General features: G+C 71.0%; 48 protein-coding genes and 5 tRNA genes (2 of these 53 cut by a window edge). 19 read left to right on the top strand and 34 right to left on the bottom strand.

Features of this window, described 5'->3' with window-relative positions; all coding sequences use genetic code 11:
* The 4 genes from ACIP2X_RS18050 to leuC form a co-directional block, all read right to left on the bottom strand.
* Positions 1-497 carry the 5' portion of an HU family DNA-binding protein gene (locus tag ACIP2X_RS18050; RefSeq protein ID WP_401673747.1) on the bottom strand. Its footprint begins 148 nt before the window's first position, so the window shows 497 of its 645 coding nt (coding positions 1-497); the start codon lies at positions 495-497; the stop codon falls past the left edge of the window.
* Positions 498-635: 138 nt separating this feature from the next.
* Entirely contained in the window at positions 636-866 is a 231-nt protein-coding gene (locus tag ACIP2X_RS18045; RefSeq protein ID WP_401673745.1) for a hypothetical protein, read from the bottom strand.
* A gap of 263 nt (positions 867-1,129) precedes the next feature.
* The gene (gene leuD, locus ACIP2X_RS18040) at positions 1,130-1,723 is read right to left on the bottom strand and encodes a 3-isopropylmalate dehydratase small subunit (RefSeq protein ID WP_401673743.1); all 594 of its coding nucleotides are present in this window, start codon (positions 1,721-1,723) and stop codon (positions 1,130-1,132) included.
* 5 nt (positions 1,724-1,728) lie between these two features.
* Positions 1,729-3,159: a 3-isopropylmalate dehydratase large subunit gene (gene leuC / locus ACIP2X_RS18035; RefSeq protein WP_401673741.1), complete on the bottom strand. Its 1,431-nt coding sequence runs from the start codon at positions 3,157-3,159 to the stop codon at positions 1,729-1,731.
* A gap of 199 nt (positions 3,160-3,358) precedes the next feature.
* On the opposite strand from leuC, the gene ndgR reads away from it, so the two are divergent.
* Positions 3,359-4,075 carry an IclR family transcriptional regulator NdgR gene (ndgR, locus tag ACIP2X_RS18030; protein ID WP_014048551.1) on the top strand — a complete coding sequence of 239 codons (717 nt, stop codon included), beginning with the start codon at positions 3,359-3,361 and terminating at the stop codon, positions 4,073-4,075.
* A gap of 503 nt (positions 4,076-4,578) precedes the next feature.
* Here the strand turns inward: ndgR and ACIP2X_RS18025 are convergent.
* On the bottom strand, positions 4,579-5,061 hold the full coding sequence (locus tag ACIP2X_RS18025; RefSeq protein WP_401673739.1) for a DUF4188 domain-containing protein: 483 nt from the start codon (positions 5,059-5,061) through the stop codon (positions 4,579-4,581).
* 128 nt (positions 5,062-5,189) lie between these two features.
* Here ACIP2X_RS18025 and ACIP2X_RS18020 point away from each other — a divergent pair, with 128 nt between their 5' ends.
* Positions 5,190-5,837: a MerR family transcriptional regulator gene (locus ACIP2X_RS18020; RefSeq protein ID WP_401673737.1), complete on the top strand. Its 648-nt coding sequence runs from the start codon at positions 5,190-5,192 to the stop codon at positions 5,835-5,837.
* A gap of 46 nt (positions 5,838-5,883) precedes the next feature.
* Here ACIP2X_RS18020 and ACIP2X_RS18015 read toward each other — a convergent pair.
* The 9 genes from ACIP2X_RS18015 to ACIP2X_RS17975 all read right to left on the bottom strand — a co-directional run bounded on the left by ACIP2X_RS18015 (position 5,884) and on the right by ACIP2X_RS17975 (position 9,811).
* Positions 5,884-5,956 (bottom strand) — tRNA-Glu (locus ACIP2X_RS18015).
* A 28-nt stretch (positions 5,957-5,984) separates the two neighbouring features.
* Positions 5,985-6,056: transfer RNA gene (locus tag ACIP2X_RS18010), tRNA-Gln, on the bottom strand.
* Positions 6,057-6,076: 20 nt separating this feature from the next.
* Positions 6,077-6,149 (bottom strand) — tRNA-Glu (locus ACIP2X_RS18005).
* Positions 6,150-6,168: 19 nt separating this feature from the next.
* Positions 6,169-6,241: transfer RNA gene (locus ACIP2X_RS18000), tRNA-Glu, on the bottom strand.
* Positions 6,242-6,262: 21 nt separating this feature from the next.
* A tRNA-Gln gene (locus ACIP2X_RS17995) sits at positions 6,263-6,334 on the bottom strand.
* 93 nt (positions 6,335-6,427) lie between these two features.
* Complete coding sequence (locus ACIP2X_RS17990) at positions 6,428-7,159, bottom strand: HAD family hydrolase (RefSeq protein WP_401673734.1); 732 nt, start codon at positions 7,157-7,159, stop codon at positions 6,428-6,430.
* Positions 7,160-7,252: 93 nt separating this feature from the next.
* Positions 7,253-8,737, bottom strand: a complete 1,485-nt coding sequence (gene gltX, locus ACIP2X_RS17985) for a glutamate--tRNA ligase (RefSeq protein WP_401673732.1) — start codon at positions 8,735-8,737, stop codon at positions 7,253-7,255.
* Positions 8,730-9,506, bottom strand: a complete 777-nt coding sequence (locus tag ACIP2X_RS17980) for a fumarylacetoacetate hydrolase family protein (RefSeq protein WP_401673729.1) — start codon at positions 9,504-9,506, stop codon at positions 8,730-8,732. The genes gltX and ACIP2X_RS17980 overlap by 8 nt, the downstream gene beginning before the upstream one ends.
* 116 nt (positions 9,507-9,622) lie before the next feature.
* Positions 9,623-9,811 carry a hypothetical protein gene (locus ACIP2X_RS17975; protein ID WP_401673727.1) on the bottom strand — a complete coding sequence of 63 codons (189 nt, stop codon included), beginning with the start codon at positions 9,809-9,811 and terminating at the stop codon, positions 9,623-9,625.
* Positions 9,812-10,401: 590 nt separating this feature from the next.
* Between ACIP2X_RS17975 and ACIP2X_RS17970 the strand changes: the two genes are divergently transcribed.
* The 8 genes from ACIP2X_RS17970 (at position 10,402) to ACIP2X_RS17935 (ending at position 20,991) form a co-directional block, all read left to right on the top strand.
* Positions 10,402-14,211, top strand: coding sequence for a nitrate- and nitrite sensing domain-containing protein (locus tag ACIP2X_RS17970; protein ID WP_401673725.1), 3,810 nt, complete (start codon positions 10,402-10,404; stop codon positions 14,209-14,211).
* 9 nt (positions 14,212-14,220) lie between these two features.
* Positions 14,221-14,634, top strand: coding sequence for a roadblock/LC7 domain-containing protein (locus tag ACIP2X_RS17965; RefSeq protein ID WP_003973453.1), 414 nt, complete (start codon positions 14,221-14,223; stop codon positions 14,632-14,634).
* Positions 14,635-14,745: 111 nt separating this feature from the next.
* Positions 14,746-15,144, top strand: coding sequence for a DUF742 domain-containing protein (locus tag ACIP2X_RS17960; protein WP_385378991.1), 399 nt, complete (start codon positions 14,746-14,748; stop codon positions 15,142-15,144).
* Positions 15,125-15,700, top strand: a complete 576-nt coding sequence (locus ACIP2X_RS17955) for an ATP/GTP-binding protein (RefSeq protein WP_218515851.1) — start codon at positions 15,125-15,127, stop codon at positions 15,698-15,700. Before ACIP2X_RS17960 ends, ACIP2X_RS17955 begins: the two co-directional genes overlap by 20 nt.
* A gap of 389 nt (positions 15,701-16,089) precedes the next feature.
* The gene (locus ACIP2X_RS17950) at positions 16,090-19,338 is read left to right on the top strand and encodes a nitrate- and nitrite sensing domain-containing protein (RefSeq protein ID WP_401673722.1); all 3,249 of its coding nucleotides are present in this window, start codon (positions 16,090-16,092) and stop codon (positions 19,336-19,338) included.
* Positions 19,339-19,348: 10 nt separating this feature from the next.
* A complete protein-coding gene (locus ACIP2X_RS17945; RefSeq protein WP_005479603.1) occupies positions 19,349-19,762 on the top strand; it encodes a roadblock/LC7 domain-containing protein in 414 nt (137 codons plus the stop codon).
* A gap of 94 nt (positions 19,763-19,856) precedes the next feature.
* The gene (locus ACIP2X_RS17940; protein WP_401673719.1) at positions 19,857-20,429 is read left to right on the top strand and encodes a DUF742 domain-containing protein; all 573 of its coding nucleotides are present in this window, start codon (positions 19,857-19,859) and stop codon (positions 20,427-20,429) included.
* Positions 20,410-20,991 carry an ATP/GTP-binding protein gene (locus ACIP2X_RS17935; protein WP_030216560.1) on the top strand — a complete coding sequence of 194 codons (582 nt, stop codon included), beginning with the start codon at positions 20,410-20,412 and terminating at the stop codon, positions 20,989-20,991. The genes ACIP2X_RS17940 and ACIP2X_RS17935 overlap by 20 nt, the downstream gene beginning before the upstream one ends.
* A gap of 121 nt (positions 20,992-21,112) precedes the next feature.
* Here the strand turns inward: ACIP2X_RS17935 and ACIP2X_RS17930 are convergent, their stop codons facing one another.
* Positions 21,113-21,310 carry an acyl-CoA carboxylase subunit epsilon gene (locus tag ACIP2X_RS17930; protein ID WP_401673715.1) on the bottom strand — a complete coding sequence of 66 codons (198 nt, stop codon included), beginning with the start codon at positions 21,308-21,310 and terminating at the stop codon, positions 21,113-21,115.
* Between the two features lie 57 nt (positions 21,311-21,367).
* Positions 21,368-22,975, bottom strand: coding sequence for an acyl-CoA carboxylase subunit beta (locus ACIP2X_RS17925; RefSeq protein ID WP_401673713.1), 1,608 nt, complete (start codon positions 22,973-22,975; stop codon positions 21,368-21,370).
* A 324-nt stretch (positions 22,976-23,299) separates the two neighbouring features.
* Between ACIP2X_RS17925 and ACIP2X_RS17920 the strand changes: the two genes are divergently transcribed.
* The 3 genes from ACIP2X_RS17920 (at position 23,300) to ACIP2X_RS17910 (ending at position 25,532) form a co-directional block, all read left to right on the top strand.
* Entirely contained in the window at positions 23,300-23,902 is a 603-nt protein-coding gene (locus ACIP2X_RS17920; RefSeq protein WP_401673710.1) for a YceI family protein, read from the top strand.
* A gap of 137 nt (positions 23,903-24,039) precedes the next feature.
* Positions 24,040-24,537, top strand: a complete 498-nt coding sequence (locus ACIP2X_RS17915) for an N-acetyltransferase (protein WP_401673707.1) — start codon at positions 24,040-24,042, stop codon at positions 24,535-24,537.
* Between the two features lie 212 nt (positions 24,538-24,749).
* Positions 24,750-25,532, top strand: coding sequence for a serine protease (locus ACIP2X_RS17910; protein ID WP_401673705.1), 783 nt, complete (start codon positions 24,750-24,752; stop codon positions 25,530-25,532).
* A gap of 91 nt (positions 25,533-25,623) precedes the next feature.
* Here ACIP2X_RS17910 and ACIP2X_RS17905 read toward each other — a convergent pair whose 3' ends face one another.
* Positions 25,624-26,970, bottom strand: coding sequence for a hypothetical protein (locus ACIP2X_RS17905; protein ID WP_401673702.1), 1,347 nt, complete (start codon positions 26,968-26,970; stop codon positions 25,624-25,626).
* A gap of 188 nt (positions 26,971-27,158) precedes the next feature.
* Between ACIP2X_RS17905 and ACIP2X_RS17900 the strand changes: the two genes are divergently transcribed.
* Positions 27,159-27,836 carry a GPP34 family phosphoprotein gene (locus tag ACIP2X_RS17900; RefSeq protein ID WP_401673700.1) on the top strand — a complete coding sequence of 226 codons (678 nt, stop codon included), beginning with the start codon at positions 27,159-27,161 and terminating at the stop codon, positions 27,834-27,836.
* Between the two features lie 70 nt (positions 27,837-27,906).
* Here the strand turns inward: ACIP2X_RS17900 and cimA are convergent, their stop codons facing one another.
* Complete coding sequence (gene cimA, locus ACIP2X_RS17895; protein ID WP_401673698.1) at positions 27,907-29,511, bottom strand: citramalate synthase; 1,605 nt, start codon at positions 29,509-29,511, stop codon at positions 27,907-27,909.
* Positions 29,512-29,901: 390 nt separating this feature from the next.
* Between cimA and ACIP2X_RS17890 the strand changes: the two genes are divergently transcribed.
* The gene (locus ACIP2X_RS17890) at positions 29,902-31,200 is read left to right on the top strand and encodes a CehA/McbA family metallohydrolase (RefSeq protein ID WP_401673695.1); all 1,299 of its coding nucleotides are present in this window, start codon (positions 29,902-29,904) and stop codon (positions 31,198-31,200) included.
* 46 nt (positions 31,201-31,246) lie between these two features.
* Here ACIP2X_RS17890 and ACIP2X_RS17885 read toward each other — a convergent pair whose 3' ends face one another.
* The 4 genes from ACIP2X_RS17885 to ureA are packed head-to-tail and all read right to left on the bottom strand — an operon-like array spanning position 31,247 to position 35,350.
* Positions 31,247-31,876, bottom strand: a complete 630-nt coding sequence (locus ACIP2X_RS17885) for a TetR/AcrR family transcriptional regulator (RefSeq protein ID WP_401673694.1) — start codon at positions 31,874-31,876, stop codon at positions 31,247-31,249.
* Positions 31,877-31,884: 8 nt separating this feature from the next.
* On the bottom strand, positions 31,885-32,925 hold the full coding sequence (locus ACIP2X_RS17880; protein ID WP_401673691.1) for an agmatine/peptidylarginine deiminase: 1,041 nt from the start codon (positions 32,923-32,925) through the stop codon (positions 31,885-31,887).
* An 11-nt stretch (positions 32,926-32,936) separates the two neighbouring features.
* On the bottom strand, positions 32,937-34,649 hold the full coding sequence (locus ACIP2X_RS17875; RefSeq protein WP_401673688.1) for an urease subunit alpha: 1,713 nt from the start codon (positions 34,647-34,649) through the stop codon (positions 32,937-32,939).
* Positions 34,646-35,350: an urease subunit gamma gene (gene ureA, locus ACIP2X_RS17870; protein ID WP_401673686.1), complete on the bottom strand. Its 705-nt coding sequence runs from the start codon at positions 35,348-35,350 to the stop codon at positions 34,646-34,648. Before ureA ends, ACIP2X_RS17875 begins: the two co-directional genes overlap by 4 nt.
* 155 nt (positions 35,351-35,505) lie before the next feature.
* On the opposite strand from ureA, the gene ACIP2X_RS17865 reads away from it, so the two are divergent.
* A complete protein-coding gene (locus ACIP2X_RS17865) occupies positions 35,506-36,951 on the top strand; it encodes a cytosine permease (RefSeq protein ID WP_401673684.1) in 1,446 nt (481 codons plus the stop codon).
* 404 nt (positions 36,952-37,355) lie between these two features.
* Here the strand turns inward: ACIP2X_RS17865 and ACIP2X_RS17860 are convergent, their stop codons facing one another.
* The 4 genes from ACIP2X_RS17860 to ACIP2X_RS17845 form a co-directional block, all read right to left on the bottom strand.
* Complete coding sequence (locus ACIP2X_RS17860) at positions 37,356-38,444, bottom strand: branched-chain amino acid aminotransferase (protein WP_401673681.1); 1,089 nt, start codon at positions 38,442-38,444, stop codon at positions 37,356-37,358.
* A 291-nt stretch (positions 38,445-38,735) separates the two neighbouring features.
* Positions 38,736-39,779, bottom strand: coding sequence for a 3-isopropylmalate dehydrogenase (locus ACIP2X_RS17855; protein ID WP_401673679.1), 1,044 nt, complete (start codon positions 39,777-39,779; stop codon positions 38,736-38,738).
* Between the two features lie 109 nt (positions 39,780-39,888).
* A complete protein-coding gene (locus ACIP2X_RS17850; protein ID WP_294004210.1) occupies positions 39,889-40,020 on the bottom strand; it encodes a hypothetical protein in 132 nt (43 codons plus the stop codon).
* 243 nt (positions 40,021-40,263) lie between these two features.
* Positions 40,264-40,800: an aminoglycoside 2'-N-acetyltransferase gene (locus ACIP2X_RS17845; protein ID WP_401673675.1), complete on the bottom strand. Its 537-nt coding sequence runs from the start codon at positions 40,798-40,800 to the stop codon at positions 40,264-40,266.
* A gap of 91 nt (positions 40,801-40,891) precedes the next feature.
* On the opposite strand from ACIP2X_RS17845, the gene ACIP2X_RS17840 reads away from it, so the two are divergent.
* Positions 40,892-41,488 carry a GNAT family N-acetyltransferase gene (locus ACIP2X_RS17840; RefSeq protein WP_401673672.1) on the top strand — a complete coding sequence of 199 codons (597 nt, stop codon included), beginning with the start codon at positions 40,892-40,894 and terminating at the stop codon, positions 41,486-41,488.
* A 230-nt stretch (positions 41,489-41,718) separates the two neighbouring features.
* On the opposite strand, the gene pruA is transcribed toward ACIP2X_RS17840, so the two are convergent.
* Positions 41,719-43,350 carry an L-glutamate gamma-semialdehyde dehydrogenase gene (gene pruA, locus ACIP2X_RS17835; protein WP_401673670.1) on the bottom strand — a complete coding sequence of 544 codons (1,632 nt, stop codon included), beginning with the start codon at positions 43,348-43,350 and terminating at the stop codon, positions 41,719-41,721.
* Positions 43,351-43,389: 39 nt separating this feature from the next.
* Positions 43,390-44,316 carry a proline dehydrogenase family protein gene (locus ACIP2X_RS17830; protein ID WP_401673667.1) on the bottom strand — a complete coding sequence of 309 codons (927 nt, stop codon included), beginning with the start codon at positions 44,314-44,316 and terminating at the stop codon, positions 43,390-43,392.
* A 164-nt stretch (positions 44,317-44,480) separates the two neighbouring features.
* On the opposite strand from ACIP2X_RS17830, the gene ACIP2X_RS17825 reads away from it, so the two are divergent.
* A complete protein-coding gene (locus ACIP2X_RS17825) occupies positions 44,481-45,659 on the top strand; it encodes a PucR family transcriptional regulator (protein WP_401673665.1) in 1,179 nt (392 codons plus the stop codon).
* A 36-nt stretch (positions 45,660-45,695) separates the two neighbouring features.
* On the opposite strand, the gene ACIP2X_RS17820 is transcribed toward ACIP2X_RS17825, so the two are convergent.
* Positions 45,696-46,280: a TetR/AcrR family transcriptional regulator gene (locus tag ACIP2X_RS17820; protein ID WP_401673663.1), complete on the bottom strand. Its 585-nt coding sequence runs from the start codon at positions 46,278-46,280 to the stop codon at positions 45,696-45,698.
* 84 nt (positions 46,281-46,364) lie between these two features.
* On the opposite strand from ACIP2X_RS17820, the gene ACIP2X_RS17815 reads away from it, so the two are divergent.
* Positions 46,365-47,894, top strand: a complete 1,530-nt coding sequence (locus ACIP2X_RS17815; protein WP_401673660.1) for an MFS transporter — start codon at positions 46,365-46,367, stop codon at positions 47,892-47,894.
* A 63-nt stretch (positions 47,895-47,957) separates the two neighbouring features.
* Here ACIP2X_RS17815 and serA read toward each other — a convergent pair whose 3' ends face one another.
* The 5 genes from serA to ACIP2X_RS17790 form a co-directional block, all read right to left on the bottom strand.
* Positions 47,958-49,547 carry a phosphoglycerate dehydrogenase gene (serA, locus tag ACIP2X_RS17810; RefSeq protein ID WP_401673658.1) on the bottom strand — a complete coding sequence of 530 codons (1,590 nt, stop codon included), beginning with the start codon at positions 49,545-49,547 and terminating at the stop codon, positions 47,958-47,960.
* A 229-nt stretch (positions 49,548-49,776) separates the two neighbouring features.
* Complete coding sequence (gene ilvC, locus ACIP2X_RS17805) at positions 49,777-50,775, bottom strand: ketol-acid reductoisomerase (protein WP_401673656.1); 999 nt, start codon at positions 50,773-50,775, stop codon at positions 49,777-49,779.
* Between the two features lie 120 nt (positions 50,776-50,895).
* Positions 50,896-51,420 carry an acetolactate synthase small subunit gene (gene ilvN / locus ACIP2X_RS17800; protein ID WP_401673653.1) on the bottom strand — a complete coding sequence of 175 codons (525 nt, stop codon included), beginning with the start codon at positions 51,418-51,420 and terminating at the stop codon, positions 50,896-50,898.
* Between the two features lie 21 nt (positions 51,421-51,441).
* Positions 51,442-53,292, bottom strand: a complete 1,851-nt coding sequence (locus ACIP2X_RS17795) for an acetolactate synthase large subunit (protein ID WP_401673651.1) — start codon at positions 53,290-53,292, stop codon at positions 51,442-51,444.
* Positions 53,293-53,529: 237 nt separating this feature from the next.
* Positions 53,530-56,132: the 3' portion of a putative bifunctional diguanylate cyclase/phosphodiesterase gene (locus ACIP2X_RS17790; protein ID WP_401673648.1), read on the bottom strand. It continues 439 nt past the right edge of the window; only the last 2,603 of its 3,042 coding nucleotides appear in the window; its start codon lies beyond the right edge, outside the window — the gene reads right to left on this strand; it ends in the stop codon at positions 53,530-53,532.

Genomic DNA, 56,132 nt, shown 5'->3' with positions numbered 1-56,132 from the left:
GTCGCCGAGGTCTTCTTGGCGGTCGTCTTCTTCGCGGCCGTGGTCTTCTTCACGGCGGCCGTGGTCTTCTTGGCCGTCGCCTTCTTGGCCGTGGTGGCCTTCTTCGCGGCCGCCTTCGTGGTCTTCTTCGCCGCGGCCTTCTTGACCGTGGCCGTTGCGCCGCCGGTCAGGCTGCCCTTGGGCGCCTTCTTGACGGAGACCTCTCCGCCGCGAGGGAGCTTCTTCGAGCCGCTCACCAGGTCCTTGAAGCCCTGGCCGGCGCGGAATCGCGGCACCGAGGTCTTCTTGACCCGAACCCGCTCGCCCGTCTGGGGATTGCGGGCGTAGCGAGCCGGACGGTCGACCTTCTCGAACGAGCCGAAACCGGTGACCGACACCCGCTCACCTGCGACGACGGCGCGGACGATGGCGTCCAGTACGTGGTCGACAGCTTCGGCGGCCTGCTGGCGGCCGCCCATCTTGTCGGCAATCGCTTCTACGAGCTGCGCCTTGTTCACGTCTTCCCCTTCGGAGACATCGCCAGAACGAAAGTGTTCAAGCTTTTTCGCACGTTAGGCAGATATATACCGCAAATCAAACACGAAACGGGCTAATCACCCTTGTGCCGCAACCGACTCGGCTGCCTCTGACGTGATTCAGCCTTCCCCTTCGGGCAATCGCCCGGCGTCGAGGTCGGCGATGAACCGCTCCAGACGCTTTGTCGCGTCGGTGAGGTCGTGCTTGGCCGCGGCCGTGATGACCAGCAGCTTCCGGGTCAGCGCCATCCGTACGCCCTCCGGGACTTGCAGTGCGCGCACTCTTGCGTGCGCTTCCTTGAGTTGGTCCGCGACCGCCGCATAGAGCTCGAGTTGGCCGTCGCGTTCCATGCACAGATTGTGCCATCTGGGGCGAGTTGTCGCCTGCCCGGGGGGCAACTGGCGCCGCGAACGGCCCTCCGGCGCGCCGCCCAGGCCGCGTTGTCAAGTCCCGCGTACCCCGACAACAACCGCCATAACGTGGCCAGTTGAAGGAACAGTCGAGGGGAGGTGCGGCCATCCGGGTGCGAAAAAAGGCTGTACCCCCGATCGGGCCGATCGGGGGTACAGCCGGGTGTGGGGGTGGCCGAAAGTCGACCGCCGGGGTCGAAGGTTCAGACCTTCAGGGTGCGCGGCTTGTAGGCGGGCCGCACGGCCTCGTAGGTGGCGATGTCGCCCTCGTTCCGCAGCGTGATCGAGATGTCGTCCAGCCCGTTCAGCAGCCGCCAGCGGGAGTTCTCGTCCAGCTCGAAGGAGGCGGTGACGCCCTCGGCACGCACCTCGCGCCCGACCAGGTCGACGGTCACCTCGGCCTCGGGGTCGCGCTCGATGAGCTGCCACAGCTCGTCCACGACCTGCTGCTCCAGCACGACCGTGAGCAGGCCGTTCTTCAGCGAGTTGCCGCGGAAGATGTCGGCGAAGCGGGAGGAGATCACGGCCTTGAAGCCGTAGTTCTGCAGCGCCCAGACGGCGTGCTCACGGGAGGAGCCGGTGCCGAAGTCGGGGCCGGCGACCAGCACGGTCGCGCCCTGGCGCTCGGGCCGGTTGAGCACGAACTCCGGGTCCTTGCGCCAGGCCTCGAACAATCCGTCCTCGAAGCCGTCCCGGGTGACCTTCTTGAGCCAGTGGGCGGGGATGATCTGGTCGGTGTCGACGTTGCTGCGGCGCAACGGGACGGCCCGGCCGGTGTGCGTGGTGAAAGCTTCCATGATCCTCAGACTCCAGCGGGCGTACGGGTCTCGGCGTGGGCCAGGTCGGCCGGGGAGGCCAGGTGCCCCAGGACCGCCGTAGCGGCGGCGACCTGCGGCGACACCAGATGCGTACGGCCGCCCTTGCCCTGCCTGCCCTCGAAGTTGCGGTTGGAGGTGGACGCCGAGCGCTCGCCGGGGGCCAGCTGGTCGGGGTTCATGCCCAGACACATGGAGCAGCCGGCGTGCCGCCACTCGGCGCCGGCCTCCTTGAAGAGGACGTCCAGACCCTCGGAGACGGCCTGCAGACCGACCCGCGCGGAGCCCGGCACGACCAGCATCCGTACGCCGTCGGCGACTTTGCGGCCCCGCAGCAGGTCCGCCGCGGCGCGCAGGTCCTCGATGCGGCCGTTGGTGCACGAACCTACGAAGACGGTGTCCACCTTGATGGACCGCAGCGGCTGCCCGGCCTCCAACCCCATGTACTCCAGGGCCTTTTCGGCGGCGAAGCGCTCCGAAGCGTCTTCGTACGAAGCCGGGTCGGGGACGGACGCCGAAAGCGGCGCGCCCTGGCCCGGGTTGGTGCCCCAGGTGACGAACGGCGACAGCGCGGTGGCGTCGATGACCACCTCGGCGTCGAACTCGGCGTCGTCGTCGGTCCTCAGGGTCTTCCAGTACGCGACCGCGGCGTCCCACTCGGCGCCCTCGGGGGCGTGCGCGCGGCCTTCGAGGTAGGCGAACGTGGTCTCGTCGGGGGCGATCATGCCCGCGCGGGCACCGGCCTCGATCGACATGTTGCAGATGGTCATCCGGGCCTCCATCGAGAGCTTCTCGATGGCCTCGCCGCGGTACTCCAGGACGTAGCCCTGGCCGCCGCCGGTGCCGATCCTGGCGATGATCGCCAGGATCAGGTCCTTGGCGGTGACGCCCTCGGGCAGCTCGCCGTCCACCGTGATCGCCATGGTCTTCGGGCGGGCCATGGGCAGCGTCTGGGTGGCCAGCACGTGCTCGACCTGCGAGGTGCCGATGCCGAACGCCAGCGCGCCGAAGGCGCCGTGCGTGGAGGTGTGCGAGTCGCCGCAGACCACGGTGGTGCCGGGCTGGGTCAGGCCCAGCTGCGGGCCCACCACGTGGACGACGCCCTGCTCGACGTCGCCGAGCGGGTGCAGGCGCACCCCGAAGTCGGCGCAGTTCTTGCGCAGCGTCTCCAGCTGGGCGCGGGAGACCGGGTCGGCGATGGGCTTGTCGATGTCGAGGGTGGGGGTGTTGTGGTCCTCGGTCGCGATGGTCAGGTCGAGCCGCCGCACCTTCCGGCCGCTCTTGCGGAGGCCGTCGAAGGCCTGCGGGCTGGTCACCTCGTGCAGCAGGTGCAGATCGATGTAGAGGAGGTCGGGCTCGCCCTCGGCGCGCCGGACGACATGGTCGTCCCAGACCTTCTCCGCGAGTGTCCTACCCATCGCTTTCCCTCCGGACGGCACATATGGTGTGCCGACCCAACTAGAGATCTTGAGGAGCGGCGGTCGGGGCGCGGTTTCCGCGCATCCGCCGCGAGGCCCTTTCATCCACCGGGCCGCTGTGACTTCGTGACATCAAGGGTGGCGCGTTCCACCGGAAATTGAACTTGCGTTTCACAGAGTGAGACGCAAGTATCGTTTCATGGACAACAGTAGCGGCGTCGGCGTTCTGGACAAGGCGGCACTCGTCCTGAGCGCTCTGGAGTCCGGTCCGGCCACCCTCGCGGGTCTGGTCGCGGCCACCGGACTGGCACGACCCACGGCTCACCGCCTGGCCGTGGCTTTGGAACACCACCGCATGGTGGCGCGCGACATGCAGGGCCGTTTCATTCTCGGACCGCGCCTGGCCGAGCTGGCCGCGGCCGCGGGTGAGGACCGTCTCCTGGCCACCGCGGGGCCGGTGCTCACGCACCTCCGTGACATCACGGGCGAGAGCGCGCAGCTCTACCGCCGCCAGGGCGACATGCGTATCTGCGTCGCCGCCGCGGAACGCCTGTCCGGACTGCGGGACACCGTCCCGGTCGGTTCGACGCTCACGATGAAGGCGGGATCGTCCGCGCAGATCCTCATGGCCTGGGAGGAGCCGGAGCGGCTGCACCGGGGGCTGCAGGGCGCCCGCTTCACGGCGACGGCGCTGTCCGGCGTGCGGCGCCGGGGCTGGGCCCAGTCCATCGGCGAGCGGGAGCCGGGGGTCGCCTCCGTCTCCGCGCCCGTGCGGGGCCCGTCGAACCGCGTGGTCGCCGCCGTGTCCGTCTCCGGACCCATCGAGCGGCTGACCCGCCACCCCGGCCGGATGCACGCCCAGGCGGTCATCGACTCCGCGGCCCGCCTCTCCGAGGCACTGCGCCGCACCGGCTGACCGAGGCCCCGGGCCCGACACCCGCAGGCGCACCAACACAAGCCGCACACGGCGACATGCGTCACACGAGCCACCCAGGTCACGGGCCACGAAGGGCCACAGACCACGCGGGGCCTGGGCCGCGTAGGGGCACGGAGTGCAGGCACACCGGGGAGCCTCATAGGTCGCACAAGCCTCACGCTTTGCGGGGCCACGGAGGCGACTCGGACCTCACGTGCCACGGAGCCACCGGTGTCGCACGCCACGTGAGCCTCACAGGCAGATGCCGCAAGCCCCACCGGCGACAAGGACCGCGGCCGTCCGGCTGGCCCGGCCCCCGCCCCCGTAAGTTCCGGCCGACAGGCCCCGAGGCCCGCAGGCCCCGCAGGCGGCAAGCCCCCAGGCCCATCGCCCGCACCGGCTCAGCGCGACGCTCCCCGGCCGGGCGGCAGGACGGAACGCAGGAAGACCCCGGGGGCCGGCCTCGACGCCGCGGCCGGCCCCCGGAGTGAACGGTGCCCCGCTCAGGCCGCCCGCAGCCGCTCGGCGGCGCGCTCGCCGCGTCGGCCGACCGGCACCACGCCGGTCGCCTTGCCGAGGCCGAAGGCGGGCATGTTGACGTACACCGACTCGTAGCCGCCGGCCGGCACGACGTACGTCTCGTGCCAGAAGCCGACCTTGTCCTTCCCCTCACGTATCCGCCGGTTGAACGCGGCCCACGCCGGCCGGTGCTCCTGGTCCGCGGCGGAGGCGTACGCGAGGAGCTTCTCGGTCGACTCCCAGTACTGCACCACGTACAGGACCCGCGGCCCCAGCAGTGTCTGCGCGCCGAGCATGCCCCGCTCCCGCTCGCGCGACAGCTCCCGCAGCATGCGCGGCATCGCCCGCATCACCGGCAGCCAACTGCGCACCGCCAGAAGCCGGTTGAAGCGCATCCCGATCAGGAACACCACGACGTCCCCCTGCGCGTCCGCGGTCATACGCCCCGCGATCGGCTTGTCAGCCATGACGAAACCCACCTTCCCCCTGAGACAGCCCTTGAGGACAGCGATTGGATAGTGCCGCTATCCATGATTGGATAGTGACACTCTCCAACGCGGGACGCAAGGGGAATGAGCAAGGGAGTCGCCCGGCCATGAGGCTGTCGGAGCTGAGCAGGCGAAGCGGCGTCGCCACCGCCACCGTGAAGTTCTATCTGCGCGAGGGACTGCTGCCGCCGGGCCGCCGGATCACCGCCACCCAGGCCGAGTACGGCGAGGAGCACCTGCGCCGGCTGCGTCTGGTGCGGGCGCTGATCCAGGTCGGCGGCGTCTCGGTGGCGTCCGCCCGCGAGGTGCTCGCCGCGCTGGACAACGACTCCCTGGATCACAACGAACGTCTCGGCACCGCCGTCTGGGCCCTCCCCCACGGCAAGCCCGCCGACCCCGACGACCCGGCGACCGAGACGGCCCGGCAGCGCGCCGACCGCCTGCTGGAACTGCTCGGCTGGAGCTACGGCCCCACGACCGGCGTTGCGCCCCCGGCGTACGGAATGCTGGTGAACGCGATCGCCACGCTGGAACGTCTCGGATATCCGTGCGCCGTCGAGGACTTGGCGCCGTACGCCCGCGGCATGGAACAGCTCGCCGTCAACGATCTGGATCTCGTGGAGCAGTACGGCGGCGGGGCGGACGAACAGGTGGAGGCGGCGGTCGCGCTGACCGTGCTCTACGAGCCGGTGCTGCTCGCGTTGCGCAGGCTGGCGGAGGCGGAGGAGTCACGCCGCAGGTTCGGCACGCACTGACCACACGACGATGGGCCCCCACCGAAGTGGAGGCCCATCGCTCACGTACCCCCGACCGGATTCGAACCGGCGCTACCGCCTTGAGAGGGCGGCGTGCTAGGCCGCTACACAACGGGGGCGTGGACTCTGCGTCGCCGCAGGCCCGAGCTGGTCTACCTGGACTCGAACCAAGACTAACTGAACCAGAATCAGTCGTGCTGCCAATTACACCATAGACCAATGTGGTTTAGACCAGTCAGTACCCCCGACCGGATTCGAACCGGCGCTACCGCCTTGAGAGGGCGGCGTGCTAGGCCGCTACACAACGGGGGCCTTGATCCTCGCGGATCCGTACCCCCGACCGGATTCGAACCGGCGCTACTGCCGTGAGAGGGCAGCGTGCTAGGCCGCTACACAACGGGGGCTTTGCAGATGAGCTCTGCGAGCTGGCCTACCTGGACTCGAACCAAGACTAACTGAACCAGAATCAGTCGTGCTGCCAATTACACCATAGGCCACTGGAACGCAAGCCCCCTACGGGGGATCTTGTTCTAGTTTGCTCCCCCGGATTCCGGCCTCTCGGCCCGCTCCCCGGCGGCGCAGGAAGAACATTACCTGAAGGTGGACGGGGCTCCAAAACGACTATCCGTGCCGAGGATCGCGGGGAGTTCGGCGAGGGACGCGATCCGGTGCGGGCCGGCCGGAGCGTCGGCCCAGGCGTGCGCGCCGTCGCGATCGATCCACACGGACACCAGTCCCGCGTCGGCGGCGCCGCGCCAGTCGATCTCCGGGTGGTCGCCGACGTACGCGACCAGGTGGGGCGGCAGGTCCAGCGCCTCGCAGGCCGCGAGGAACGCGCCGGCCTGCGGCTTGGAGACGCCGAGCTCGGCGGCGCACAGGATGGCCTCGAAGCGGTCGTGGACGCCGAGCACCCGCAGTTTGCGGTCCTGGACGTGCAGGCTGGAGTTGGACAGCACCGCGTGCCGGTGGCTGGTGGCGAGGGTGTCCAGGACGGGCAGCACGTCCGGGAAGAGCGCCCAGGCCGCCTCGTAGTGCCCGATGTAGCGCTCGAACCAGGCCTCCGCCTCGGCGTCGGTGAGTTCCCGTTCCAGGAACACCCGCACCCGGTCGCGTCGCTGGCCCTCGAAGGACACCTCACCCGCTGCGAACCGCGCCCACTGGCTGTCGGTGACCGCCCGCCACTGCGCGAGGGCGTGCTCGGCGCTCTCGTACGCGTCGAGCAGGCCCTCGGCCGCCAGGTGCGCGCGCATGCCGGCGCGGTCCGCGGTCGTGTAGTCGAACAGCGTGTCGTCCACGTCCCAGACCACGGCCCGAATGCTCATGGTCCGACGGTAACCCGGCGACCACGGGTCGCGGGCGGCCACGGCGAAAGGGCGGCACCCGCCACCGGGTGCCGCCCTCGACCGAAGCGGGAGCTATGCGGCGAGCTTCGCCAGCGCCGCGTCGATGCGGGTCAGCGTCGCGTCCCTGCCCAGGATCTCCAGGGACTCGAAGAGCGGCAGTCCGACCGTGCGGCCGGTGACGGCGACGCGGACCGGGGCCTGGGCCTTGCCGAGCTTGAGGCCGTGGGCCTCACCGGCCTCCAGGACGGCCGCCTTCAGCGACTCCGGGCTGCTCCAGTCGGCCGCGTCCAGCTTCTCGCGGGCGGTGCGCAGCAGGGCGTCGGAGCCCTCCTTCATGGCCTTGGTCCAGCTGGCCTCGTCGTACACCGGCTCCGGAAGGAACAGGAAGTCGACGTTGTCGGTGATCTCGGACAGGACCTTCAGACGGGTCTGCGCGTGCGGCGCGACGGCCTGCCACTTCAGCTCGTCGAAGGCCTCCGGCGCCCACGGCGCGAACGGGGCCTGCAGCCAGGGGCGGCAGCGCTCCGTGAAGTCCTTGACCTCCAGCAGCCGGATGTGGTCGCCGTTGATCGCCTCGCACTTCTTGAGGTCGAAGCGGGCCGGGTTGGGGTTCACGTCCGTGACGTCGAAGGCCGCGACCATCTCGTCCGTCGTGAAGATGTCCTGGTCGGCGGAGAGCGACCAGCCCAGGAGGGAGAGGTAGTTGAGAAGCCCCTCGGGGAGGAAGCCGCGCTCGCGGTAGAGGTTGAGCGACGACTGCGGGTCCCGCTTGGAGAGCTTCTTGTTGCCCTCGCCCATGACGTACGGCAGATGGCCGAACTCCGGGGTGCGCTTGGCGATGCCCAGTTCGGTCAGCGCCTTGTACAGGGCGATCTGCCGGGGGGTGGAGGAGAGCAGGTCCTCGCCGCGCAGGACGTGGGTGATCTCCATCAGGGCGTCGTCGACCGGGTTGACCAGCGTGTAGAGCGGGGCGCCGTTGGCGCGCACGATGCCGTAGTCCGGGACGTTCTCCGGGGTGAAGGTCAGCTCGCCGCGGACCAGGTCGGTGAAGGTGATCGTCTCGTCGGGCATCCGGAAGCGGACGATCGGCGCGCGGCCCTGGGCCGTGTACTGCTCGACCTGCGCGGCGGTCAGCTCGCGGCAGTGGCCGTCGTAGCCGGACGGCTTGCCGGCGGCGCGGGCGGCCTCGCGGCGGCTGTCCAGCTCCTCCTGGGAGCAGTAGCAGTGGTAGGCGTGGCCGGCGTCCAGCAGCTTGGCCGCGACGTCCCGGTAGATGTCCATGCGCTGCGACTGGCGGTACGGCGCGTGCGGGCCGCCGATCTCCGGGCCCTCGTCCCAGTCGAAGCCGAGCCAGCGCATCGCGTCGAGCAGCTGCTCGTAGGACTCCTCGGAGTCACGGGCCGCGTCGGTGTCCTCGATGCGGAAGACCAGGGTGCCGCCGTGGTGCCGGGCGAACGCCCAGTTGAACAGGGCGGTGCGGACCAGGCCCACGTGCGGGTTGCCGGTGGGCGAGGGGCAGAAACGGACACGGACTGGGGAGGCGGGTGCGCTAGCCACGCTTGACAACCTTGTTGGTGAGAGTGCCGATGCCTTCGATGCTGACGGAGACCTCGTCGCCGACAGCGAGGGGGCCGACCCCCGCGGGGGTGCCCGTGAGGATCACGTCGCCGGGGAGCAGCGTCATGGCCTCGGAGATGTTGACGATCAGATCCTCGATCGGGTGGATCATCTCGCTCGTGCGGCCGAGCTGGCGCTGCTGTCCGTTGACGGTCAGCTGGATGGTCAGGTCGCCCGGCTCCAGTTCGGTCTCGACCCAGGGGCCGAGCGGGCAGGCGGTGTCGAAGCCCTTGGCCCGGGCCCACTGCTTCTCGCGGCGCTGGACGTCACGGGCGGTGATGTCGTTGGCGCAGGTGTAGCCGAGGATCACGTCCCGGACGCGCTCGCGCGGGACCTCGCGGCACAGCCGGCCGATGACGACGGCCAGCTCGGCCTCGTGGTGGAGTTCCTCGGAGAAGGAGGGGTACTGGATCTCGTCGCCGGGGCCGATCACCGAGGTGGACGGCTTGAAGAAGGCGAACGGCGCGTCGGGCACGTCGTTGCCCAGTTCCCGCGCGTGCTCGGCGTAGTTGCGGCCGAAGGCGACGACCTTGTTGGGCAGGACCGGCGGCAGCAGCCGTACCTTGCTCAGCGGCACCTTGGTGCCGGAGAGCTCGAAGTCCGCGAACGGGATGCCCTTGATGATGTCGAGAACGAGCTCGTCCGGCTTGTCGCCCTCGACCGCGCCGAAGGCGACGTTCCCGTCGATGGAGAACCTGGCGATGCGCACGGGATCCTTGCGCCCCTTACCTGAGCTGGGTGGAGTCTGATCGCTCCAGGCTAACGCGGCAAAGGGCGGGCGCCCCGCGCAATTGCCTCGCGGGGCGCCCGGTGGCGTCGTCGGCGCTACTCGGCCACCGCGGCCCCGACCGGGAGGTCCATGAGGATCGTGCGCCGGGGGTTGGCGGTGCGGGCCGGGAGGTCGACGGAGTGCTCCGGGAGGTCCAGGGGCGCCGGCTCGTCGGCGCCGTCGAGGTGCGCCAGGGTGGTACGCCGCGGGTTGGCGGTCGTGTGGAACATCGTCGTCGTCTTCACGGTTGTACTTGACCCTGTCGTGTACGGGGCGCCGGGAAGCGCCGGTGGACAGAACGTTGCCTCTTGTAAAGCGTCAGGCTAAACATCCGATTCCCCGGGGGCGGCGGCAGGGGGCCCCGAGTTCGGTGTGAGTTTCCTCACGATGCTGAGCGCAAAACCGGCAATTCCGGCTCGCAACTCATGCCAACGAAACGGACATTGGGCACCTGAAGCGCGCATTCCGCTCCTGATCATGGCGACTGGGACACCTGACGGGCCCCGACGACTCGTTGGGGTATGTCCGCTATCAGGTGGAGCCCCTTCTACATGTCGTGACGTCACCCTCACGTGGTGTCACGGAGGTCACAGCCTGACCAACTGGCCTTGTTGGAGATCCTGCACTGTGCTGGAATTCCACGGACCGCCGCGGGATCGAGCCGGCGCGCAGGGGGCGCGAATCAGCGTCGCTCCTGACGAGTGAGCGGCGAGAGGGGGAGTCCAGCGCCGGTCACTCACGACCACCCGGGTGCGCATTCAGGGCGCCCCCGACGACGCCGACACCGTCCTTCCGTTCACGCGGAGGGGCGCCTGGTCCAGAGGTTGCGACGCTAGTGCAGGGACGTTTCAAGAGGGATGGCAGTGCTTCGGCAGAGCCGGAGCCGCACGGCGGGACTGCCCCCATGGCCGGCAGCTCCTCGCCCCAGCACGCCCAGGGCCAGGGCCCGACCCCGTCCGGTGACGGCGGTCCGCGCTCAGGTCGCCCCGGCGCCTCGGGCACGTCGGCGTCCGCTCCGGCGGTGAAGCCGCCGCAGGGCGCGACCGGTCCGGGGCCACGAATAGCGCTGCGCAACTGGCGCATCTCGACCCGCCTGGTGGCTCTGCTCACGCTGCCGGTGGTCGCGGCCACCTCGCTCGGCGCGCTGCGCATCAGCCAGTCGATGGACGACATCGAGCAGCTCGACAACATGAAGCTGCTCACCGAGATGACCAAGCAGGCCACCGAACTGGCCGCCGCCCTCCAGGAGGAGCGCGACCAGTCCGCCGGCCCGCTGGCGCACGGCTCGACCGCGAGCGCCATCACGGTCAAGGGCTTCCAGGACAAGACGGACCGGGCGCTGGACAACTTCCTCGCCGCGTCCGAGGAGGTCGACTCCGCCAGCAAGGACGGCAACCTCCAGGGTGTGCGCGACAGCCTCGTCGGCCTCGCCCGCGACCTGAACAGCCTCAACGAGATCCGCAACAACGCCTACGAGGCCGAGGACAACTCCACGCAGACCGTGGAGGCCTACCACCGCCTCATCACGCACCTGCTGGACCTCTCGCAGGACATGGCCGAGGCGACCAGCAACCCGGACATGATCCAGCGCACCCGCGCGCTGTCCGCGTTCTCCTCCGCCAAGGAGTACGCGTCGATCCAGCGCGCGGTCCTCGCGGCGGCCCTGCCCGCCAGCAACAAGACCTTCGGCGACCTCTCCGAGAACGACCGGCTGTACGCCGAGTCGGCGCTGGAGAGCCAGGTCTCCGAGCTGCGCAGCTTCTCCAGCATCTACGGCGACGGCGCCGAGGAGCTGCTCAAGCCCATCGACCAGGGCAACGCGACCATCGAGTCCACCGACAAGTACGCCAGCCGCGCGCTCAGCCGCGAGAACGGTCTGGCGGGCCTGGAGAAGCGCTCCTACCGGGACTGGCTGGACGACAGCTCCACCAAGATCCAGCAGATGAAGAACATCGAGCGCACGCTGCTGGAGGACATGGAGCAGAAGGCGCGCGAGCTGCGCAGCGAGTCGGAGCGCGAAGCGATCATCTCCGGTGCGCTGGTCCTGATCGTGCTCGGCGTCTCGCTCGTCGGCGCCTTCGTGGTGGCCCGCTCCATGATCCGCTCGCTGCGGCGCCTGGAGGACACCGCGACCAAGGTCGCCCAGGAGCGACTGCCCGAGCTGGTCAAGCAGCTGTCCGAGTCCGACCCGCAGGACGTCGACACGTCCGTCGAGTCGGTCGGCGTGCACTCCCGCGACGAGATCGGCCGGGTGGCCACCGCCTTCGACGACGTGCACCGCGAGGCGGTCCGCCTCGCCGCCGAGCAGGCCCTGCTGCGGGGCAACGTCAACGCGATGTTCACCAACCTCTCGCGTCGCTCCCAGGGCCTCATCCAGCGCCAGCTGTCGCTGATCTCCGAACTGGAGTCCCGCGAGGCGGACCCGGACCAGCTGGCCTCGCTGTTCAAGCTGGACCACCTCGCCACCCGTATGCGCCGGAACGGCGAGAACCTCCTCGTCCTCGCGGGTGAGGAACCCGGCCGCCGCTGGACCCGTCCGGTCCCGCTGGTCGACGTGCTCCGCGCCGCCGCGTCCGAGGTGGAGCAGTACGAGCGCATCGAGCTGGCCTCCGTGCCGACCACCGAAGTGGCCGGCCGTGTGGTCAACGACCTCGTGCACCTGCTCGCCGAGCTGCTGGAGAACGCCACCTCGTTCTCCTCCCCGCAGACCAAGGTCAAGGTCACCGGTCACGCGCTGCCCGACGGCCGCGTGCTGATCGAGATCCACGACACCGGCATCGGCCTCTCCCCCGAGGACCTGGCCGCGATCAACGAGCGGCTCGCCTCGCCGCCCACCGTCGACGTCTCCGTCTCCCGCCGCATGGGTCTGTTCGTGGTCGGCCGCCTCTCGCAGCGCCACGGCATCCGCATCCAGCTGCGGCCCTCCGACTCCGGCGGCACGACCGCGCTGGTCATGCTCCCGGTGGACGTCGCCCAGGGCGGCCGCAAGCCGCAGGGCAAGCCCGGTCAGGGCGGCCCCGGTGGCACGGGTGGTCCGGCCGCGGCACAGGCCGCCGCCGGTGTCGCCGCCGCACGCCGTGGCAACGGCTCCTCGCTGGGCGCGGGTGCGCCGGGCGGCGGGGCTCTCGGTGCCGGTGCGTCCGGTGGTGCCCTCGGTGCCGGTGCGTCCGGCGGTGGCCGGCTCGGCGCCGGTCAGGGCCCGCGGGCCGCACTGCCCGGCCGCGACTCGGGCGGTGCCCCGGGTGGGGCACGTGGACAGCAGACTCCCCCGGCCCAGCAGGGCCGGCCGAACGCCGGTGCGGGCAACGCCCAGGCGCCGATGGCCCCGCAGGGCCAGGAGAGCCGCGGCCCGGTGGGCCCGCAGCGCGGCAACGGGAAGGCCGGCGGCGAGCGCGGCCGGCGTGGCCGTCAGGCACAGCTCCCGCCCCGTGGCGGAGCGCGCGCCGAGCTGCCCGGCGGCAACGAGCAGCAGCGCCCGAGCTGGAGCGACGAGAACGCGCAGCCGCCGGTGCCGCGTGCAGCGCTGGACACCCCGCGCGGCCACGACGAGCAGCGGGACCCGTCGCAGACGGCCCCGATGCCGAGGATCGACGACCGGCACGGCCCGGGCGCCACCTCGGAGATGCCCGCGGTTCCCCGTGCGGACGACCGCCAGAACCCGGGCGGTCCCGCCGACTTCCCGCACCAGGGCGCCAACAACCAGCAGAACAACGGCCAGTTCGTCCGCTCGGACGTCTTCGGCACGCCGGGCGGCCAGAACAACCCGTCCCACACGGGCCAGTTCGCCGTACCGCAGCAGGGCTACGACAACGGGTCCACCGGTCAGTACCCGGCGCCGCAGCAGCGGCAGGACAACGGCGTGAACGGTCAGTACGCCGCGCCGCAGGGCTACGACAACGGGTCCACGGGTCAGTACCCGGCCGTCCCGGGCTACGACAACGGGGCTACCGGCCAGTACGGCGGCTACGACGGTTCGTCCACGGGGCAGCACTCGCTGCCCGGGCACCAGAACCCGTCGGGCAACGGCCAGTTCGAGCGTCCGCAGGGCGACTTCGGTGGCCAGCGGCCGCAGGCTCCGCAGCGTCCCCAGCAGCGTCACGCCCGCCAGGAGCCGGAGGCGCTGCCGCCGGCCGCGGGTCCCGGCGACGGTCGTACGCCGCTGTACGACACGCTGGAGACGAACTGGTTCCGCGGCCAGCAGGGCCAGCAGGCCCCCCAGGGCCAGCCGGGTCCGCAGGGCCCGCACGGCCCGCAGTCCCAGCCGGGACGAGCCCAGCGTCCGCAGGGCAACGGCTCCGCGCCGGCCCCGCAGGCACCGCAGGGCCCCCCGGCTCCCCAGCGTCCCGCCGCCCCCGCATGGCGCAGCTCGCCGAACGACGACCTCGTCCGGCAGGCAGAGCGCGTGCGGCAGCCGGCCGCGGGCGGAGTCACCACCTCCGGTCTGCCGCGTCGCGTACCCCGGGCGAATCTCGTCCCGGGTACCGCACAGCAGCAGCCGCACCAGAGCGGTCCGCAGGTCTCGCGCGCCCCACAGGACGTGCGCGGCCGGCTTACCAACCTCCGTCGGGGTATCGCACAGGGCCGTCAGGCCGGGTCCGGCCAGACGGGCAGTTTCCCGAGCCCCACTCACCAGCAGGAGCGTTAGTTGAGTCCGATGAGCCAGGCGGCACAGAACCTGAACTGGTTGATCACCAACTTCGTGGACAACACCCCCGGGGTGTCCCACACCGTCGTCGTGTCCGCCGACGGTCTCCTCCTGGCGATGTCGGAGGGTTTTCCGCGCGACCGCGCCGATCAACTCGCGGCGGTCGCGTCAGGCCTCACCTCGCTGACGGCCGGGGCGTCCCGGATCTTCGAGGGCGGCAACGTGGCGCAGACCGTCGTGGAGATGGAGCGAGGATTCCTTTTCCTCATGTCCGTCTCCGACGGCTCGTCCCTCGCCGTTCTCGCACACCCGGAGTGCGACATCGGCCTCGTCGGCTACGAGATGGCGCTGCTGGTGGACCGTGCGGGAGCAGTGCTCACGCCGGACCTCCGCGCCGAACTGCAAGGAAGTCTGCTCCACTAACGCCCCCGGATCCACCCGTCTCACCAAATCACCGTCCGGCCGACACAATCCCCCCACCGGCCCCCGTCAGACGGCACGACTGACCAACTTGCTGTCCCGCCCGGAGGATTCATGACCCCGCCCACCGCCTCTCATGATCCGTACACAGATCCGTACGGGGACGAGGGCGACCAGCCGCTGGTTCGTCCGTACGCGATGACCGGCGGCCGGACCCGGCCGCGCTATCAGCTCGCGCTCGAGGCGCTGATCAGCACCACGGCCGACCCGGCAGCGCTCATGGGGCTGCTCCCGGAGCACCAGCGCATCTGCCACCTGTGCCGCGAGGTGAAGTCGGTCGCCGAGGTCTCGGCGCTGCTCGCCATGCCGCTCGGGGTGGCCCGCATCCTCGTCGCGGACCTCGCCGAGGCAGGACTCGTCGCCGTCCACCAGCCGGGTGGCGACGAGAGCAACGGCGGTGCGCCCGACGTGACACTGCTCGAAAGGGTGCTCAGTGGCCTTCGCAAGCTCTGAACCGAGAGGTGCCACCACCTCTGCCAAGATCGTGGTGGCCGGCGGCTTCGGCGTGGGCAAGACCACGTTCGTCGGCGCCGTCTCGGAGATCAACCCGCTGCGCACCGAGGCCGTCATGACGTCCGCCAGCGCGGGCATCGACGACCTCACGCACACCGGGGACAAGACCACCACCACGGTGGCGATGGACTTCGGCCGCATCACGCTGGACCAGGACCTGATCCTGTACCTCTTCGGTACGCCGGGTCAGGACCGCTTCTGGTTCATGTGGGACGACCTGGTCCGTGGCGCCATCGGCGCGGTGGTGCTCGTGGACACCCGCCGGCTGGCGGACTGCTTCCCCGCGGTGGACTACTTCGAGAACAGCGGTCTGCCGTTCGTCGTCGCCCTCAACGGCTTCGACGGTCAGCAGCCGTACGCTCCGGAGGAGGTCCGCGAGGCACTGCAGATCGGCCCGGACACCCCGATCATCACCACCGACGCCCGGCACCGGGCCGACGCCAAGTCCGCGCTGATCACACTGGTCGAGCACGCGCTGATGGCCCGGCTGAAGTAGGACTCAAATGATCTGTCCCGTACGGCAGTTGCCGTAGGCGACATCCTCGTGGCGGCGGAGCCGGCTGTGGCCTTTGACACGGTCGGCTTCGGTGTTCATAACGTTTCGGCAGAGGAATCGAGGAGTCCCGCCACGCGTCGCGGTCATGTGGTGTCGCTGCGCGCACGAAAGCCCCGTCATTTGACGGGGCTCGCTCTTTATGACCGTTTTATCTATCGCTTACGTCAGCGCGAATCCGCCCTTTCCTATGTTTGGAAGAGCGCTGGTCGACGTGCTGGAATGCCTGAACTGCCCAAAGGTCAAAGACGTACTCAGTGGTCGATGGCGAACTGGGCCCTGAGACACAGCGGCACGACGTAGGTGCCCGCCGCCGAGAGGTTGTTGGTCGAGTGAGGCGAAGCAACAAAGGTCCCGAGCCGCCCGCCCGGGGCAACTTCACCCCGCCGCCGCGCGGAGCGGCGCCCGCCCCTGCTGTGCCGGGTTCCGAGCAGGTGGCCACGCCCGCTCCGAGCGGCGGCCGTTTCTCCCCGCGCAACTGGCGCGTGCCGACCCGGCTGAACGCGATCCTGCTGATCCCCGTGATGGTCGGCCTGGTCATGGGCGGCTTCCAAGTGAAGAGTTCGATCGACACCTGGCAGGAGGCCGAGGACGCGGAGAGCACCGCGCGTCTGGTCCGGGCCTCCCTGACCTACGCGGACGCCCTCTACACCGAGCGCGACCTCACCACGGCCCCGCTGCTGCTGGGCCGCGACCAGGCCACGGTCACGCAGGCGCGCAAGAAGACCGACGCCGCCGCGGACGCGTTCGACGAGGCCGCCCAGAGCATGCCCCAGAAGCCGGGCCTGGAGCGCCGGCTGACCCTGTTCCGTGAGGCGGAGCCCAAGCTCCAGCAGCTGCGGCAGGTCGCGTACACCTCCAAGCTCGACGGTGTGAAGACGGAGGAGGGCTACGTAGAGGTCGCCCACCCCCTGATGGAGTTCGCCAACGAGCTCGGCCTGGGCACCGGAAACATCACCAGCTACGGCCGCACGGTCTACGCGATCTCGCTGACCAAGGCGGCGCTGTCGCTGGAGCGGTCCATCGGCACGCACATCCTGGTCAAGCCGGGTCCGAAGGACGCCGACCTGGCCAAGCAGCGCGTGGCGCTCTCCTCGTACGCCTACCTCGAGGGCATCGCCGTCGAGGAGTACATCGGCGGTGGCACCGAGGCCGACGCGCAGAAGCTGGAGGACGCCAAGAAGCAGATCGAGGCGGACGGCCGGCAGCAGGCCAAGGAAGCCCTGGCCAAGAACCCGGACTACAAGGCGCCGCCCTCCGACCCGACCGTGATGGTCGGGGCCATGGCGGGCCTGACCACCACCGACCCCGCCGCCCGTGAGGCCCTCGCCCAGCAGGGCATCAGCGCGGAGAACTGGTGGGCGGTCAACACCCTCAAGTACAACGCGTACCGGCAGATCGAGTCGGACATGGCCGACACCGCGGTGAACGAGGCCGCGAGCATCGCCGACGGCGCCAAGCAGGACGCGATCATCACCGGCGCCATCGTCGTGGTGGCCCTGCTCGCCGCGTTCATCCTGGCCGGCATGGTGGCCCGCCAGATGAGCCGCTCGATGCGCCAGCTGCGCAACGCGGCCTTCGGCATCGCCGAGCAGCGCCTGCCGATGCTGGTCGACCAGCTCTCGCGCACCGACCCCGGTCGGGTCGACACCCGTGTCTCGCCCATCCCGATCTCCTCCACGGACGAGATCGGTGAGGTCGCCCGGGCCTTCGACCAGGTCCACCGCGAGGCGGTCCGGCTCGCCGCCGAGCAGGCCCTGCTGCGGGGCAACATCAACGCGATCTTCACCAACCTCTCGCGGCGCAACCAGTCGCTGATCGAGGGCCAGCTGACCCTCATCACCGACCTGGAGAACAACGAGGCCGACCCGGACCAGCTGGAGAACCTCTTCCGGCTGGACCACCTGGCCACCCGTATGCGCCGCAACGGCGAGAACCTCCTGGTCCTCGCGGGCGAGGAGCCCGGCCGTCGCTGGGACCAGCCGGTTCCGCTGGTCGACGTGGTGCGCGCCGCCTCCTCCGAGGTGGAGCAGTACGAGCGCATCGAGATATCCGGCGTGCCCGAGGCCGAGATCCACGGCCGCGCCGTGACCGACCTCGTGCACCTGCTGGCCGAGCTGCTGGAGAACGCGACCACGTTCTCCTCCCCGCAGACCAAGGTCCGCGTGACCGCGACCCGGCTGCCCGACGGCCGCGTGATGATCGAGATCCACGACAAGGGCATCGGCCTGACCGCCGAGGACTTCGCGGACATCAACCACAAGCTGGCCAACCCGCCGACCGTGGACGCCGCGATCTCCCAGCGCATGGGTCTGTTCGTGGTCGGCCGGCTGTCCGACCGGCACGGCATCCGCGTCCAGCTGCGCCCCTCGGGCGAGCAGGCCGGCACCACCTCGCTGGTCATGCTCCCCGACGCCATCACCCACGGTGGTGGCGGCGAGCAGGCGCCGGTCGCCGACGAGTTCACCGTCTCGCAGATCATCCCGGAGCAGCAGTTCCAGGGTGAGAGCTTCAACGCCGCGCCTCCGATGCTCACGGCCGCCGAGCTCGGCTTCGACGACAGCCGCTACGAGGTCCCGGACGACATCCGCGACCTGGACCCGGTGGGCCGCTCCCTGATGCGCGAGGAGCGCCGCGCGGCCCTGGAGGCCCAGACCCACGGTCCGGAGCACGAGGGGCAGGGCTACGGCGACGGCGGCTACGACGCCGCGTCCGGCCAGCCGTACGACAACGGCGGCCAGGCGTACGACAACGGCCAGAGCGGTTACCCCGACCAGGCGGCGGCCTTCGGCCAGCAGCAGGGGTACCAGGAGCAGACGTCGTACGAGGACCAGCAGCAGCAGTCGTACGACGAGCAGTACTACGCGCCGAACGGGATGCCGCAGAGCGATGGTTTCCCGACCAACGGCGGCTACCCGGAGCCGGGTTATGCGGAGCCGGCCCAGGAGAAGTCCGCGGCCGCCGCGTCCGGTTCCCCGGACTCCTTCTCGGCCTTCGAAGAGCCGTCCTACCAGGGCGACTGGCCCCAGCGCGACGGCTACCAGAACGGCTACGGCGACCAGTACGCTCCCGAAGCGGAATCCGCGCAGGCCGCTGACGCGAAGGAGCGGGACCGCGTAGGCTTCGACCGTCCGGGGCCGGGCCCCTCCGCTCCGCACGCGATGACCGACGCCGGGCTTCCCCGCCGGGGATCCACCGGTGGCGGGCAGGCGGCCGGCAGGTCCGCGCAGCAGGACGCGGCGGCACCCGCGGCGGCGAACGGCGACGGCGACGACAGCTGGCGCTCGGCCAACGACGAGCGCTGGCAGCAGGCCTCGCAGTTGCGCAAGCCCAAGGCGGGCGGGGTCACCTCCTCCGGCCTGCCGCGGCGGGTACCCAAGGCCAATCTGGTCGAGGGCACCGCGGAGTCGACCCCGCAGGGCGGCCCCCAGGTCTCCCGCGCTCCCGAGGACGTCCGGGGCAGGTTGAGCAACCTGCGCCGGGGAGTCCAGCGGGGACGCAGCGCGGGAAGTGAAACGAACGGCCAGGCCACTAGGAATCAGCACAGTGGTCCTGACAGCACCTACAACCAGGAGCGTTAGTGTGAGCCCGATGAGCCAGGCGGCACAGAACCTGAACTGGTTGATCACCAACTTCGTGGACAACACCCCCGGGGTGTCGCACACGGTGGTGGTCTCCGCCGACGGACTCCTTCTGGCGATGTCCGAAGGCTTCCCCCGCGACCGTGCCGACCAGCTCGCGGCCGTCGCCTCCGGTCTGACCTCACTGACCGCCGGCGCCTCGCGCATCTTCGAGGGCGGCAGCGTGAATCAGACGGTTGTGGAGATGGAGCGGGGATTCCTCTTCATCATGTCCGTTTCCGATGGGTCGTCCCTCGCGGTTCTTGCGCACCCGGAGGCGGACATCGGCCTCATTGGGTACGAGATGGCACTTCTGGTCGACCGCGCGGGCACGGTCCTGACCCCGGATCTTCGTGCGGAGCTCCAAGGAAGCCTTCTCAACTAACAGACAGACGGTGCGATTTCGCGTCCCGTGGCCGTAAGGTTTCGGGACGCGGCTCCACAGCGATGGGTGCCCGGCACAGTCGGAGGAGGAGAAAGTGGCAACACCCCCAAGCGGTTCATCATCGGGCAACTGGTCGTACGGCCCTGGCCAGGGGCAGAACGACGGTTCCCAGAACCGGTACAACTTCCCCTCCGCACCCAGCCACCGGCAGCCGTACGCGCCACAGGGCCCCGGCCCCTCGCCGTACGACCAGCCGAACGCGCCCCGCATCCAGCCGGTGCAGCCGCAACGCCGCACCCCTGAGCCCGCCCCCGCCGGGGCGTCGAACAACCCCCTGGTGCGCCCGTACGCGATGACGGGCGGCCGCACCAGGCCGCGGTACCAGCTCGCCATCGAGGCACTGGTGCACACCACCGCGCAGCCGCACCAGATGCAGGGCCAGTTGCCCGAGCATCAGCGGATCTGCAACCTCTGCCGGGAGATCAAGTCGGTGGCCGAGATCTCGGCCCTGCTGACCATCCCTCTCGGCGTGGCCAGGATCCTCGTCGCCGACTTGGCGGAGGCGGGCCTGGTCGCCATCCATCAGCCCGGCGGCGACGAGAGCGCCGGCGGCCAGCCAGACGTGACACTGCTCGAAAGGGTGCTCAGTGGACTTCGCAAGCTCTAGCGGCGGTCCTTCCCGCTCCACCACCTCGGCGAAGATCGTGGTGGCGGGTGGCTTCGGCGTGGGCAAGACCACGTTCGTCGGGGCCGTCTCGGAGATCAACCCGCTGCGTACCGAGGCCGTCATGACGTCAGCTTCGGCCGGCATCGACGACCTCACCCACACCGGGGACAAGACGACCACGACGGTCGCCATGGACTTCGGCCGCATCACGCTGGACCAGGACCTGATCCTGTACCTGTTCGGCACCCCCGGCCAGGACCGCTTCTGGTTCATGTGGGACGACCTGGTGCGCGGCGCCATCGGCGCGATCGTCCTCGTGGACACCCGCCGCCTGGCCGACTGCTTCCCTGCGGTCGACTACTTCGAGAACAGCGGCCTGCCGTTCGTCATCGCCCTCAACGGCTTCGACGGCCAGCAGCCGTACCAGCCCGACGAGGTGCGTGAGGCGCTCCAGATCGGCCCGGACACCCCGATCATCACGACGGACGCCCGCCACCGCGCGGACGCCAAGTCGGCGCTGATCACGCTGGTCGAGCACGCGCTCATGGCGCGCCTGCGGTAGGCAGCCGTACGACCCCGAAGGGCCCCCTCCGCGTCGGAGGGGGCCCTTCGCCGTTCAGGACCGCCCACGGACGACGCAAGAGGGCCCCTCCGATGCGGAGGGGCCCTCTTGCGTGGATGTCCTAGCCGTGCCAGCTGTGCGGGGCGCGGAAGCCGGGCTCGCGCTCCAGGCGGCGCCAGCCCGCCTTCGCGCGGCCGCCGTGGGCGGGGGCCGCGGTGGACGTGTGGGCCGCCGCGCGCGCCAGGAGGATGGCCGTGATGGCGGCGACTTCCTCGGGTCCGGCGTGGCCCTTCTCGACGCGGATGTCAGGGGTGCTCATGGCAGTCAGTCTCCGTGGATGAGGTTTCCGCGGGGGTGCCGCGGAGGGTCCGCTGGGTTACTGCGGGGGGTTGCCGTGCTTGCGCGAGGGCAGGTCCGCGTGCTTGGTGTGCAGCATCGCCAGGGACCGGACGAGAACCTCGCGGGTCTCGGCCGGGTCGATGACGTCGTCCACGAGGCCGCGCTCGGCCGCGTAGTACGGGTGCATGAGCTCGGACTTGTACTCCTTGACCATCTTCTGCCGCATGGCCTCGGGGTCCTCGGCATCGGCGATCTGGCGGCGGAAGATGACGTTGGCGGCACCCTCCGCGCCCATCACGGCGATCTCGTTCGTCGGCCAGGCGTAGGTGAGGTCCGCGCCGATGGACTGGCTGTCCATGACGATGTAGGCACCTCCGTACGCCTTGCGCAGGATCAGGGAGATCCGGGGCACGGTCGCGTTGCAGTACGCGTACAGCAGCTTCGCGCCGTGGCGGATGATTCCGCCGTGCTCCTGGTCGACACCGGGGAGGAAGCCGGGGACGTCCAGGAACGTGATGATCGGGATGTTGAAGGCGTCGCACATCTGGACGAAGCGTGCGGCCTTCTCGCTCGCCTCGATGTCCAGGACGCCCGCCAGCACCTGCGGCTGGTTGGCGATGATGCCGACGACCTGGCCGTCCAGCCGGGCCAGCGCGCAGATGATGTTGCGCGCCCAGCGCTCGTGGACCTCCAGGTACTCGCCGTCGTCGACGATCTCCTCGATGACCTTCGCCATGTCGTACGGCCGGTTGCCGTCCGCCGGGACCAGGTCCAGCAGGACGTCGGAGCGGCGGTCGGGGGCGTCGGAGGAGTCGACCCGGGGCGGGTTCTCCCGGTTGTTCTGCGGGAGCAGGGAGAGGAGGTAGCGCACCTCGGCGATGCAGGTCTCCTCGTCGTCGTACGCGAAGTGACAGACGCCGGAGGTCTCCGCGTGCACGTCGGCGCCGCCGAGGCCGTTCTGGGTGATCTCCTCGCCGGTCACCGCCTTGACCACGTCGGGGCCGGTGATGAACATCTGCGAGGTCTCGCGGACCATGAAGACGAAGTCGGTGAGGGCGGGCGAGTACGCCGCGCCGCCGGCGCACGGGCCGAGCATCACGCTGATCTGCGGGATGACGCCGGAGGCCTTGGTGTTGCGCTGGAAGATGCCGCCGTAACCGGCCAGGGCGCTGACGCCCTCCTGGATGCGGGCGCCGGCGCCGTCGTTCAGCGAGACCAGCGGGGCACCGGCCGCGATGGCCATGTCCATGATCTTGTGGATCTTCGTGGCGTGGGCCTCGCCGAGGGCGCCGCCGAAGATGCGGAAGTCGTGCGCGTAGACGAAGACGGTGCGGCCCTCGACCGTGCCCCAGCCGGTGATGACACCGTCGGTGTACGGCTTCTTGGTCTCCAGGCCGAAGCCGGTCGCCCGGTGCCTGCGCAGCTGCTCGACCTCTCGGAAGGAGTCCGGGTCGAGAAGCAGCTCGATGCGCTCGCGGGCGGTCAGCTTGCCCTTGGCGTGCTGCGCCTCGGTCGCCCGCTCGCTGGGGCCGGCCACCGCCTGCGCGCGGATCTCGTGCAGTTCGGCCACTCGCCCGCGAGCGTCCGTCGGCTCGCCGCTCGGCTCGCTCGTCGACTCACCCGTCGCCTCATCCAAAACGGTCATGTAGCGACCTTACGAAGAGGAGCAAGGAAAGCGAGCCGTCGACTCCGTACAGTCTCCGGGTCGTTTTCCTGGTACCCCTGAACAGAACCAGGGCGGCATGCAGGCGTTCCGACTGCTCAGAGGGCTTCGACGTTGTAGAGGTCACACAAACTGGCCAGCTGTGAGCCACGCAAGATTCATGTCCCGCCGATGCCATCGGTGGAGTGACGCGTGAGCTTATCGCGACACTCCGACGATGAGGTTGAAACTTGAACGGAATAGGTCTACGGTCGCTGTCGTTGGCATGGTTGAACATTCAACAGCCCCGTCCCCAAGGAGCACGACATGGGTATCTTCGGCAGCAGGAACAGCGGCACCACGGCCAAGGCCACGGACGTCAACCCGGACCTGGCGGCCCTGACCGGCGACTACACGATCGACCCCTCGCACACCTCGATCGGCTTCGTCGCCCGGCACGCCATGGTGACGAACGTGAAGGGCAAGTTCCTCGACTTCACCGGCGCGCTGCACCTGGACGGCTCCGACCCGTCGCGCTCCACCGCCACCCTCGACGTCAAGATGGACAGCATCAGCACGGGCAGCGACGACCGTGACGGGCACCTGAAGAGCGCCGACTTCTTCAAGACGGACGAGTTCCCGACGATGACGTTCCGCTCCACCGAGGCCGAGGCGCTCGGCGGCGACGACTACCGCATCACCGGCGACCTCTCGATCCTCGGCGTCACCAAGTCGATCACGATCGACCTGGAGTTCAACGGTGCCGCGAAGGACCCGTTCGGCAACGACCGCGTCGGCTTCGAGGGCAAGGCCGAGATCCTGCGCTCCGAGTGGGGCCTGACCTGGAACGCCGCGCTGGAGACGGGCGGCGTGCTGGTCTCCGACAAGATCAAGCTGAACTTCGACATCTCGGCGATCAAGAACGTGTGACGGCGGTACGACCGCCCCGCTGAGGCTTCGAGCGCGCCCGCCCTCCACTCCCCCGAGGAGAGGGCGGGCGCTCGCTTGCCCAGGGGGCGTCCGGCCGGGGCGGGTGCCCGTGGGCAGGGCTGTGGCATGCTGCGCCGATGACATGGTTGCCGCCCGACTTCGTCCACCCCCTGCGTGTCCCGGTCCCCGAGGGGGACGGCCATCATCTGCGGCCGATCAGCGGGGCCGACGCACCGCTCGACTACCCCGCCGTGATGGGCTCGCGGGAGCGGCTCTGGGCGATGTTCGGCAAGGCGTGGGGATGGCCGTCGGCCACCATGTCGTACGAGGCAAACCAGGCCGACCTGGAGCGGCACGCCGCCGAGATCGACGCGCACGAGTCGTTCAACTACACCGTGGAGAACGCGGAGGGGACCGCGCTGCGCGGCTGCGTCTACATCGATCCGCCGGAGAAGGCCGGGGCGGACGCCGAGATCTCCTGGTGGGTGGTGGACGGCGAGGTCGGCGGCCCGCTGGAGCGCGCGCTTGATCTGTTCGTGCCGCGCTGGATCGCCGAGGACTGGCCCTTCTCGCGCCCGCGGTTCGTGGGGCGGGACCTGACGTGGGACGAGTGGCTGGCGCTGCCCGACCGGTGAGCCGGCCCGCCTGACGGGCCGGGCGAGACGGGGCGGGGCGGGGCGGGGCGGGGCGGGGCGGGGCGGGCGAAGGGGCGTCCCTCGGCCACCGCGGGTTGGCCGGATTGCGGTGCTTGTGTGGAGGGTCACACCGTTCTCATAATCCTTCCACCGGGAATTGACATGCGCCTGACATTCCCGCCCTCCTCAGACCCCCCACGGAAGGCGTCAAGGTGAAGACTTTCCTCAAGGCCCTCAAGAGATGCGCGGTCGCCGCCGCCGCCACGCTCGCGGTCGTCAGCCTCCAGCCCGTCTCGGCCGCGCAGGCGGCCCCCGCCCCCGTGGTCGGCGGCACCCGCGCCGCGCAGGGCGAGTTCCCGTTCATGGTCCGGCTGTCGATGGGCTGCGGCGGTGCGCTGTACACCCAGCAGATCGTGCTGACCGCCGCGCACTGCGTGGGCGCCAGCGGCAACAACACAGGCATCACCGCGACCGCCGGCGTGGTGGACCTCCAGTCGACCAGCGGCCGGGTCCAGGTCCGCTCCACCAAGGTCCTGCGTGCCCCGGGCTACAACGGCAACGGCAAGGACTGGGCCCTCATCAAGCTCGCCCAGCCGATCAACCTGCCGACCCTGAAGCTGGCCACCACCGCGCAGTACAACACCGGCACCTTCACCATCGCCGGATGGGGGGCCAACCGGGAGGGCGGCGCCCAGCAGCGCTACCTGCTCAAGGCGGACGTGCCGTTCGTCAGTGACGCCACCTGCCGCTCCTACAGCGGCTACAGCGGGCTCATCGCCAACGAGGAGATCTGCGCCGGATACACCGCGGGCGGCGTGGACACCTGCCAGGGCGACTCCGGCGGCCCCATGTTCCGCCGTGACGCGGCCGGCGCCTGGGTCCAGGTCGGCATCACGAGCTGGGGCATAGGCTGCGCCCGCCCGAACGCCCCCGGCGTCTACACCGAGGTCTCCACCTTCGCCTCGGCGATCGCCTCGGCGGCGGCCACCCTCTAGGGCCTGAGCCTTACGACCGCTGCGCGTCCGACAGACGTGCGGGCCCGGTGCCGCCTCGGCACCGGGCCCGTCCTTTGTCCGCGTGCGGAGCTCAGAATCCGCCTCCGAAGTCCCCTCCCCCGCCGAAGTCGCCGCCGCCGAAACCTCCGAAACCGCCGCTGAAGTCGTCCGTGTTGAAGTCCGCGCCGGAGACGTCGCCGCCCTGGTAGCCGCCGAAGTCGCCGTAGCCGGAGCCGTAGTCGGCGGCGTAGGCCGGGGTGGCCATGGCGCTGCCGAGCAGGGTGCCGACGAGCAGGCCGGGCAGGATGCCGCCGCCGAAGTAGCCGCCGGCCCAGGGGCCGTAGGCCGGTCCGGCGTCCCAGTAGGGGCGGCGGCCGGAGGCGGTGTCGACCTCGCGGATCATCGGGTCCTGACCGTCGGACAGCCGGGCCTGGTCGGCCGCGCAGACCGGCACCTCACGGGTCGCGCCCTCCAGCGGTGTCCAGGTGACGTCGGCGACCGAGGGGCCGTGCCGCGGGTCGAAGAAACAGGGCGGGCGCCGTTCGGGCAGGGGGCGTCCCTCGCGGCGGGCGGCGAGCGACGCGAGGGCGAAGCGGCCGTCCTCCAGGGACTGCGTGACCGGCCGTACGTCCTCGGGCCTGCCGGCCGCCGCCATCTGCGACTTGGCCTTCTCGTAGGCGTCCAGCGCGTGCTCGTAGTCCGCGCGCATGGCGTCGTCGGCGCCGGATTCGCCGGGGTGGAAGTCCAGGCGGTCCAGCTCCTCGCCGAAGGCCGTGATGTCCTCGTCGACCACCACCCGCAGCTTCTCCAGCGCGGCCCGCCGCTCCTCCTCCTGGCGGCGGCGGTTGCGGCGGACGAGGCCGTAGGCGCCCGCGCCGCCCGCGGCCAGAACCGCGCCGAGGGTGATCAGGCCGGTGGTCGAGGCGCCGTCGCCGCTGTTCTCGCCCCAGCTGCTCGGGGCCGCGCCGCCGACGTTGCGCAGGGCGCTGTCGACGAAGTCGTTGAGCTGCGCCTTGACGTCGCCCGCGCTCTGCACGGACGTCACCAGGTTGGACACGGCCGGGCGGCTCAGCACCCGGCTGTCGGCACGGGCGTCGAAGGCGTCGCCGAGCCGGATGCCGTACAGGCCCGTGACGCCGGTCTCGGTGCGGAGGTTCTGGAAGAGGTTCTGCGTGGGGTAGCCGGCCGGCAGGACCGCGACGAAGACGGGTTTGTCGGCGTCCTTGATCTTGTCGGCGAGCGCCTCGGCGTCCGACGAGGACAGCAGGCCGGACGCGGCCGGGTCCACGTAGACGGGGCTCTCGCGCAGGGCCGCGGCGACCTGGGACAGGTCGGTGGCCGCGTGTGCGCCCGGCGCACCGGCCACCAGGACCGCCAGCACGGCGGCGACCGGCACGATCAGCAGGCGTACGAGCCTTTGTACGAACGCGGCCTTCATATGTTCGAAGCTACCTGAACAGGTACAGAAACGGACATCGGTCCCGGGACGGAAATCCCTCCCCGGGGCGGACGGGGCGGTGGAGGGAGGCGGACGGGGCCGTGCGCCGTGCTGCGGATAGGCTTCCCGCGCCCCATCGTGGAGATACGGCGAGGGGCCCTATCGACGCCCGTGACCTGGAGCTCGAGATGACCACACCGCAGGATCTGCTGATCGTCGCCCTCAACGTCCCCTCCAGCCACGACCTGGGGCAGGGCGACCTGTCGCTCGCGCTGGCCGGCGCGGAGGTCCTCGACCTCGTGGATGCCGGGGTGGTGACCCTGGACGACGATCGCCTGGTGCCGGGCGCCGAGCCCGCCACGGGCGACCGTCTGCTGGACGAGGCGGGTGCCTCGCTGGTCCGGCAGGCGCCGTACGAGACGGTCGAGGAGTGGCTGTGGCGCCGCGGGCGCGGGCTGGCCGAGGTCTATGTCGCCGCGCTGGAGGCGGAGACGCCGACGGGCACGGGACGCCGTCACTGGCTGCGGCGCCGCAGCGAGCCTGCGCCGGCGGTCCTCGACACACCCTCACGCGCCCACGCGAACGCGCGCTGGGCGGCCCAGGAGCCGGTCCTGGTGGGCCTCGCGAACGAGCTCGGCATCGGCGAGCATTCGGGGAGCGCGGACGACACCGAGGCCCCGGACGACACCCTCGGCGACGCCACGACCGACCCCGCCGGGACGCCCGGTGCGGCCGACGGCCTGGGCGACGGGCCGGTGGTGACGGTCCTCGCCGCTCTCGGCGACGCGCTGACCGAACTGGAGGCCGTCCGCCAGCGCCGCCGCATCGAGGAGGACGCCTTCGACAACGTCTGGCGGGCTCCCTGACCTGCTCGCCGCGCGCCCCGGGCCGTCGCGATGCGGCACCGGGGCCCGGCAGGCCGTGCGCGGACCGCGGTTACGACGCCGGTTCCACGCCCGCGCGCAGGAGGCCGTAGGTGTACGCGTCCTCCAGGGCCTGCCAGGAGGCGGCGATGACGTTCTCCGCGACGCCCACCGTGGACCACTCGCCGGTGCCGTCGGAGGTGGCGATGAGCACCCGGGTCGTGGACTGGGTGCCGTGCTTGCCCTCCAGGATGCGGACCTTGTAGTCCACCAGCTCCAGCTTGGCCAGCTGCGGATAGATCTTCTCCAGCGCGACCCGCAGCGCCCGGTCCAGGGCGTTGACGGGACCGTTGCCCTCGGCGGTCGCGACGATGCGCTCGCTCTTGGCCCACAGCTTCACGGTGGCCTCGTTGGCGTGGCTGCCGTCGGGCCGGTCCTCGACGATCGCCCGCCAGGACTCGACGTCGAAGTACTTCAGCGGCCTGCCCTCGACCTCGGCGCGCAGCAGCAGCTCGAAGCTGGCGTCGGCGGCCTCGTAGGTGTAGCCCTCGAGCTCGCGCTCCTTCACGCGCTCCACGACCCGCCCGACCAGCTCGCGGTCGCCGCCGAGGTCGATGCCGAGCTCCTTGCCCTTGAGCTCGACCGAGGCCCGGCCCGCCATGTCGGAGACCAGCATCCGCATGGTGTTGCCGACCTGCTCGGGGGCGATGTGCTGGTACAGGTCCGGGTCGACCTTGATGGCGGAGGCGTGCAGCCCGGCCTTGTGCGCGAAGGCGGAGACCCCGACGTACGGCTGGTGGGTGGAGGGCGTCAGGTTGACGACCTCGGCGATGGCGTGCGAGATACGGGTCATGTCCCGGAGGTGGCCCTCGGGCAGCACCTTCTTGCCGTACTTCAGTTCCAGGGCGGCGACCACGGGGAAGAGGTTGGCGTTGCCGACGCGCTCGCCGTAGCCGTTCGCCGTGCACTGGACGTGGGTCGCGCCCGCGTCGACCGCCGCGAGGGTGTTGGCGACGGCGCAGCCGGTGTCGTCCTGGGCGTGGATGCCGAGCCGGGCGCCGGTGTCGGCGAGGACGGTGGAGACGACCGCCTGGACCTGGGCGGGGAGCATGCCGCCGTTGGTGTCGCAGAGCACCACCACGTCGGCGCCCGCCTCGGACGCGGCACGCACGACGGCCTTGGCGTACTCGGGGTTGGCGCGGTAGCCGTCGAAGAAGTGCTCGCAGTCGACGAAGACCCGGCGGCCCTGTTCCTTCAGGAACGACACGGTGTCGCGGACCATCTCCACGTTCTCGTCCAGGGTGGTGCGCAGGGCGAGTTCGACGTGCCGGTCGTGCGACTTGGCCACCAGGGTGATCACCGGGGCGCCGGCCGCCAGGAGTGCCTTGACCTGCGGGTCCTCGCTCGCCCTGACGCCGGGGCGGCGGGTGGCGCCGAAGGCGACCAGCTGGGCGTGGCGGAACGTGATCTCCTGCTGGGCGCGGGCGAAGAACTCCGTGTCCCGCGGGTTGGCGCCCGGCCAGCCGCCCTCGATGAAGCCCACGCCGAAGTCGTCCAGGTGCCGTGCGATGGCCAGCTTGTCCGCGACGGTGAGGTTGATGCCCTCCCGCTGGGCGCCGTCGCGCAGGGTGGTGTCGAAGACGTGGAACGAGTCGTCGAGCTCGCTGGTTTCCGTCATGGTCTGAAGGCTCCTGATGTATGGATCTCGGTCTGTACCGGAATGACCGGCTCCACCGTCCCCTATGATCCCTCGCGCTCGGCTCCGGCTGATGGTGGGCCAGAAAAGCGAAAAACCCCTCGCGGGTGCGAGAGGTCTGCGCGCGGGTCGAGGACGACGGTGGCCGCCCGTACCTGGTCGTACGTGGCGGTCACTGCGGACCGGCGCGCCTGCTGCCAATAATCGTCGTGGCGAACGAGAGCACGGGGGAAGTCTGGCACAAGCCGCCCCCCGTCTCACCGGCGTCTCAGGATGCGGGCGGCCGGGTTCCGTCGTCGCGCTCATCCACCGTTAACCCCTCGCACGACATCCAGTCTGGCCATGTTCCTGCCAACACCGTGAAGTAGGGGCATGGGAGATCTGGGGCACCACCACGACCACATCCACGGACACACCGACCCGCGCGGCGCCGACCACGGCCACGGTCACGCGCACGGGCGGCCGGCGTCCACCACCAGCCGCCGGGCGCTGCTAGGTGCCGCCGGAGGGCTGCTGTTCCTGGCCGCGGCGCCGGGGAGCGCGCAGGCCGCCACGACCCGTACCGCGCGGGACGGCGCCGCCGTCGCCGCGGCCACCCGCAGCGGGGCCGGCCGCGCCTCGCTCATCACGCAGGGCACCACGCTGGTCCACGCCGACCTGCACAACCACACCGCCATGTCGGACGGCGACGGCGACCCGGCGCTGGCGTTCGGCTCGATGCGCGACGCGGGCCTGGACGTGGCCGCGCTCACCGACCACAGCGGCGTCTTCACCATCGGCGGCCTCAGCTCCTCGGAGTGGCGGCGCACCGGCCAGCTGGCCGACGCCGCCAACGTGCCCGGCGTCTACACCGCCATCCGGGGCTTCGAGTGGACCCACGCGCTGCTCGGCCACGCGAACGTCTGGTTCTCCGACGCTTACGTCGACATGTCGGCGGCGCCGGGGATGAGCGGGTTCTTCAACTGGCTGGACGACCGGGACGCGGTGGCCGGCTTCAACCACCCCGGCCGCGAGGAGCTGCGGTTCAACGAGTTCGGGTACAACGCCGCGGTGCACGACCGCATGGTCAGCCTGGAGATGTTCAACCGGACCGACGACTACCTCTTCGAGGGCTGGTCCTCGGGCAAGTCCTCGCCCCTGGTGGCCTGTCTGAACGCGGGCTGGCGCACCGGTCTGACCGGCGTCACCGACGAGCACGGCACCGACTGGGGATTCCCGGAGGGCAAGGGCCGCAGCGGGCTGTGGGTCACCGAGAACACCCGCGCGGGCGTGCTGGAGGCGATGCGGGCGCGGCGGTTCTTCGCCACCCGGGTCTCCGGGCTGCGCCTCGACGCCACGGCGGCCGGGGTGCGGATGGGCGGTCAGCTGCCCTTCGCGTCGGGTGACGTGACCTTCCAGGTCGACCTCGACCGGGGTGCGGAGTGGGCGGGCAAGCCGCTGCACATCCAGGTGCTGCGGCCGGGCAGCCGGGCCCCCGAGGTGGTCGACGTCATCGAGACGACGTCCGGCCGGATCACCTCCTTCACCGTGCCGCTGAACTCCGCCGACGGCAGCTGGGTGGTGCTGCGGGTCTCCGACCCGACGCAGGCCAACGGCTCCCCCGGGCCCGCCGGTCACCCCTGCAACGACTTCGGCGTGGCGTACAGCAGCCCCTGGTGGCTCCAGGGCTGACCCGGCGGCGGCCGGGGTGGCGCGGGACGTCGGGCCTGCACACGGCCTACGACCCGTCGCCGCCCCGGCCCGTCCCCTCGGCGCCCCGCACGAGCCCGTCGTCCAGGAACTCCCGGACATGGGCGAGGATCTGGGCGCGGTCGGTCCCCCGCAATCCGATCGCCACGTGGATGGAGAAGCCGTCGAGCAGCGCGCGCAGCCGGGCGGCGAAGCGGTCGGGGTCGACGGCGCGGAACTCGCCCCGTGACACGCCCTCCGCGATCAGCGCCACCAGGTCGCGGTGCCAGGCGCCCTCGATGGCGGCCTGCCGGGCGCGGGCCTCCTCGTCGGCGTTCTGCGAGCGGTTCCACACCTCCAGCCAGAGCGTCCAGTGCGGGTCGCGGTGCCCGTCGGGGACGTACAGGTCGACGTAGGCGTCGACGCGCGCGCGGGCGGAGGCGGTGCGTGTCAGCAGCCGGCCCCGCTCGGCACCGAGCCGGCCCTCGCTCCACTCCAGGGTGCGCAGCAGCAGTTCGTCCTTGGAGCCGAAGTAGTACAGCAGGTGCCCGCTGCTCATGCCGACCTCGCGGCCGAGCGCCGCCATGGTGAGCTTCTCCAGGCCGCGCTCGGCGATCATCTCCATGGCGGCGGCGAGGACTACCTCACGCGGCGGTGCCTGTCTGCGCCCACCTGCCATCGCTGCTCCTAGATCTTCGGCTGCTGCTGGGTGATGCAGTGGATGCCTCCACCCCCCGCGAAGATCGTACGGGCGTCCACAAGGGTCACCGTCCGCTCCGGGAACAGCCGGCGGAAGATGCCCGCCGCCGGCTCGTCGCGCGGGTCGTCGAAGGCGCACAGGACGACGCCTCCGTTGCAGAGGTAGTGGTTGATGTAGGAGTAGTCGGCCCAGTGGCCGTCGGCCTCCAGCACGGTCGGGGCGGGGACCTCGACGACCTCCAGGGCGCGGCCGCGTGCGTCGGTGGCCGACCGGAGGCGCCCGATGGCCTCCTTGGTGACCTCGTGATCGGGATGCGCGGGGTCGGGCTGGTGGTGGGCGACCACCACGCCGGGGCGGGCGAAGGCGGCGACGATGTCGACGTGGCCGAGGGTGCCGAATCCGTACGGCGGGTAGTCGCCGGTGAGGCCGCGGGGCAGCCACAGGGCCTTGCGGGTGCCGAGATGGGCGTGGATCTCGGCCTCGACCTCCTCGCGCGTCCAGCCGGGGTTGCGCTCGGACCCGAGCTGGACGGTCTCGGTCAGCAGGACCGTGCCCTCGCCGTCCACATGTATCGCCCCGCCCTCGTTGACGAGCCGCGAGGCGTACGTCGTGGCGCCCGCGAGGTCCGCGACGTAGCCGCCGATCTTCGCGTCGTGGTCCCAGCGGGCCCACTCCTGGGCGCCCCAGCCGTTGAACGTCCAGTCCACGGCGGCGAGTGCGCCGGAGCCGTCGGTCAGGAACGTGGGGCCGATGTCCCGCATCCACGCGTCGTCGAGCTCGCGTTCGACCGTCTCGACGCCCTCGCCCAGCAGGCCGCGGGCCCCCTCCGACTGTCCGGGGCCGCACACCACCGTCACCGGCTCGAAGCGGCGGACCGCGCGGGCCACCGAGGCCCAGGCGTTCCGGGCGGCGGCGAGGTCCTCGGGGTCCTCGAAGGTGGGGTTCGGCCCCGGCCAGGCCATCCAGGTGCGCTCGTGCGGGGTCCACTCGGCGGGCATGCGGAAGCCGTCGGCTGCGGGGGTGGTCATGTCGCGGGTCCTTAGAGGAAGTACAGACGGTTGAGGGAGACGGACTCGGCCGGTGCGGAGCGCAGCGGGTCGCCGTCGAGGGTGACCAGTCCGGTGCGCGCGTCGACGTCGACCTGTCCGGTACGGGAGTTCAGGCGCAGGTCGGCCGGGCCGATCCCGCGGGTGCCGCGCACGGCGACCCGGCGACGCCGGGTCGGCATCGTGTCGTGGCCCTGGTCGAGGGCGGCCTGGGCGACGAACGCGACGGAGATGTCGGCGGGGGTGGCGCCGTGCGCGCCGAACTGCGGTCCCAGCACGAGGGGTTCGCAGGTGTCGGTGGCGGCGTTGGGGTCGCCGACCACGCCGTACGCCGGGAAGCCGGACTTCAGCACGAGCTGCGGCTTGGCGCCGAAGTACTCCGGCCGCCACAGCACGAGGTCCGCGAGCTTGCCGACCTCGATCGACCCGACCTCGTGGGCCAGCCCGTGCGCGAGGGCCGGGTTGATGGTCAGCTTGGCCATGTACCGCAGGACGCGTTCGTTGTCGTGCTCGTCCGGGGCGCCGAACTCGGCCTTCATCTTCCCGGCCATGGCGAACGTACGGCGCACCGTCTCCCCCGCGCGTCCCATGCCCTGCGCGTCCGACGAGGTGATGCCGATGGCGCCCAGGTCGTGCAGCACGTCCTCGGCGCCCATGGTGCCGGCGCGGATGCGGTCGCGGGCCATGGCGGCGTCGCCCGGCAGGTCGGTCTTGAGGTCGTGGACGGAGACGATCATGCCGTAGTGCTCGGCGACCGCGTCCCGGCCGAAGGGCAGGGTCGGGTTGGTGGAGGAGCCGATGACGTTGGGCACCCCGGCCATCTTCAGCACGTTGGGGACGTGTCCGCCGCCGCAGCCCTCGATGTGGAAGGCGTGGATCGTGCGGCCCTCCAGGACGCGCAGGGTGTCCTCCACCGAGAGGCACTCGTTCAGGCCGTCGCTGTGCAGGGCGACCTGGACGTCGTGCTCCTCGGCGACGCGCAGCGCGGTGTCGAGGGCGCGGGTGTGGGCGCCCATGTCCTCGTGCACCTTGAAGCCGCTCGCGCCGCCCTCGGCCAGCGCCTCGATCAGCGGGGCCTCGTGGGACGACGAACCCCGGCCGAGGAAGCCGATGTTGACCGGCCAGGCGTCGAAGGCGCCGAAGGCGTGCCGCAGCGCCCAGGGCGAGTTGACGCCGACCCCCCACACCGGCCCGAACTCCTGGCCGATGACGGTGGTCACGCCGGACGCCAGCGAGGCCTCCATGATGCGCGGCGACAGCAGGTGGACGTGGGTGTCCACGGCTCCGGCGGTGGCGATCAGTCCCTCTCCGGAGACGATCGACGTGCCCGTGCCGACCACGACGTCGACCCCGTCCAGGGTGTCGGGGTTCCCGGCCCGCCCGATGGAGCAGATCCGGCCCTCGCGGATGCCGATGGAGACCTTGCGGATCCCCTGCACCGCGTCGATCACGACGACGTTGCTGATCACGACGTCACAGGTGTCGCGGACGGCGGCGGCCTTGAGGTGCAGCCCGTCACGGGCGGTCTTGCCGAAGCCGGCGAGGAACTCGTCCCCGTACCGCTGCGAGTCGGACTCCACGCGGATCGTCAGACCGGAGTCGCCGAGGCGGATCCGGTCGCCGGCGCGCGGGCCGTGCGTGGCCGCGTAGGCGTGCGGGTCGACATGGATCGACTCGCTGATCTCCCGTCCCTTGGAGCGGCTCATCGCGTGCCTCCTTCCGGTGTGGTTCCCGTGCTGCCGAGGTAGCCGCAGGCGGCGGCCCGCCGCAGGGCCTCCTCCTTCGCCCCGGGCGCGTCCAGCGGCCCGTCGACGAGCCCGGCGAAACCGATCGCGATCCGCTCGCCGCCGATCGGCACGAGCCCGACCTCGCGGCTCTCGCCCGGCCCGAAGCGCACGGACGACCCGGCGGGCACCGCGAGCCGCATCCCGTAGGCGTCGCTCCGGGCGAAGTCGAGCCGCGGGTTGGCCTCGAAGAAGTGGAAGTGGGAGGTCACGGAGACGGGCACGGTCGCGGTGTTGGTGACGGTCAGCCGCACCACCGCCTCGGGCTCGGCGTGCTCGGGTCCCGGCAGCAGCGCACCCGGCGCCCGCTCGCCCAGCCTGCCACCGATCGGGGCGGAGACGACGGCGAGCCGTGAGCCGTCGTCGAAGACCGCCTCGACGTGCACCTCGGTGACGATGTCGGCGACGCCCGGCAGGACGTCGTCCGGGCCGAGCACCGAACGGGCGCGTTCGACGGCCTCGGCGAGCCGGGCGCCGTCGCGGGCCGCCTCGCACACGGTGTCGGCGATGAGGGCGGTGGCCTCCGGCACGTTCAGCCTGAGGCCCCGTGCCTTCCGGGACCGGGCCAGCTCGGCCGCCGAGAAGAGCAACAGCCGGTCACGTTCCGTGGGGGTCAGTCTCATGACGCGGGCACCTCCTTGTCGTCACCGCTTTAGAGCATCACTCTAAACATGAGATTCCCAGAACGGAAACGTTGACGGATCGACACGGCGGACGTCACATTGAACACCGCTCAAAGAGATCGAAGAACCTGGCGGCCGTCGAAGGAGACCCAGCCATGCCGATGGAACAGCGCGGAGTCGACACCATCCCGGACGAGGAACGCACGAGCACACCGCGCGACCTCGTCTCGATCCTGCTCGGCTCCAACCTCTGCCTCGGAGTGATCGTCTTCGGCTGGCTGCCGCCGTCCTTCGGACTGGACTGGTGGGGGTCGGTGAGCGCGATCCTGGTCGGCACGGTCGTCGGTACGGCGGTCACGGCGCCGCTCGCGCTCATCTCGCTGCGCACCGCCACCAACCTGTCGACCTCCTCCGGCGCCCAGTTCGGCGTGCGCGGGCGGCTGGTCGGCTCGATCGTCGGTCTGCTGCTCGCCCTCGGCTACACCGCGCTGACCGTGTGGATCGGCGGCGACGTGACGGTGCGCGTCCTGGAGAGACTGTTCGGGGTGTCGGCGGGCGGAGGGTCGTACGGCCTGGTCTACGCGCTGCTCGCCGCCGCCACCGTCGTCGCCGCGGTCTACGGCTACCGCCTGCTGCTCGCCCTGTCCCGCGTCCTCGCGATCGGCATGACGCTCCTGCTGGTCCTCGGACTCGTCGCCTACGCGCCCGACTTCACCACCGGCGCGCTCCCGGAGGCGGGCGGGTATCTGCTCGGCGGGTTCTGGCCGACGTGGGCACTGGCGACGGTGGCCGCCGGCCTGTCCGGCCCCATCGCGTTCATCACGCTGCTCGGCGACTACACCCGCTACATCTCCCCCGCCCGCCACTCCTCCCGCCGGGTGCTGCGCGCCACCTGGCTGGGCCTGCTGCTCGGGCTGCTGGTGCCGCAGCTCTTCGGCACCTTCACCGCCTACGCCGCCCGCGCGGCCCTCGACTACGCCGGTCCGCTCGTCACGGCCTCGCCGTCCTGGTACCTGGTGCCGCTGCTGCTGGCCGCCTCCGCCGGGTCGGTCGGCAACGCCGGGCTGATGCTCTACTCCATGGGCCTCGACCTGGACGCCATCCTGCCGCGCGCCTCCCGCGCCCGGGCCACCTGCGCGGTCGCGGTCGTCGCCACCGCCTGCGTCTTCGCCGGCCACTACGCCTGGGAGGCGCAGTCCGCGATGACGTCGTTCGTCCTGCTGCTGACGGCGATCGGCACGCCCTGGGCGGTGATCACCCTGATCGGCTTCGTCCGCTGCGGTGGCGTGTACGACGCGGAGGCGCTCCAGGTCTACAACCGCCGCGCGCGGGGCGGGGCCTACTGGTTCCGCGCCGGCTGGAACATACCGGCCACGGTGTCCTGGGCCCTCGGCGCGGTCGTCGGCGTCCTCGCGGTGTCCCTGCCCTCCTACGAGGGCCCGCTGCTGTCCCTGACCGGCGGGGTGGACTGCAGCTTCCTGCTCTCGGGTGCGGTGGGCGGCCTGACCTACGTCCTGCTCCCCCAGCCCCACCCACCCGTCGTCCCGACCCCCACCCCGACGGAGCCCACCCCCGACGCACTGAGCCGCTCCGCCGACTGAGGCCGGCCGACGACTGAAAGGGAGCCTGGGCCGAGCCCGAGGGCCGGGTTACCGGCGAGCCGCCGCCGGGGCCGGAACCCGGGAGCCGGTGACGCGTCGGACGGGAACGGGACTGAGCTGCGGGCCGGCCCTCCGCCGAGGCCCGAGAAGACCGAAGCCCCGGCGCCGAAAGCCGGGCTCCGCCTGGGCCGGCCCCAAGGCCGACACGTTCGGCCCGTCCGGCGATGAGGACGAGGGCGGTCGGGTCGTAAGGGGTCGGCGCCGAAAAGGGGACGGCCGGCTCATCCGCCCGGCCGGCGGGTCCGGTTCGCCCGCCTCGGTTGCCGCGTCGGTCGGTGCGCGGTCGGCGGTGCGGGGCGAGGGCGCCCCGGCGCCGGGTGAGGGCGGCGCCGGGGTGCGGAGGGTCAGGCCAGTTGGTGCATCCAGCCGTGGGTGTCCTCGGCCGTGCCGCGCTGGATGTCCAGGAGGGCCTGGCGCAGACGCAGGGTGACCTCGCCCGGCTCACCCGCCGACTGCTGCCACTGACCGGACGCGCGCTTGACCGTGCCGACCGGCGTGATCACGGCGGCCGTGCCGCAGGCGAAGACCTCCGTGAGGCTGCCGTTCTCCGAGTCACGCTGCCACTGCTCGACGGAGATGCGGCCCTCCTCGGCCGCGTAGCCCAGGTCGCGGGCGACGGCCAGGAGGCTGTCGCGGGTGACGCCCTCCAGGATCGACCCGGTGAGCGACGGCGTGACGATCCTGTCGCCGTACACGAAGTACAGGTTCATGCCGCCCAGTTCCTCGACCCACTGGTGCTCGACGGCGTCGAGGTAGCAGACCTGGTCGCAGCCCTTGGCCGCGGCCTCGGCCTGGGCCAGCAGGGAGGCCGCGTAGTTGCCGCCGGTCTTGGCGTCGCCCATGCCGCCGGGGACGGCGCGGACGCGGTCCTCGGAGACCCAGATGGAGACCGGCCTGACCCCGCCCGGGAAGTAGGCGCCGGCCGGGGAGGCGATGACGAGGAAGAGGTACTCGTTGGCCGGCTTCACGCCCAGCCCGACCTCGGTGCCGATCATGAAGGGGCGCAGGTAGAGGGACTCCTCGCCGCCGTGGGCGGGCACCCACGCGACGTCCTGGCGGACCAGCGCGTCACAGGCCTCGATGAACGTCTCGACCGGCAGCTCGGGCATCGCGAGGCGGCGGGCGGAACGCTGGAAGCGCAGGGCGTTCTGGTCGGGCCGGAAGGTGGCGACCGAGCCGTCGGGGCGGCGGTAGGCCTTCAGCCCCTCGAAGATCTCCTGCGCGTAGTGCAGGACGTTGGTGGCGGGGTCGAGGGAGATCGGCGCGTACGGGACGAGCTGTCCGTCGTGCCAGCCGCGGCCCTCGGTCCACTTGATGGTGACCATGTGGTCGGTGAAGTGGCGGCCGAAGCCGGGGCTCGCGAGGATGGCCTCGCGCTCCGAGTCGGAGAGCGGGTTGGCGGAGGGCTTGAGCTCGATCGTGGGCGTCGTCATCAGTGGGTGTCCTTCACCGTTGGTAGTGACGGGCCGCGCTCACGCCCGTACTGCCAGTGGCCAGTGTCAGGACGTCCGAGCATTCCCTCATTCCGCGGCTCCGCGTTCGATTATCGCCCGCGGGTGGCCATGGTCGGAAAACGGTATGAATGCGGCCCAGGGATTGATGGTCGCACTCGGCGGGGACAGTGAAAAGCCGCCGGGTGCGGATTGCGACCCGGCGGCTGTCGAATGATCTGCGTGATCGGCCGGTTGGCTCTGAGTGATCGGCCAGATTTCGAGCGGCGCGGGTCAGCCGGCTACTCGTACGGCGAGCGCGTCGCCGATCTCGGAGGTGCTGCGCGCCGGCCCCGCGACCCGCTCGGCGAGGTCGGCGGCGACCGCCTCCTCGATGCGGGTGGCCTCGGCCTCCAGGCCGAGGTGACGCAGCAGCAGCGCGACGGACAGGACCGTGGCGGTCGGGTCGGCCTTGCCCTGGCCGGCGATGTCCGGCGCGGAACCGTGCACGGGCTCGAACATCGAGGGGAACTCGCCGGACGGGTTGATGTTCCCGCTCGCGGCGACGCCGATGCCGCCGGAGACGGCCGCGGCGAGGTCGGTGATGATGTCGCCGAAGAGGTTGTCCGTGACGACGACGTCGAACCGCTCGGGCTGGGTGACCAGGTAGATGGTCGCCGCGTCGACGTGGATGTACTCGGTGGTGACCTCCGGGAACTCCTCGGCCACCTTGTTGAAGATGTTCGTCCACAGGTGGCCCGCGAAGGTGAGCACGTTGTTCTTGTGGACCAGCGTGAGCTTCTTGCGCGGCCGGGCCTGGGCGCGGGCGAAGGCGTCACGGACGACGCGCTCGACGCCGTAGGCCGTGTTGACGGACACCTCGGTGGCGACCTCGTGCTCGGTGCCCTTGCGGATGCTGCCGCCGTTGCCGGTGTAGGGGCCCTCGGTGCCCTCGCGGACGACCACGAAGTCGATCTGCGGCTCACCGGCGAGCGGGGTGGCGACGCCGGGCAGCAGCTTGGACGGTCGCAGGTTGACGTGGTGGTCGAAGGCGAAGCGGAGCTTGAGCAGGAAGCCGCGCTCCAGGACGCCGGAGGGGACGCCGGGATCACCGATGGCGCCCAGCAGGATGGCGTCGTGCCGCTTCAGGGCGTCGAGGTCGGCGTCGGTGAGGGTCTCACCGGTGGCGTGGTAGCGCCGGGCGCCGAAGTCGTACTCCTTGGTCTCCAGCTTCACATCCTGCGGGAGCGCGGCGGAGAGGACCTTCAGGCCTTCGGTCACGACCTCCTGGCCGATGCCGTCACCGGGGATCACTGCGAGATTGATGCTGCGAGACATGCGGGCACCCTACCCCTCGTCCCACGAGATGACATGCGCTGTCCGCGATACGGACGGATGCGGACAGCGCATGCTCCCCGGACGGCTCCGACGGGGCGGGCGGCCCGCCTCAGTGGCCGGTCTCGCCGCCGTTGTCCCGGCGGTCGAGGGCCCGCTGGAGGGCGGCCGCGGCGTTCTTGCGGTCGGAGTCACTCGTACGGGAGACGTGGCGGACTCGGCGGCGGACGGTCGTCTCGGCCATGGGAAATCGACTCCTTCGACAGCGTGGAGTGCGGCAGGGGTTTTCGAGACGCCGGTGGGCGGGGAGCGGTGCCGCAGGGGTTGCCTGCACGGGGCCCGGCTCACTACCGCCATTCGCTGGATCTGCGAGACGTTCGGCTCCTACAAAGTTAGGCGAGGACGGAGCATCTGTCTCCACAATTACTCGGACTTCCTACTATCTGAGACGGCGGGTCGGGTCGCACGCCGCCGACCTGCGTCTTCGCTAGAGGACGTCGCCGTCGCGCCAGTCGAAGACCAGCTCACCGTCCGCGCCGCTCACCCGTTCGGCCGCCACGGGCCACACATAGGTGGAGCCCTCCTCCTCGGGCAGGTGGACCACGCCGTCCGGGCCGAGCGCGCAGACGCGCCCGCCCCATGCCTGCCAGCCCCGGGCCTCGTACAGCGGGGCCCCCTCGTCGCTGGCGGACAGGGCGCCCAGGGCGTACGCGCGGGTGATGATCCCTTCCAGGGCTGCCATGACCCGCCCCCCGAGTCCGGTGCGCCGCACGTCGTGCCGGACCGCGACCGCCTCGACGTACCCCACCCGCAGCCACCGCTGCCCGTGCCGCACCCGTCGCATGACGACCGCGCCGTGTGCGGCGAGCCCGCGCTCGTCGTGGACCAGCGCGTGCATGCCGCCGAGCGCGTGGTCCCAGTCGGATTCGCCGAAGTCGGCGTCGAAGGCGGCGTGCAGAAAGCCCCGGACGGCCCGTAGTTCGGCGGGGGCGAGGTCGGCGGTGTGGACGGTACGGGTGGTCATCGGGCCAGTATCGCGGGCGCGCGGCAGCGGGGTGATGCGGCAGCGGGGTAATACGGTGGCTCGCCCGCCTCGCCCTCGCTAGGTTGGCGCGATGCCGCGACTCCACACCGAACGCCTGCTGCTCCGCGAGTGGCGGGAGTCCGACCTCGCGCCCTGGGCGGCCGTCAACGCCGACCCGGAGGTGCGCCGGTATCTGCCGGGCATGCCCACCCGGGAGCAGTGCGACGCCGCCGTGGCCCGTTTCCAGGGCGACCTCGACGGGCGGGGCTGGGGCTTCTGGGCCGTCGAGGTGCGCGGCACCGGCGAGTTCATCGGCTTCACCGGACTGGATCCCGTGGAGGAGGGCGTGCCCTTCACCGGCGTCGAGGCCGGCTGGCGGCTGGCCCGCACCGCCTGGGGCCACGGCTACGCCACGGAGGCCGCCCGGGCCGCCCTGCACTTCGGTTTCACGCACCTGGACCTGCCGGAGATCCTCGCGATCACCGTCCCGGCCAACACCCGTTCACGCGCGGTGATGAGCCGCCTGGGCATGGCCCACGACCCGTCCGCCGACTTCACCGACCCCACCGCCCCCGAGGACGGCCCGCTGCACAAGAACGTCGTCCACCGCCTGCCGAGAACCCGCTGGCTCCTCGACCGGGTCGACGCGCCCGGCCCAGCTGGGGGTCGAAGGGCAAGCGCTCGCTGAGGCCGGACCGCGTCACGGCGTTGCCCGCGCGCGGCTCGGGGCCGGCCGGCGGGAACGCTGCGGGGTCGACGCCGCTGCATACCCTGCCGATCGACGCCGGGTCCTCGACCCGGACCCGGTGCCCGGCCTTCGGGAAGACCGAGGGAGGGACGCGGGGTAGCGCCGGACGCGCGCGGGCCAGGGGCCTCCCGGGGGGAGAGGCGCCCTGGCCCGGCGGTGGGGGCGGGGTGTCAGCCCATGTGGGGGTAGGTGTAGTCGGTCGGCGCGACCAGGGTCTCCTTGATGGCGCGGGTCAGGGTCCAGCGCATCAGGTTCTGCGGGGCGCCCGCCTTGTCGTTGGTGCCGGACGCGCGGCCGCCGCCGAAAGGCTGCTGGCCGACGACGGCGCCGGTCGACTTGTCGTTGATGTAGAAGTTGCCGGCCGCGTAGCGCAGCTTGTCCATGGTGTACGCGGTGGCGGCGCGGTCGCCGGAGATCACCGAGCCGGTCAGCGCGTAGTCCGACGCCGACTCCATCTGCGTGAGCATCTCCTCGTACGCGTCGTCCTCGTAGACGTGCACGGCGAGGATCGGGCCGAAGTACTCGGTCGTGAAGACCTCGTTCTCCGGGTCGGTGCACTCGATGACCGTCGGGCGGACGAAGTAGCCGACCGAGTCGTCGTAGGAGCCGCCCGCGACGATCGTGCAGCTCGGGTCGGACTTCGCGCGGTCGATCGCGGCCTTGTTCTTGGCGAAGGCGCGCTCGTCGATGACGGCGCCGATGAAGTTGGACAGGTCGGTGACGTCACCCATGGTGAGGTAGTCGACCTCGGCCGCGAACTCCTCCTTGAAGCCGGAGTTCCAGATGGACGCCGGGACGTACGCGCGGGAGGTCGCGGAGCACTTCTGGCCCTGGTACTCGAAGGCACCCCGGGTCAGCGCGGTCTTGAGGACGGCACGGTCGGCGCTCGGGTGGGCGACCACGAAGTCCTTGCCGCCGGTCTCGCCGACCAGGCGCGGGTAGGTGCGGTACTTCTCGATGTTGTTGCCGACCGTCTTCCACAGGTACTGGAAGGTCTTGGTCGAGCCGGTGAAGTGGATGCCCGCGAGGTCGCGGTGCTCGAGCGCCACCGCGGAGACCTCGATGCCGTCACCGGTGACGAGGTTGATGACGCCCTTGGGCAGGCCCGCCTCCTCCAGCAGCTGCATCAGCAGCACGGCGGCGTGGGTCTGGGTCGGGCTCGGCTTCCAGACCACGACGTTGCCCATCAGGGCGGGCGCGGTGGGCAGGTTGCCCGCGATGGCCGTGAAGTTGAACGGCGTGATCGCGTAGACGAAGCCCTCCAGCGGGCGGTGGTCGAGACGGTTCCACACGCCCGGGGAGTTGGCCGGGGGCTGCTCGGCCAGCAGCCGGCGGGCGTAGGCGACGTTGAAGCGCCAGAAGTCGACCAGCTCGCAGGGGGTGTCGATCTCGGCCTGCTGGGCGGTCTTGGACTGGCCGAGCATGGTCGAGGCGGCGAGCGTCTCGCGCCACGGTCCGGCCAGCAGCTCGGCGGCGCGCAGGATGATCGCCGCGCGGTCGTCGAAGGACATCGCGCGCCAGGCCGGAGCGGCGGCGAGGGCCGCGTCGATGGCGTCCTGCGCGTCCTGCCGGGTGGCGTTGCGGTACGTGCCGAGCACGGCCTTGTGGTTGTGCGGCTGCACGACCTGGAACTCCTCGCCGCCACCCATCCGCCGCTCACCGCCGATGGTGCAGGTCAGCTCGATGGGGTTCTCGGCCAGCTCCTTGAGCTTGACCTCCAGGCGGGCGCGCTCGGGCGAGCCGGGGGCGTAGCCGTGCACCGGCTCGTTGACGGGGGTGGGGACCTGGGTCACAGCGTCCATGTGTTCCGTAACTCCTTGAGTCGAGCGGGTGGTTCGGGTTCAGCCCTTGGTGACCATGGAACGCGCGAAGAACCGCAGGTTGGCGGGCTTCTCCGCGAGCCTCCGCATGAAGTAGCCGTACCAGTCGGTGCCGTACGCGGTGTAGACGCGCATGCGGTGACCTTCGGCGGCGAGCCGCAGGTGCTCCTCGCTCCGGATGCCGTACAGCATCTGGAACTCGTACTCGTCCAGCTTGCGCCCGGCGCGGTGCGCGAGCTCCTGGGCGATGGAGATCAGGCGCGGGTCGTGGGACCCGACCATCGGGTACCCCTCGCCCTCCATCAGGGTGCGCAGGATCCGCACGTACGCCTTGTCGATCTCGTGCTTCTGCTGGTAGGCGACCTCGGCGGGCTCCTTGTACGCACCCTTCACCAGCCGGACGCGGCTGCCGTCGGCGGCGAGGCGGCGGGCGTCGGCCTCGGTGCGGAAGAGGTAGGCCTGGATGACGCAGCCGGTCTGCGGGAAGTCCCTGCGCAGCTCTTCGTGGATCGCGAACATCGAGTCGAGCGTGGTGTGGTCCTCGGCGTCCAGCGTCACCGTCGTGCCGATCCGGGCGGCGGCCTCGACGACGGGCCGCACATTGGCGAGCGCCAGCTCGTGACCGCCCTCAAGGGCCTGCCCGAACATCGACAGCTTCACGGACATCTCGGCCCGCTCGCCCAGCTCCAGCGGCTTGAGCCGGTCGATCAGCTCCAGGTAGGCGTCCCGGGCGGCGTAGGACTGCTCACGGGTGGTGATGTCCTCGCCGACGACGTCCATCGTCAGCTCCAGACCCCGGCCGGTGAGGCCCTCGATGATCGGGACGACGTCGTCCACCCGCTCACCCGGGATGAAGCGGTCGACGACCTGTTTCGTCACCGGGGCCGCCGTAACGAGGCGTCGCATCCGGTCGCTGCGCGACGCGGCCAGAATCACGGGACCCAGCACGGGGCACCTCCAGAACACAACCAACACAAGGCCGCTGCCCGACAGTCCGGGTACGGCACGGAGAACCACCGTGAAAGCTATGGATCCCTTCGATCGTGGGCCATCGACAGCTGTCACGCATCCGTGCCACCGATCTCAGACAGATGTATGAAGGCCCTCGGAAAATGGGGGAGAATGCCCGGGTGACAGCCGATTACCGGGACGACTACCAGGAGCTGGTCGACGAGATCTCCGAGCTCCTGGGCGCCCCCGCGACGCTGGAGAACCGCGACTTCGAGCTGCTCGCCTTCGGCGCGTACGACAGCGAGGGCGATCTCGATCCGTCCGCCCTGGACCCGGTCCGCACCCGCTCGATCCTCACCCGCCGCTCCACGGCCGCGGTCCGCGCCTGGTTCGAGGGCTTCGGCATCACCCGCGCGAGCGGCCCGGTGCGGATCCCGCGCACCCCGGAGGCCGGGGTCCACCGGGGCCGCATCTGCCTTCCGGTACGGCACCGGGGGGTCGTCCTCGGTTACGTCTGGCTGCTCGACGGCGAGCCCGGCCCCACCGACGCCCAGCTGGCGGCGGCCATGGAGGTGATCGGCAGGATCGGCGCGCTGCTGGCCGACGAGGCGCAGGCCGGCGCCGACCTCACCCGGGAGTTGCGCGCCGTGCTGACGGCGGAGCGCGGCTGGCAGCGCGACATGGCGGTGGCCGCCCTGCGCACGGCTCTGGGCACGCGCGGCGAGGGTCCGCACGCGGTGGTGTGCGTCGCGCCCTGGCCGTCGGCCGACCCGGAGGACGCCCCGTCGGCCCGCGCGGTGCCGCACACGACGGCCCTGTGCACGATTCCCTGGGGTGCGACGGGCCAGAGCCTCGCGGTGCTGGTCCGGCTGCGCTCCACGGACGTCCGCGCCCCGGCCCTGACGGCGGCGAACCGGCTGCTGCGGGAGGGCGCGCGGGCGGGCGTGGGCGATCCGCTGACCGGCCTCGCCGACCTGGGAACGGCATGGCAGGAGGCCGTGGCGGCCGCCCGGGCGGCTCTGGCCGAGCCGCACCTCGGACCGGTCGCCGAGTGGTCCCGCATCGGCCCGTACCGTCTGCTGACCGCCCTGCCTCCGGAGACGGCCCGCGACCCGGCGATCGCCCCGCTCCTCTCCCCCGCCCACCACGAACTCGCCCGCACGGCCGAGGTCTACCTGGACTGCGCCGGCCAGGCCGCCCGCACGGCCGCCGAGCTGGGCATCCACCGGCAGACGCTGTACTACCGGCTGTCGCGGGTGGAACAGCTGACGGGCCTCGACCTGGACGACGGGGAGGACCGGCTCCTGCTGCACATGGTGCTGAAGGGGACGCGCCTGTGAGCCGGGCAGCCGCCCGGGCGTGGGCGCCGCGGCCGCTCAGCCCTGCGGCGCGGCCCCGGCGATCACCTGGCGCAGGCCCTCGGTGAGTTGCTCGGCCGTCGGCGCCCTCTTGGGGTCGAAGGTCCACAGGGCGATGAGACCGGTCATCACGGTGACGTAGAACGTGCCGAGGGTGTCCACGGTCTCGTCCGGTACGTCTTCCTCGCGCCCGCCCATGAGCAGTGGGATCAGTCCGCGTCCGGCCTCCCGCTGGGCCCGCGCCAGATGCTCGCGCACCTCGGGCAGTTGGTCGCCCATGACGACGATTTCCATGCTGAGCCGCCACAGCGAACCGGGCTCGCGCATGGTGGCGATGATGTTCGCCCAGACCTGACCGAACCGGTCCAGGGTGCCGGGAGCGGCGGTGATCGGCTGCTCGCCCTCCTCGAACTCGTCGCCCAACCCCTCCACCAGGGCGACGTAGGCCTGTGCGAGCAGGGCGTCCTTGGAGCCGTAGTGGTAGCCGATGGAGGCGAGGTTGGTCCCCGACTCCTTGACGATGTCGCGCGCGGTGGTGCGGGCGAAGCCCTTCTCCAGCAGGCAGCGCTTGGCGCCTTCGAGCAGATCCTCGCGATGTCCCATGGCGCCATCGTAGCGCCGTGCCTATACAGGCGTACTATACAAACGTACTAGACAGATGTTTTATACGTCCGTACAGTCAGCTCCATGACGACGAATCCGACGAACACGCGCGCCGGGCGCCGCGAATGGACCGCGCTCGCCGTGCTGATGCTGCCGCTGCTGCTGGTCTCGATGGACGTCTCGGTGCTGTACTTCGCGATCCCGGCGATCGGCGCGGACCTGGAGCCCACCGGCACCCAGCAGCTGTGGATCTTCGACATCTACGCCTTCGTGCTGGCCGGCCTGCTGATGACGATGGGCTCGGTCGGTGACCGCGTCGGCCGCCGCAGACTGCTGCTGATCGGCGCCGCCGCGTTCGGGGCGGCCTCACTGGTCGCGGCGTACGCGAACAGCGCCGAGACGCTGATCGCGGCCCGTGCGTTGCTCGGCATCGGCGGGGCGACGCTGATGCCGTCGACGCTGTCGCTGGTCCGGGCGATGTTCACCGACGCGGCCCAGCGGGCGACGGCGATCGCGGTGTGGTCCGGCGTGCTGACGGCCGGCGTCGCCCTCGGCTCGGTGCTCAGCGGGGTCCTGGTGGAGTTCTTCTGGTGGGGTTCGGTCTTCCTGGTCAACCTCCCCGCGATGGCCCTGCTGCTACTCCTCGGCCCCCTGCTGCTGCCCGAGTCACGCGACCCGCACCCCGGGCGCTTCGACTGGCTGAGCGTGCCGCTGTCGATGGCGGCGGTGCTGCCCGTCGTCTACGGCCTGAAGGAGATCCCCTCGGAGGGCTGGAACGTCCGCTACGTCGTCTCGATCACGGTCGGCCTGCTCTTCGCGGTCCTCTTCGTCCACCGTCAGCGCACGGCCCGGTCCCCGATGATCTCCCCCACCCTCTTCCGTGCCCCCGGCTTCACCACCGCCGTCGGCCTCAACCTGGTCTCGGCCTTCGGGGTGCTGGGCTCCGCCTACTTCACCACGCAGTACCTGCAGTCGGTGCTCGACAAGAGCGCGCTGGAAGCGGCCCTGTGGGCACTGCTGCCGTCGGTGCCGATCGGCCTCGCGGCACCGCTGGCGGCCCGGCTGGTGGGGCGCGGAGTGAACCGCGCGTACGTCGTCGCCGCCGGGTTCGCGATCGCGGCGAGCGGCTACGGGCTGCTGGCCTTCGCCGGCCCCGACACGATGGCGCTGGTGCTCGTGGCCTGCGGTGTGCTCGCGTCCGGGCTGGTGACGGCCATGTCGCAGCTCATGGACCTCGCGCTGAGCGGGGTCCCGGTGGAGCGGGCCGGCTCGGCGTCCTCGCTCATGGAGACCGGCGCGGAGTTCGGCGGCGCCCTCGGCATGGCACTGCTCGGCTCGATCGGTACGGCGATCTACCGCAACGAGATCCCCGCCTCGTCACCGGACGTGGCCCGCGAGACTCTGGGCGGAGCGCTGGCGGTCGCCGATCAGGTCCCGGGACTGGCCGCGGCAGCGCGGGCGGCGTTCACCAGCGGCATGCAGGGCGCGGCGGTCGCGGGGGCGACGGTGCTGGCGGGGGCGGCGGTGCTGGCGGCGGTGAGTCTGCGGCGGGTGAAGGTGTGCACGAACGAGACGCCGGACGAGCCGAGTCACCTCAGCCCGTCCGGCGTTTGAGTTCGAGGCCCGTTCAGGGCCGAAGCGGGGGCCCGGGGACGGCAGCCCCCGGGGACGGCAGCCTCAGACGAGGTTCACCGCACGAGCGGACGTCGCCCCGATCTCCGAGGCGACCTCGGCCAGCACTCCCGTGGGCACCGCGTCGTCGACGGTCAGCACGGCCAACGCCTCGCCGCCCACCGCCGCGCGAGCGACCTGCATCCCGGCGATGTTGATGCCGGCCTCGCCGATGATCCGTCCGACGGTGCCGACGACACCCGGGCGGTCCTCGTACCGCAGCACGACCATGTGGTCGGCGAGCGCGAGGTCCACGTCGTACTCACCGACCGCGACGATCTTCTGCAGGTGCTTGGGACCGGCGAGCGTGCCGGAGACCGACACCTCCTCGCCGTCGCCGAGCGTGCCGCGCACGGTGACGACGTTGCGGTGGTCCGGCGACTCCGAGCTGGTCGTCAGCCGCACCTCGACGCCGCGCTCCTGGGCGAACAGCGGGGCGTTGACGTAGGAGACCGTCTCGTCGACGACGTCCTCGAAGACGCCCTTCAGCGCCGAGAGTTCCAGCACCTTCACGTCGTGCTGGGTGATCTCGCCGTAGACCTCGACGTCCAGCCGCACGGCCACCTCACCGGCGAGCGCGGTGAAGATCCGGCCGAGCCGCTCGGCCAGCGGCAGCCCCGGCTTGACGTCCTCGGCGATCACGCCGCCCTGGACGTTCACCGCGTCGGGGACCAGCTCACCGGCGAGGGCGAGCCGCACCGACCGGGCGACGGCGATACCGGCCTTCTCCTGCGCCTCGTCGGTGGAGGCACCGAGGTGCGGGGTGGAGACGACCTGGTCGAACTCGAACAGCGGCGAGTCCGTGCAGGGCTCCTTGGCGTACACGTCGAGGCCGGCGCCGGCGACGCGGCCCTCCTTCAGCGCCGAGTACAGCGCCTCCTCGTCCACGATCCCGCCGCGCGCGGCGTTGACGATCCGCACGCTCGGCTTGACCTTGCGCAGCGCCTCGGCACCGATCAGGCCGAGCGTCTCGGGGGTCTTGGGCAGGTGGACGGTGATGAAGTCGGAGACCTCCAGCAGCTCGTCCAGCGACAGCACCTTGACGCCCATCTGCGCGGCGCGCGCGGGCTGCACGTAGGGGTCGTAGGCGACGACCTTCATGCCGAAGGCGGACATCCGCTGCGCGACGAGCGCGCCGATACGGCCGAGGCCCACCACGCCCAGGGTCTTCTCGGCGAGCTCGACGCCGGTGTACTTGCTGCGCTTCCACTCGCCGTTCTTCAGCGCGGCGTTGGCCTGCGGGATGTTGCGCGCGGTGGCCAGCAGCAGACCGCAGGCCAGCTCGGCGGCGGTCACGATGTTCGAGGTGGGGGCGTTGACGACCATCACGCCGGCCTTGGTGGCGGCGGAGACGTCGACGTTGTCCAGGCCGACGCCGGCTCGTGCGACGACCTTGAGCCGGTGCGCGGCGGCGATGGCCTCGGCGTCCACCTTGGTGGCGGAGCGGATCAGGATCGCGTCGACCTCGGCGATGGCGGGGAGCAGTTCGGCCCGGTCGGCTCCGTTGCAGTGCCGGATCTCGAAGTCCGGTCCCAGTGCGTCCACGGTGGCGGGCGACAGCTCTTCGGCGATGAGTACTACGGGTTTCGCGCTCACGTGAGTCCTCACAAGTCCAATGCGGACGGCCGTCCCGACGGCCGCAGGCGGTGGAGGGTGCTAGCCGCGTGGAAGACGCACGACGCTGTGGGCCCGACGCGTATGTATACGGCAGTGTAGTGGCGCTGCCTGGGTCGTCCTGCGCCTCCGCGGAAGGATCACCCGTCCGTGGTTCGACGGGTTGGACAACGGGGCCGGAGCGCGGTGCTCCGGCCCTGTCGCCCGCGGCTCACGCGTCTTCGTCGACCCAGGACATCAGCTTGCGCAGCTCCTTGCCCGTGGTCTCCAGCAGGTGCTCGGAGTCCTGCTGCTTGTACTCGTTGTACTTCTTCAGACCACCGTGGTACTCGTCCATCCAGGCCTGGGCGAAGGACCCGTCCTGGATCTCGGCGAGGACCTTCTTCATCTCGGCCTTGGTGGCGTCGGTGATGATCCGCGGGCCGGTGACGTAGTCGCCCCACTCGGCGGTCTCGGAGATCGACCAGCGCATCTTCTCCAGGCCGCCCTCGTACATGAGGTCGACGATCAGCTTCAGCTCGTGCAGGCACTCGAAGTACGCGATCTCCGGCTGGTAGCCGGCCTCGGTCAGCGTCTCGAAACCGGCCTTCACCAGGGCGGTGGTGCCACCGCAGAGGACGGCCTGCTCACCGAACAGGTCGGTCTCGGTCTCCTCGGTGAAGGTCGTCTTGATGACACCGGCGCGGGTGCCGCCGATGCCCTTGGCGTACGACAGGGCCAGCGCGAACGCGTCGCCCGTGGCGTCCTGCTCGACGGCGGCGATGCAGGGAACGCCGCGGCCCTCCTCGTACTGACGGCGCACCAGGTGGCCCGGGCCCTTGGGGGCGACCATGCAGACGTCGACACCGGCCGGGGGCTTGATGAAGCCGAAGCGGATGTTGAAGCCATGACCGAAGAACAGCGCGTCGCCGTCCTTCAGGTTCGGGGCGATGGACTCCTCGTAGACCTGGGACTGGATCGGGTCCGGGACCAGGATCATGATGACGTCGGCCTCCGCGGCGGCCTCCGCCGGGGTGACCACGCGCAGGCCCTGCTCCTCGGCCTTGGCCTTGGACTTGGAGCCCTCGTGCAGACCGACGCGCACGTCGACACCCGAGTCACGCAGCGACAGGGCGTGGGCGTGGCCCTGGCTGCCGTAACCGATGACCGCGACCTTGCGGCCCTGGATGATGGACAGGTCGGCGTCGGCGTCGTAGAACAGCTCGGCCACTTTGGGTCTCTCCTTGGAGTGCAGATGTTGCGTCCCACCGTATGACGGCGGAGGGAGGGGAAGGTTCGGGGTCTCGCCATACGGGCGGCCCGTGTCGGGCGGGCCGCCCGTCTCACATCGTCACGCCGATCGGTCGAGCGCGCGCAGCGAGCGGTCCGTGATGGAACGCGCTCCGCGGCCGATCGCGATCGTGCCGGACTGGACCAGCTCCTTGATGCCGTACGGCTCCAGCATCTTGAGCATGGCGGACAGCTTGTCGCTGCTGCCGGTGGCCTCGATGGTGACGGCCTCCGGGGAGACGTCGACGGTCTTGGCACGGAACAACTGGACGATCTCGACGATCTGGGAGCGCGTCTCGTTGTCGGCGCGCACCTTCACCAGGACGAGTTCGCGCTGCACGGCCTGGGCCGGCTCCAGCTCGACGATCTTCAGGACGTTGACCAGCTTGTTGAGCTGCTTGGTCACCTGTTCCAGCGGCAGGTCGTCGACGCTCACCACGATCGTGATGCGGGAGATGTCGGGGTGCTCGGTGACGCCGACCGCGAGCGAGTCGATGTTGAAGCCGCGGCGGGAGAACAGGGCGGCGATCCTGGCCAGGATGCCCGGCGTGTTCTCCACCAGGACCGAGAGCGTGTGCTTGGACATGTTCTTGACTCAGCTCTCTCTTCAGTCGTCTTCGCTGTCGCCGAAGTCGGGGCGGACGTCCCGGGCGGCGAGGATCTCGTCGTTGGAGGTGCCGGCGGCGACCATCGGCCACACCATCGCGTCCTCGTGCACGATGAAGTCCACGACGACGGGCCGGTCGTTGATCGAGTTCGCCTCCTCGATCACCTTGTCGAGGTCGGCGGGGTCCTCGCACCGGATGGCGTAGCAGCCCATGGCCTCCGACAGCTTCACGAAGTCGGGGACGCGGGTGCCCCGGGCCCCGGGATTGACGTCGTCGGGGCCGGAGTGCAGCACGGTGTTGGAGTACCGCTGGTTGTAGAAGAGGGTCTGCCACTGGCGGACCATCCCGAGGGCGCCGTTGTTGATGACGGCGACCTTGATCGGGATGTTGTTCAGGGCGCAGGTGGTGAGCTCCTGGTTGGTCATCTGGAAGCAGCCGTCGCCGTCGACCGCCCAGACGGTGCGGTCGGGCGCGCCCGCCTTGGCGCCCATCGCGGCCGGGACGGCGTACCCCATCGTCCCCGCACCCCCGGAGTTCAGCCAGGTGGCGGGGTTCTCGTACTGGATGAAGTGCGCGGCCCACATCTGGTGCTGGCCCACGCCGGCCGCGAAGATCGTGCCCTCGGGAGCGAGCCGGCCGATGCGTTCGATGACCTGCTGCGGGGAGAGCGAGCCGTCCTCGGGCTGGTCGTAGCCGAGCGGGTAGGTGTCGCGCCAGCGGCTGAGGTCCTTCCACCAGGCCTCGTAGTCGCCCCGGTGGCCCTCCGCGTGCTCCTTCTGCACGGCCTGGACCAGGTCGGCGATGACCTCACGCGCGTCACCGACGATCGGCACGTCGGCCTCGCGGTTCTTGCCGATCTCGGCCGGGTCGATGTCGGCGTGCACGATCTTGGCGTACGGGGCGAAGCTGTCCAGCTTGCCGGTGACGCGGTCGTCGAAGCGCGCGCCGAGGGCCACGATCAGGTCGGCCTTCTGCAGGGCGGTGACGGCGGAGACCGCGCCGTGCATACCGGGCATGCCCACGTGCAGCGGGTGGCTGTCGGGGAACGCGCCGAGCGCCATCAGGGTGGTGGTGACGGGCGCGCCGGTGAGCTCGGCGAGGACCTTCAGCTCTGCGGTGGCCTTGGCCTTGAGCACGCCGCCGCCGACGTACAGCACCGGCCGCCTGGCGGAGGTGATCAGCTTGGCGGCCTCACGGATCTGCTTGGCGTGCGGCTTGGTCACCGGGCGGTAGCCGGGCAGGTCCATGGTGGGCGGCCAGGAGAAGGTGGTGCGCGCCTGGAGGGCGTCCTTGGCGATGTCGACCAGGACCGGTCCGGGGCGGCCCGTGGAGGCGATGTGGAACGCCTGCGCGATCACCCGCGGGATGTCCTCGGCCTTGGTCACCAGGAAGTTGTGCTTGGTGATCGGCATGGTGATGCCGACGATGTCCGCCTCCTGGAAGGCGTCCGTGCCGATCGCCTTGGAGGCGACCTGGCCGGTGATCGCGACCAGCGGCACGGAGTCCATGTGCGCGTCGGCGATCGGCGTCACCAGGTTGGTGGCGCCGGGTCCCGACGTCGCCATGCAGACGCCGACCCGGCCGGTGGCCTGCGCGTAGCCGGTGGCGGCGTGGCCGGCACCCTGCTCGTGCCGCACCAGCACGTGGCGGACCTTGCCGGAGTCCATGAGCGGGTCGTACGCCGGGAGGATCGCCCCGCCGGGAATGCCGAATACCGTGTCGGCGCCGACCTCCTCGAGAGAGCGGATGAGGGACTGCGCGCCCGTGACGTGCTCGGGGGCGGACTGTCCTCCGGATCGGGGCCGCGGCTGCGGGTGATGGGCCCCGGTGGCCTGCTCGGTCATCGGCATTCTCTTCTCGATGCTGAGGGTTTTTGCGAGGTTTGTACGGTCTACGACTGCGGTACGGCAGGTGCCTGTGCAACAAAAAACCCCTCGTGCCGTAAGGCAAGCGAGGGGAGCGCGCCGGTGTCGTCGCTGGGTGTCCCGGATCGTCCTCCGGTGGGTCCCAGCTCAGCCGACGCGCTGTCCAAGTACGAGAATTCGGGTGCGCATGGAACTGACCCTCCCCCCGGCGCGCACCCACTGTCAAGTAGGTGGGACGGGAGTCTCATCATGTGAGCGCAACGGGGTGGTGAGGGGTGTGGCGACAGGTGTGGTGACGGAGGTGGTCACGGGTGCGCCACCTCCGAAGACCGTGGTCACGCCGCCGGGATAGCCGCCCGGCCCGCCGCCCGCGAACGCGGGTTCGGCCGGTCCGTGCGGCACCGGACAATGGCCGGAACCGAGCGCCCTGCGCAGCCGGTACTCGTCGAGGGCCCCGGAGAACGCCATGCCCTGCCCGTGCGTGCAGCCCATGGCGCGCAGGGCCACGACCTGTTCGGGCACATCCACGCCGTCCGCCACGGACTGCAGTCCGAGATCGCCGGCGATACGCAGCAGCCCGCTGGTGATCTTGTGCAGCCGGGCGGACTCGACGACGCCCTCGACCAGTCCCCGGTCGATCTTCAGCACGTCCAGCGGAAGCCGGCGGAGCGCCGTGACGGCCGGGCAGCCGCCGCCGAAGGCGTCCAGCGCGATCCGGATGCCGAGCCTGCGCAGTGCGCCCAGGCGGCGCTCCAGATCCTCCAGGCAGATCTTGGCATCGATGTCGGACAGTTCGACGACCAGGCCGCCGGACGGCAGTCCGTGCCGGGTCAGCAGCGCCTCGACGGAGCCGAGGGGCGTCGACCGGTCCAGCAGCCGGCGGGCCGCCATCCGGACGGCCACGGGCACGGCGTGGCCGGTCGCGGCGCGTTCCGCGGCCTGCTCGATGGCCTCCTCCAGCACCCAGCGGCCCAGCTCGGCCGTCCGGTCGCCGTCGTCGGCCACCCGCAGGAACTCGGCGGGCGTGAACAGCACCCCTTGCGAGGACCGCCACCGCGCCTGCGCGGCGACCGCCGTGATGCGGCCGTCCTCCAGGCGCACCACCGGCTGGTGCAGCAGCGTGAACTCGCCGTCGTGCAGCGCGGCCCGCAACCGGGTGGCCAGCTCGGCCTTGCGTACGACGTCCTGCTGCATCTGCGGTTTGTACAGCTCGACGCGGCCCTTTCCGGCCGACTTCGCGCGGTACATCGCCAGGTCGGCGTTGCGCAGCAGCTCGCCCGCGCCGAGACCCGGTTCGGCGAAGGCCACGCCGATGGACGCGGCGACACGGACATCGTTGCCGTCGATGAGGTAGGGCTGCGACAGCGTCACCCTGAGGCGGTCGGCGAGCTCCAGGATGTGCCGTTCACGGGCGGCCCGGTCCCGGGCCCCGTCGCCGACGATCAGGGCCGCGAACTCGTCGCCGCCCAGCCGGGACGCGGTGTCGCCCTTGCGGACCGCCTCCTGGAGCCTGCGCGCGGCCTGGACGAGCAGCTCGTCCCCGGCCTGGTGCCCGATCGTGTCGTTGACGGCCTTGAACCCGTCCAGGTCGATGAAGAGCACGGCCGTGCCCAGCAGGGCGGCGCCGCGGTCGGTGCTGCGGCGGCCGGACAGGGCCTGCTGGACCCGCTTGGTGAACAGCGCGCGGTTGGGCAGGTCGGTGAGCGGGTCGTGCTCGGCGTTGTGCTGCAACTGCGCCTGCAGGCGGACCCTCTCGGTGACGTCCCGGCTGTTGAAGATCAGGCCGCCGTGGTGCCTGTTCACGGTCGACTCGACGTTCAGCCAGCCTCCCTCACCGGACCGGAAGCGGCACTCGATCCGCGTGGTGGGCTCCTCCTGAGGGCTGGCGGCGAGGAAGCGGCGCACCTCGTGCACCACGCAGCCCAGGTCCTCCGGGTGGATGAGCTCGGCCAGTTCGCTCCCCACCAGGTCCTCCGCGGGGCGTCCGTAGACCCCGGCGGCGGCCGGGGAGACGTAGCGGAGGATGCCGTTGGGCGCGGCGATCATGATGACGTCGCTGGAGCCCTGCACCAGGGAACGGAAGTGGTTCTCCTTCTGGGCCAGTTCCTGGGTGAGGGTGATGTTGTCGAGCAGCATGATCCCCTGGCGCACCACCAGCGCGAGCACGACCGTGCCGCCGGTGAGCAGCACGACGCGGTCCACGCTGCGGCCGTTGAGCACGTTGTAGAGGATCCCGAGCGTGCAGACGGCGGCGGCGAGGTACGGCGTGAGGGCGGCCAGCGAGCCGGTGAGCGGCCGGTTGGCCGGGTAGCGGCTGTGCTCGCCCTGCTGCGCGGGCGGGGGCGCCGGGGCGCTCCCCCGCTGCCCCGGCACGTGCTCGTGCTCCACGCGCGCGGAGGGCTCCTCGCCGGGCTGCCCGGGGCGCGTGGTGGCCCAGGGGGCGTACGCCAGGAGCAGCGAGCCCGCGAACCAGCCCGCGTCCAGCAGCTGGCCCGAGTGGTAGTTGTTGTGCAGCAGCGGCGAGGTGAACAGGGCGTCGCACATCACGGTCAGGGCGAGCGCGCCGATCGCGGTGTTCACCGCGGAGCGGTTGGCCCCCGAGCGCCGGAAGTGCAGCGCCAGCACCATGCTGACCAGCGCGATGTCCAGCAGCGGGTACGCCAGCGACAGCGCGGTGTGCGCCACGCCGGGGCCGCCGCCCTTGGCCGCCTGGGCGAGCGCGAGGCTCCACGACAGGGTGACCAGGGAGCCGCCGATCAGCCAGGCGTCCAGGGAGAGGCAGACCCAGCCCGCCTTGGACACCGGCCGCTTGGCGAGGACCAGCA

It is taken from the genome of Streptomyces sp. NPDC089424 (genome assembly GCF_044749345.1).
Lineage (GTDB): Bacteria > Actinomycetota > Actinomycetes > Streptomycetales > Streptomycetaceae > Streptomyces.
Note: the sequence above shows the minus strand (reverse complement) of the source record. Positions and strands in the feature narration are given on the sequence as shown.

Excerpts from the sequence above, each read along its gene's own strand:
- ACIP2X_RS18045 (WP_401673745.1), bottom strand. The coding sequence starts at position 866 with ATGGAACGCGACGGCCAACTCGAGCTCTATGCGGCGGTCGCGGACCAA.
- leuD (WP_401673743.1), bottom strand. The coding sequence starts at position 1,723 with ATGGAAGCTTTCACCACGCACACCGGCCGGGCCGTCCCGTTGCGCCGC.
- leuC (WP_401673741.1), bottom strand. The coding sequence starts at position 3,159 with ATGGGTAGGACACTCGCGGAGAAGGTCTGGGACGACCATGTCGTCCGG.
- ndgR (WP_014048551.1), top strand. The coding sequence starts at position 3,359 with ATGGACAACAGTAGCGGCGTCGGCGTTCTGGACAAGGCGGCACTCGTC.
- ACIP2X_RS18025 (WP_401673739.1), bottom strand. The coding sequence starts at position 5,061 with ATGGCTGACAAGCCGATCGCGGGGCGTATGACCGCGGACGCGCAGGGG.
- ACIP2X_RS18020 (WP_401673737.1), top strand. The coding sequence starts at position 5,190 with ATGAGGCTGTCGGAGCTGAGCAGGCGAAGCGGCGTCGCCACCGCCACC.
- ACIP2X_RS17990 (WP_401673734.1), bottom strand. The coding sequence starts at position 7,159 with ATGAGCATTCGGGCCGTGGTCTGGGACGTGGACGACACGCTGTTCGAC.
- ACIP2X_RS17965 (WP_003973453.1), top strand. The coding sequence starts at position 14,221 with ATGAGCCAGGCGGCACAGAACCTGAACTGGTTGATCACCAACTTCGTG.
- ACIP2X_RS17960 (WP_385378991.1), top strand. The coding sequence starts at position 14,746 with ATGACCCCGCCCACCGCCTCTCATGATCCGTACACAGATCCGTACGGG.
- ACIP2X_RS17945 (WP_005479603.1), top strand. The coding sequence starts at position 19,349 with ATGAGCCAGGCGGCACAGAACCTGAACTGGTTGATCACCAACTTCGTG.
- ACIP2X_RS17930 (WP_401673715.1), bottom strand. The coding sequence starts at position 21,310 with ATGAGCACCCCTGACATCCGCGTCGAGAAGGGCCACGCCGGACCCGAG.
- ACIP2X_RS17925 (WP_401673713.1), bottom strand. The coding sequence starts at position 22,975 with ATGACCGTTTTGGATGAGGCGACGGGTGAGTCGACGAGCGAGCCGAGC.
- ACIP2X_RS17920 (WP_401673710.1), top strand. The coding sequence starts at position 23,300 with ATGGGTATCTTCGGCAGCAGGAACAGCGGCACCACGGCCAAGGCCACG.
- ACIP2X_RS17915 (WP_401673707.1), top strand. The coding sequence starts at position 24,040 with ATGACATGGTTGCCGCCCGACTTCGTCCACCCCCTGCGTGTCCCGGTC.
- ACIP2X_RS17905 (WP_401673702.1), bottom strand. The coding sequence starts at position 26,970 with ATGAAGGCCGCGTTCGTACAAAGGCTCGTACGCCTGCTGATCGTGCCG.
- ACIP2X_RS17900 (WP_401673700.1), top strand. The coding sequence starts at position 27,159 with ATGACCACACCGCAGGATCTGCTGATCGTCGCCCTCAACGTCCCCTCC.
- cimA (WP_401673698.1), bottom strand. The coding sequence starts at position 29,511 with ATGACGGAAACCAGCGAGCTCGACGACTCGTTCCACGTCTTCGACACC.
- ACIP2X_RS17890 (WP_401673695.1), top strand. The coding sequence starts at position 29,902 with ATGGGAGATCTGGGGCACCACCACGACCACATCCACGGACACACCGAC.
- ACIP2X_RS17885 (WP_401673694.1), bottom strand. The coding sequence starts at position 31,876 with ATGGCAGGTGGGCGCAGACAGGCACCGCCGCGTGAGGTAGTCCTCGCC.
- ACIP2X_RS17880 (WP_401673691.1), bottom strand. The coding sequence starts at position 32,925 with ATGACCACCCCCGCAGCCGACGGCTTCCGCATGCCCGCCGAGTGGACC.
- ACIP2X_RS17875 (WP_401673688.1), bottom strand. The coding sequence starts at position 34,649 with ATGAGCCGCTCCAAGGGACGGGAGATCAGCGAGTCGATCCATGTCGAC.
- ureA (WP_401673686.1), bottom strand. The coding sequence starts at position 35,350 with ATGAGACTGACCCCCACGGAACGTGACCGGCTGTTGCTCTTCTCGGCG.
- ACIP2X_RS17865 (WP_401673684.1), top strand. The coding sequence starts at position 35,506 with ATGCCGATGGAACAGCGCGGAGTCGACACCATCCCGGACGAGGAACGC.
- ACIP2X_RS17860 (WP_401673681.1), bottom strand. The coding sequence starts at position 38,444 with ATGACGACGCCCACGATCGAGCTCAAGCCCTCCGCCAACCCGCTCTCC.
- ACIP2X_RS17855 (WP_401673679.1), bottom strand. The coding sequence starts at position 39,779 with ATGTCTCGCAGCATCAATCTCGCAGTGATCCCCGGTGACGGCATCGGC.
- ACIP2X_RS17850 (WP_294004210.1), bottom strand. The coding sequence starts at position 40,020 with ATGGCCGAGACGACCGTCCGCCGCCGAGTCCGCCACGTCTCCCGTACG.
- ACIP2X_RS17845 (WP_401673675.1), bottom strand. The coding sequence starts at position 40,800 with ATGACCACCCGTACCGTCCACACCGCCGACCTCGCCCCCGCCGAACTA.
- ACIP2X_RS17840 (WP_401673672.1), top strand. The coding sequence starts at position 40,892 with ATGCCGCGACTCCACACCGAACGCCTGCTGCTCCGCGAGTGGCGGGAG.
- pruA (WP_401673670.1), bottom strand. The coding sequence starts at position 43,350 with ATGGACGCTGTGACCCAGGTCCCCACCCCCGTCAACGAGCCGGTGCAC.
- ACIP2X_RS17825 (WP_401673665.1), top strand. The coding sequence starts at position 44,481 with ATGGGGGAGAATGCCCGGGTGACAGCCGATTACCGGGACGACTACCAG.
- ACIP2X_RS17820 (WP_401673663.1), bottom strand. The coding sequence starts at position 46,280 with ATGGGACATCGCGAGGATCTGCTCGAAGGCGCCAAGCGCTGCCTGCTG.
- ACIP2X_RS17815 (WP_401673660.1), top strand. The coding sequence starts at position 46,365 with ATGACGACGAATCCGACGAACACGCGCGCCGGGCGCCGCGAATGGACC.
- ilvN (WP_401673653.1), bottom strand. The coding sequence starts at position 51,420 with ATGTCCAAGCACACGCTCTCGGTCCTGGTGGAGAACACGCCGGGCATC.
- ACIP2X_RS17795 (WP_401673651.1), bottom strand. The coding sequence starts at position 53,292 with ATGCCGATGACCGAGCAGGCCACCGGGGCCCATCACCCGCAGCCGCGG.